Source organism: Marinilabilia salmonicolor JCM 21150 (assembly GCF_000259075.1).
GTDB classification, from domain to species: domain Bacteria; phylum Bacteroidota; class Bacteroidia; order Bacteroidales; family Marinilabiliaceae; genus Marinilabilia; species Marinilabilia salmonicolor.
On record NZ_AJKI01000040.1, the window covers coordinates 57,672 to 115,342 of the forward strand.

40 protein-coding genes (2 of these 40 cut by a window edge) are annotated in these 57,671 nt (G+C 40.6%); 16 read left to right on the forward strand and 24 right to left on the reverse strand.

All coding sequences use genetic code 11. From position 1 onward, the window contains the following. Positions 1–333: the 5' portion of a hypothetical protein gene (locus tag W7W_RS0116630; protein WP_010664812.1), read on the reverse strand. It extends 144 nt beyond the left edge of the window; 333 of the gene's 477 nt are visible here — the first part of the coding sequence; it begins with the start codon at positions 331–333; the stop codon falls past the left edge of the window. A gap of 262 nt (positions 334–595) precedes the next feature. On the opposite strand from W7W_RS0116630, the gene W7W_RS0116635 reads away from it, so the two are divergent. Beyond that, positions 596–2,488 (forward strand): PAS domain S-box protein, encoded by a 1,893-nt coding sequence (locus W7W_RS0116635; RefSeq protein WP_010664813.1) that lies wholly within the window; start codon positions 596–598, stop codon positions 2,486–2,488. Between the two features lie 489 nt (positions 2,489–2,977). Here W7W_RS0116635 and W7W_RS0116640 read toward each other — a convergent pair whose 3' ends face one another. Then, positions 2,978–3,175, reverse strand: coding sequence for a hypothetical protein (locus W7W_RS0116640; protein ID WP_010664814.1), 198 nt, complete (start codon positions 3,173–3,175; stop codon positions 2,978–2,980). A 264-nt stretch (positions 3,176–3,439) separates the two neighbouring features. Here W7W_RS0116640 and W7W_RS0116645 point away from each other — a divergent pair, with 264 nt between their 5' ends. Together W7W_RS0116645 and W7W_RS0116650 are read left to right on the forward strand one after the other, a co-directional pair. Further along, positions 3,440–4,183: a hypothetical protein gene (locus tag W7W_RS0116645; RefSeq protein WP_010664815.1), complete on the forward strand. Its 744-nt coding sequence runs from the start codon at positions 3,440–3,442 to the stop codon at positions 4,181–4,183. Beyond that, complete coding sequence (locus W7W_RS0116650) at positions 4,183–4,374, forward strand: hypothetical protein (protein WP_044084974.1); 192 nt, start codon at positions 4,183–4,185, stop codon at positions 4,372–4,374. Before W7W_RS0116645 ends, W7W_RS0116650 begins: the two co-directional genes overlap by 1 nt. Positions 4,375–4,485: 111 nt before the next feature. On the opposite strand, the gene W7W_RS0116660 is transcribed toward W7W_RS0116650, so the two are convergent. From W7W_RS0116660 to W7W_RS22410, 6 genes are all read right to left on the reverse strand, one after another. Then, the gene (locus W7W_RS0116660; protein WP_010664817.1) at positions 4,486–4,974 is read right to left on the reverse strand and encodes a hypothetical protein; all 489 of its coding nucleotides are present in this window, start codon (positions 4,972–4,974) and stop codon (positions 4,486–4,488) included. Between the two features lie 10 nt (positions 4,975–4,984). Then, positions 4,985–5,518, reverse strand: a complete 534-nt coding sequence (locus W7W_RS0116665; RefSeq protein ID WP_010664818.1) for a glycoside hydrolase family 108 protein — start codon at positions 5,516–5,518, stop codon at positions 4,985–4,987. A 2,358-nt stretch (positions 5,519–7,876) separates the two neighbouring features. Beyond that, complete coding sequence (locus tag W7W_RS22975; RefSeq protein WP_010664819.1) at positions 7,877–12,334, reverse strand: NACHT domain-containing protein; 4,458 nt, start codon at positions 12,332–12,334, stop codon at positions 7,877–7,879. A 443-nt stretch (positions 12,335–12,777) separates the two neighbouring features. Further along, positions 12,778–12,912, reverse strand: coding sequence for an IS66 family transposase (locus W7W_RS24080; protein WP_010664820.1), 135 nt, complete (start codon positions 12,910–12,912; stop codon positions 12,778–12,780). A 61-nt stretch (positions 12,913–12,973) separates the two neighbouring features. Continuing rightward, positions 12,974–13,720: a hypothetical protein gene (locus W7W_RS0116695; RefSeq protein WP_010664821.1), complete on the reverse strand. Its 747-nt coding sequence runs from the start codon at positions 13,718–13,720 to the stop codon at positions 12,974–12,976. A 336-nt stretch (positions 13,721–14,056) separates the two neighbouring features. Then, entirely contained in the window at positions 14,057–14,821 is a 765-nt protein-coding gene (locus tag W7W_RS22410; RefSeq protein WP_010664822.1) for a DNA/RNA non-specific endonuclease, read from the reverse strand. A 653-nt stretch (positions 14,822–15,474) separates the two neighbouring features. Here W7W_RS22410 and W7W_RS0116705 point away from each other — a divergent pair. From W7W_RS0116705 to W7W_RS0116770, 13 genes are all read left to right on the forward strand, one after another. Then, complete coding sequence (locus W7W_RS0116705; RefSeq protein WP_010664823.1) at positions 15,475–16,047, forward strand: RNA polymerase sigma-70 factor; 573 nt, start codon at positions 15,475–15,477, stop codon at positions 16,045–16,047. A gap of 1,010 nt (positions 16,048–17,057) precedes the next feature. Next, positions 17,058–18,089, forward strand: coding sequence for a FecR family protein (locus W7W_RS0116710; RefSeq protein ID WP_010664824.1), 1,032 nt, complete (start codon positions 17,058–17,060; stop codon positions 18,087–18,089). 98 nt (positions 18,090–18,187) lie between these two features. Further along, on the forward strand, positions 18,188–21,619 hold the full coding sequence (locus W7W_RS0116715) for a TonB-dependent receptor (protein ID WP_157202503.1): 3,432 nt from the start codon (positions 18,188–18,190) through the stop codon (positions 21,617–21,619). A gap of 11 nt (positions 21,620–21,630) precedes the next feature. Next, the gene (locus W7W_RS0116720; RefSeq protein WP_010664826.1) at positions 21,631–23,535 is read left to right on the forward strand and encodes a RagB/SusD family nutrient uptake outer membrane protein; all 1,905 of its coding nucleotides are present in this window, start codon (positions 21,631–21,633) and stop codon (positions 23,533–23,535) included. 56 nt (positions 23,536–23,591) lie between these two features. Then, positions 23,592–24,230: a DUF3823 domain-containing protein gene (locus W7W_RS0116725; RefSeq protein ID WP_010664827.1), complete on the forward strand. Its 639-nt coding sequence runs from the start codon at positions 23,592–23,594 to the stop codon at positions 24,228–24,230. Positions 24,231–24,288: 58 nt separating this feature from the next. Then, on the forward strand, positions 24,289–25,602 hold the full coding sequence (locus tag W7W_RS0116730; RefSeq protein ID WP_010664828.1) for a glycoside hydrolase family 71/99-like protein: 1,314 nt from the start codon (positions 24,289–24,291) through the stop codon (positions 25,600–25,602). A gap of 426 nt (positions 25,603–26,028) precedes the next feature. Continuing rightward, positions 26,029–27,477 (forward strand): IPT/TIG domain-containing protein, encoded by a 1,449-nt coding sequence (locus tag W7W_RS0116735; protein WP_010664829.1) that lies wholly within the window; start codon positions 26,029–26,031, stop codon positions 27,475–27,477. Between the two features lie 137 nt (positions 27,478–27,614). After that, complete coding sequence (locus tag W7W_RS0116740; protein WP_010664830.1) at positions 27,615–30,452, forward strand: beta-mannosidase; 2,838 nt, start codon at positions 27,615–27,617, stop codon at positions 30,450–30,452. A gap of 41 nt (positions 30,453–30,493) precedes the next feature. After that, positions 30,494–32,773 carry a GH92 family glycosyl hydrolase gene (locus W7W_RS0116745; RefSeq protein WP_010664831.1) on the forward strand — a complete coding sequence of 760 codons (2,280 nt, stop codon included), beginning with the start codon at positions 30,494–30,496 and terminating at the stop codon, positions 32,771–32,773. A 53-nt stretch (positions 32,774–32,826) separates the two neighbouring features. Beyond that, positions 32,827–34,215: a LamG domain-containing protein gene (locus W7W_RS22980; protein WP_010664832.1), complete on the forward strand. Its 1,389-nt coding sequence runs from the start codon at positions 32,827–32,829 to the stop codon at positions 34,213–34,215. A gap of 274 nt (positions 34,216–34,489) precedes the next feature. Next, positions 34,490–35,776 (forward strand): GH36-type glycosyl hydrolase domain-containing protein, encoded by a 1,287-nt coding sequence (locus W7W_RS0116755; RefSeq protein WP_010664833.1) that lies wholly within the window; start codon positions 34,490–34,492, stop codon positions 35,774–35,776. 93 nt (positions 35,777–35,869) lie between these two features. Continuing rightward, positions 35,870–37,018 carry an MFS transporter gene (locus tag W7W_RS0116760; RefSeq protein WP_010664834.1) on the forward strand — a complete coding sequence of 383 codons (1,149 nt, stop codon included), beginning with the start codon at positions 35,870–35,872 and terminating at the stop codon, positions 37,016–37,018. Positions 37,019–37,511: 493 nt separating this feature from the next. Further along, entirely contained in the window at positions 37,512–37,934 is a 423-nt protein-coding gene (locus tag W7W_RS0116770; RefSeq protein ID WP_010664835.1) for a lipocalin family protein, read from the forward strand. Between the two features lie 124 nt (positions 37,935–38,058). Here W7W_RS0116770 and W7W_RS0116775 read toward each other — a convergent pair whose 3' ends face one another. The 16 genes from W7W_RS0116775 to W7W_RS0116855 all read right to left on the reverse strand — a co-directional run. Then, complete coding sequence (locus tag W7W_RS0116775; RefSeq protein WP_010664836.1) at positions 38,059–39,318, reverse strand: GIY-YIG nuclease family protein; 1,260 nt, start codon at positions 39,316–39,318, stop codon at positions 38,059–38,061. Beyond that, positions 39,311–41,242: a DEAD/DEAH box helicase gene (locus W7W_RS0116780; protein ID WP_010664837.1), complete on the reverse strand. Its 1,932-nt coding sequence runs from the start codon at positions 41,240–41,242 to the stop codon at positions 39,311–39,313. The genes W7W_RS0116775 and W7W_RS0116780 overlap by 8 nt, the downstream gene beginning before the upstream one ends. Positions 41,243–41,655: 413 nt before the next feature. After that, complete coding sequence (locus W7W_RS0116785) at positions 41,656–42,750, reverse strand: HigA family addiction module antitoxin (protein WP_010664838.1); 1,095 nt, start codon at positions 42,748–42,750, stop codon at positions 41,656–41,658. An 11-nt stretch (positions 42,751–42,761) separates the two neighbouring features. Next, positions 42,762–43,082, reverse strand: a complete 321-nt coding sequence (locus tag W7W_RS0116790; protein ID WP_010664839.1) for a type II toxin-antitoxin system RelE/ParE family toxin — start codon at positions 43,080–43,082, stop codon at positions 42,762–42,764. A 439-nt stretch (positions 43,083–43,521) separates the two neighbouring features. Further along, entirely contained in the window at positions 43,522–44,010 is a 489-nt protein-coding gene (locus W7W_RS0116795) for a hypothetical protein (RefSeq protein ID WP_010664840.1), read from the reverse strand. After that, positions 44,010–44,477 carry a hypothetical protein gene (locus W7W_RS0116800; RefSeq protein ID WP_010664841.1) on the reverse strand — a complete coding sequence of 156 codons (468 nt, stop codon included), beginning with the start codon at positions 44,475–44,477 and terminating at the stop codon, positions 44,010–44,012. Before W7W_RS0116800 ends, W7W_RS0116795 begins: the two co-directional genes overlap by 1 nt. A 998-nt stretch (positions 44,478–45,475) precedes the next feature. Then, entirely contained in the window at positions 45,476–48,121 is a 2,646-nt protein-coding gene (locus W7W_RS0116810) for a class I SAM-dependent DNA methyltransferase (protein ID WP_010664842.1), read from the reverse strand. Positions 48,122–48,352: 231 nt separating this feature from the next. Further along, a complete protein-coding gene (locus tag W7W_RS0116815; RefSeq protein WP_010664843.1) occupies positions 48,353–49,153 on the reverse strand; it encodes a lipopolysaccharide kinase InaA family protein in 801 nt (266 codons plus the stop codon). A 201-nt stretch (positions 49,154–49,354) separates the two neighbouring features. Continuing rightward, positions 49,355–50,413: a VOC family protein gene (locus W7W_RS0116820; protein ID WP_010664844.1), complete on the reverse strand. Its 1,059-nt coding sequence runs from the start codon at positions 50,411–50,413 to the stop codon at positions 49,355–49,357. 288 nt (positions 50,414–50,701) lie between these two features. Then, the gene (locus W7W_RS0116825) at positions 50,702–51,496 is read right to left on the reverse strand and encodes an SDR family oxidoreductase (RefSeq protein ID WP_010664845.1); all 795 of its coding nucleotides are present in this window, start codon (positions 51,494–51,496) and stop codon (positions 50,702–50,704) included. Between the two features lie 25 nt (positions 51,497–51,521). After that, positions 51,522–53,972, reverse strand: a complete 2,451-nt coding sequence (locus W7W_RS0116830; RefSeq protein ID WP_025006844.1) for a DUF5686 and carboxypeptidase-like regulatory domain-containing protein — start codon at positions 53,970–53,972, stop codon at positions 51,522–51,524. Between the two features lie 8 nt (positions 53,973–53,980). Beyond that, a complete protein-coding gene (locus tag W7W_RS0116835) occupies positions 53,981–54,574 on the reverse strand; it encodes a CDP-alcohol phosphatidyltransferase family protein (RefSeq protein ID WP_010664847.1) in 594 nt (197 codons plus the stop codon). Between the two features lie 51 nt (positions 54,575–54,625). Continuing rightward, positions 54,626–55,744: an SDR family oxidoreductase gene (locus W7W_RS0116840; RefSeq protein WP_010664848.1), complete on the reverse strand. Its 1,119-nt coding sequence runs from the start codon at positions 55,742–55,744 to the stop codon at positions 54,626–54,628. A gap of 16 nt (positions 55,745–55,760) precedes the next feature. Then, positions 55,761–56,435 carry a diacylglycerol/polyprenol kinase family protein gene (locus tag W7W_RS0116845; protein ID WP_010664849.1) on the reverse strand — a complete coding sequence of 225 codons (675 nt, stop codon included), beginning with the start codon at positions 56,433–56,435 and terminating at the stop codon, positions 55,761–55,763. Positions 56,436–56,450: 15 nt separating this feature from the next. Continuing rightward, a complete protein-coding gene (locus W7W_RS0116850; protein WP_010664850.1) occupies positions 56,451–57,179 on the reverse strand; it encodes a phosphatidate cytidylyltransferase in 729 nt (242 codons plus the stop codon). Then, positions 57,176–57,671: the 3' portion of a sulfite exporter TauE/SafE family protein gene (locus W7W_RS0116855; protein ID WP_010664851.1), read on the reverse strand. It continues 287 nt past the right edge of the window; 496 of the gene's 783 nt are visible here — the last part of the coding sequence; its start codon lies off the right edge, out of view — the gene reads right to left on this strand; it ends in the stop codon at positions 57,176–57,178. The genes W7W_RS0116850 and W7W_RS0116855 overlap by 4 nt, the downstream gene beginning before the upstream one ends.

Sequence of the window (57,671 nt, forward strand, 5' to 3'; positions counted from 1 at the left end):
AGCTGCCAGAAAAACACCGCTGTCATCAAGATCATCATGTGCCCAGCTTCCCAGCGATGGCCCAACGCCCAGATACCAGTAAAACCCACTTTCGATGGGCATTACCCATTGGTATAGTCCGGTTAATTTCCAATAACTGAAATCGCCTCTGCCTCCAAAGCCGAGGTCCAGTTCTGCGCGGTTGCTGTCGAACGGAGTCTGAAATGTGATTTCTGTGTCGTAACCTACTCCGCCTCCGAATCTCAGACCGATGGCATTATCGCCTCTCTGAGCCATTGAAATGGCAGGAATTGCCATGAAAAGTACTAAAAGTATTAACCCTGTTTTCTTCATCTCTTCGTTGTTTTTACTATTTGACTACAAATTTACGTAAAGTTTGTTTTGTCTGCTTGTTCATTTAACAAAAGATGTACCAAATGGTTTGGTTTTCTGGTTTTGGTCGGTGCAGTTACTAACGATTTTATGTTTTTGTTATTGTATTGCGTTGGTATTCAGTGTTCAGTTTAAGTAATTTTTTTAATTGTTTTTGGTTTTTTTCAAACCCTGGCATCCCAATTGCATAGAATGAGTTGTTTGTTTTCGGGATTGTTTGATTATGAGGGATTTTAGTGACGATATTTTATTTCAGACTTTGCCAACCGGCTTGGTTTGTTTTGATAAGAAGGGTGCAGTTAAGTGTGCCAATCCGGCCGCTCTTGAAATACTTGGAATGAGTCTGGATGATTTGATGTCAGGAGAGAATGACATTTTCTTTTGGCGTTTGCTTAACGAAAATGGCGAAGATATCCCCATTGATCAGCAACCATCCCGAATTGCCCTGAAGACAGGACTTCCCGTAAACGATAAAATAGCAGGTTTTTATCATCCGGTTAAAAATGCCTACTGTTGGCTAAATGTCAATGCCATACCTGTTTTTGAGAAGGGCGAAGAAACTCCTTCCGGGGTTTATCTTAACCTTGCAGACGTTACCTCTGAAGTTAGTGCCCGCAATAAGCTCAAGCAGGCACAGTTCGATTATAAGATGCTTGTTGATAATATGCACTCGGGTGTTGCTATTATTCAGGATGGGCTGCTGAAGTTCTTAAACAATACCTTCATTGCCTATACTAATAAAGAACTTGATGAGTTGGTAGGTACTCCGTTTATTAATCTTATTGTTCCTGAAGAGCGGGAAAGGATCAGTGAGTATTATGTAAGAAGACTTGCGGGGCTTGAAGTTCCAGAGTCTTATAGAACCAAAATCCTTGATGGAAATGGTGCCCGGCTCTGGGTCGATTTTAAAGTTAAGAAACTGGACTACCGGGGAAAACCTACATTGCTGGTCTTGATTAATGATGTGGATACAGAGGTTCGTGCCGAGGAGGAGTTGAAGTTTAGTGAGTTGAGATTCAGACGTTTGTTTGAAGAAGCACCTGTCGGTATTTCACTGGTGACAGCGACCGGGGAATTGCTGGAGGTGAATCAGAAACTTGCAGAGATTACCGGATATACCCGGAAAGAGTTGCTGCAGATGACTTTTGCTGATTTTACCCATCCGGAAGATCTGGATAAGGATTTATCGCTTTTTAAAGAGCTTAAAGCCGGAAAGCGCGACAGTTATGAAATGGTGAAGAGGTACATTCGTAAAGATGGTGGCGTTGTATGGGGTGAGTTAAAAGTCAGGTCCTTTATTGATGGTTTTGAAAAACTTCAGATTATCGGAATGTTTGAGGACAGAACTAGTGAAATGAATGCCCGTAAAGAGCTGGAAATTGCCCGGGACATGGCCAACGAAAGCAGTCGTTTGAAATCGGCATTTCTGGCATCTGTAAGCCATGAGCTAAGAACTCCTCTTAATGCTGTATTGGGATTTAGTGATATTATTCAGAGTACTGCGGAACAGGAGAGTAACCGGGAATATGCCGGTTTTATTTATGAAGCGGGATTTAAGGTGATAACCATCATTGATGATATTCTGGAACTGGCTATGTCTGAACATGGAAAAATCAGATTACGTCCCGCGACATTCCGGTTGGGAGATCTTTTTGATGAATTCAGTAAGCAGCTTCAGGAAATTGTCTATAAATACGGGAAGGACGAAGTGGTGGATTCGCTTAATGAAATAGAACCGGCATTGAGGGATGTTGAAATTGTGACCGATAAGAGTAAAGTGTATCAGGTGATAGTAAATCTTGTGAAAAATGCCGTGAAATTTATCGACAAAGGGTTTGTGAAACTGGGGTGTTTCAAATGCGGTACGGACCGAATTGCCTTTTCTGTTCAGGATACCGGAATCGGAATTCCGGATGATCAGAAAGAGGTGATTTTTGATTTCTTTCGTCAGGCAGACGGGCAGGATCATGCCAAATATGGGGGTATTGGTATCGGACTCGCCATCTCACAGCGGGTAGCAAATGCCATGGGCGGAAAAATCAGTGTTGATTCAGTTGTCGGAAAGGGGACGACTTTTGTTTTTGAGATACCGGTGGATTTGGAAGAGAATTATTGAGACTCAAAAAATGCATAAAAAAAGCTGTAAATCATTCGATTTACAGCTTTTTGTTGTCCCGCCAGGATTCGAACAAATTCTTTATGTGTGCTGTAGATCAGCCTTTTGACTTGATGTGTTTTTGGCTGTTCACCATTTTGTTCTCATTCGTTTTGATGATGTTTGAGCGTTTATGACTTTTTGAGTCATACACAAAGTTAGGGAATTAATAAATAAAAGACAATTATTATTGTGTTGATTTTGTGTGTTTTGTGGTGTTTTGAGAGGTGTTGTTTTTTGCTGTAGTGAGACAAATGGAAAGAAAAGAGAATAGTATTTATGAAAAAGGGGAGTGATGTGAAGATTGTGTCACTTTTGAGCTTTTGGGAATAAGGTGATTTGAATAAAATGAGGGCTTTTATTTAGGATTGTGGTGGTTGGTTGGCGTCAAAGGTGAGATTGCTGACTAAATGGGACAAGTGATGTTAAAACCGATTAAATTTAATGGGGTTAATCGTAGATGTATTCTTTTACTTCTTCTGGTGCAAAGCCGGCGAAGTCGGCGAATTCTTTGATGGTTATGAATTGATGAGGTTCTTTCCCCAGGCGTTTGCGGATATTGTCCAGAATGCGGTAACCAGTCTTTTCGCTTTTACCGGTGATGCGCTGGATGTCCTTGGCGTAAATGCAAATTCGTTTGGTCTTCATTTTCTTTAGGGTTACTTATTTAACAATAAGTGAGGTTTTAATACTTTATCTATACTTGAGATATACAGAATCTATACTGATGCGGTATTGTCTCTTTGTAAATATGTACCGCTAAAAATAATAAAAAAAGAGACATTGCAGGACAGTTTTCTCATTGAAAGTCAGGTTTCCCGTGGTGATTTGAAAAAATAGTTTTTAGGTGATAGGTTTGATTCATTAACGAGGGTGTATGGGTTAACCATCTCCCTGAAAATTTAAAATGTTATGGCAAGACAAGAAAGTTTCTTGAAGTTGAAAGGAAGAGTAGGAGACCTTACTTTCTACAAAAGTGGCGGGAAATACTTGGCCCGTACCAAAGGGGGAATTGATGGTGATCGTATTAAAAATGATCCCAGGTTTGCACGTACCCGGGAAAACGGACAGGAGTTTTTGAGAGCCGTAAAGGCCGGGAAATTGCTGCGAGATGCTTTTCGCGAACAACTGACCCTTACTTCTGACCGGGGGATGAGTGGACGCTTGTCATCTGCATTCTCTAAGATTGTGAAGAGTGATGAGGTTTCGGCTCGAGGAGAGCGGAATGTGATGGCTGGAGATGTGGCATTGTTGACGGGTTTTGAATTCAATGCCAACAGTAACCTGAAGAATATCTTTACTGAAGGTTATGGAGCCAGTTTGGCAGAAGGTGTTGCAGAGGTGCTTATTGACGCCTTCAATCCGTCCAGCATCCGGAAACCAGAAGGTGCCACTCATGGGCAATTTGTGATTGTAGCCGGTTTCTTTGACTTTAACGGATTGGAATCTGCGGCTGCTACCGTTGAAGGAGAGCCATTTTCACTGGATGAGTCGGAGCATTTGGAAGAAACTCTGACCGTGGGGAGTGTTGAACCGATTGAAGGAGGTATTGGAGTTGTGATGCTCGGCCTCCTGTTTTGGCAGGAAGTGAACGGTGAGTTGTATAAGCTCAACAATGGGTCGACCAATGCTCTGCGCGTAATTGCCGTTGAATAATGATGAGCCCGGGAAACATAGAACGTGGACGGCAGGCAGGGTTTGTTGGAGGAACACTGACGGGGATCTTTACAAATATCTCCCTGGCTGATGTGATGGGAACGATAGTACTTTCTGCCATAGGTGCTGCGGTTAGTTTCCTGGTCTCTTTGTTGCTTAAGCGATTGTTAAACGGGCGCAAGCGAAAGTAGCCTCATCATGAGGAAAGAAAACAGCCACCAACGGGTGGGTTGTTTGATGTTTGAGATGAAAAGCTCTTCGGGAAACCGGAGAGCTTTTTTTTCAGTTAATGAGTTGATGAACTAATGAGCTGGTGAGTAAGGGTGGAAGAGGTTTGATTCTTCCTGTTTGAGGGAAGCGCCGAAGTAGAAGCTGAAGACCTGAGTGATAATGGCGCTTAGAACACCCAGGATATAGATGATAATGTCTTTGCCTTTTTGAGGGAGAGAATCGGGATAAAAGAGAATGACAAAGAATAGCGCAAAAGAGAGTACGGTGGTAATGATGGCCAGGTAGGCAGAGATGTTTTTGTTTAGCAGTGTCGCTGAGGGGCTTGTCTGCACTTTTGCTGCCCGGTTCCGTGCAGAATCTTTATCTTTTAAAATGTTACTTTCCTGTTTAATTTTCAGGCTTTGCATTTCGTGCTGATGTTGCCATTCGGCTTTTTTGAGTTCCAGTTCCAGCTGAAGCTTTTCTGATTTTGTTGTGGTAAGGTTGTCGATGACATTGCCAATGGAAGAGACGATGGTCTCTCCGGTTCCTTTGTTGAAAAGATTGGATATGAAGCTCATGATTTTATTTTTAGATGTCACCAATAGCACGGCGGATCCAGCCAAAAAAGAATTTACGGTTGGCCGGGCGGATTTTAACCAGGTGAACGTACCGGGCAATTTTGGCGATGGTAAATGATGCCAGGAAGAGTTCCGGATTGAATCTATTGACGGCATTAAGGGTAATAGGGCCGATAATTCCGTCAGGAGTAACCTCGAGAACTCTTTGTGCCATGGAAATGCCGGTTTTGACACCTGAATTAACGCAGAAGTCAAAGATGGATTCGGCGACTAACTGGTTTTGGATGAGGTCGCCTTTTATTTTATCCCAAAATTTATTTTTAAAGAATTGTCTGACCTCATCAGCGAGATGAACATCAGAATCAAGAGGATCTGGGAACCCGGGCGATTGTTTATACTTGTCGATGGTTCTCCAGCCGGTCCAGTCGGGGTGGATATTTCGGGCAATACCTTTGTAGGTTTCACCACCCAGGTCATCCGGTTCATTTACGTATCCACCTTCGTGAATGAGGGTTTTGTTGAAAGCATCTTCAAAAATTGCCATAATTTGAGGTTTTATCGATTAGAGGCAATTTATCAAGGAGGGTCTCTGTTTGCAAGGGAGTTGGGGGAATGTGAGAGAATTGGGAGAGATTGGGCGATTTGGAAATCGCCCGTCCTGAAATGTTTTAGGGAGAAAACCAGGGAGAAAAATAATTTAGCGGAGGGGTGCATTCCCTCCACCGTGCCAGGGCCGTTTCTGACAGGAAGCGGTTTTTTTTATTGGGGTTGTTTTAAAGCGCTGTATGTCAATGTATTTATTTGTTATGGAAGTCACTAATAGTGATGTTTTGAATTAAAGGTCGGGAATCTCCGATTGAATTCTTCCTGCTGACATTAAAAGGACAAAAGAAAAAGAAAAAAGAAAGCTGTGGATTTGGGTGGTATGGGAGTCTGTCAAGGTTTTTGCAAAAACAAAAGTACTGAAGAAGTATTAAGTATTTGCCTTTTGCAAAACCCGAAGGGCTTGACCTTGACAGGCAGTGGCGGGCGGGCAGTGGGGTACCGCCCTAACTTTGCGAGTCTTTTTGTTTTTTGAGAGTGTTTTTGGCTTTTATCTCGCAACCTGACATTATTTGCTATTCATAATTTTGATTAGATGGCAAAGAAATAGGTGTCTTTGTTTTTCCAAAGCTTTTGAGGTAAGAGAACCTGCAATGTTGTATAATTTATTGGAGATAAACGAATGTACCTTCCCGGGGACGATAATGATGTGGGAAAGGTGTATCCGGATAAATGAAATGCGTAGGGAGCAAAGGCAGTTGTGCGAACAAATAAAAGTTTGTTAATGGGGTAATGATATACTCTGATGAGGTTGGGGATTGAGTACTACTGCAGCGGGATGCCGGGGCTTTTGGACCGGGATGCATGGCCAGGGTGCATGAAGCCGAAGAGAAACGAAGGTGGAATGCAAACTGTCCAGGGAGCACGGGGCAAGTGCCACCGGCATAAGGGGTGCTTGAAGGGAATTCACCTTTTCCACACCGCTTTTGGGGTGGCGGGGAAATGTGGATTAACGAGCCGGGATTTTACGAATAATAAACAAACCCACTACGTATGTGGATGTTCCTTCCGGGGTTTATAATGACGCGGCAAAAAGGGGGTGGATTATAAAAAGGAATCCGGGAAGGGAAAAGCAGCTGTGCGGACTATTGCATCACCATGTACCAAATGTAAAACTATTATGAATGTTATTGGGGATTGTAGCACTGCTGTCGGGGGTGCCCAGGGCTATTGGTACGGGATACATGGCCGGGTAGCATGGAACTGGAACGAAGCGAAAGTGGAATGCAAACCGGGCATGGAGCACGGGCCAAATGCCCCGGGCACAAGGAGATGTTGAAAGCCTGGTAACCCCCTATTTGCTGCACCGCTAAAGGGTGGCGGGGAAAAGGGGCCTTCAGGCCGGCTCCCTTTTTTGCTCAAATGCGGGAAGGAATGGGGCTATAAAATATAATGGGCTTATAGGACAGCAGGACTAGTTGATGAGGTTTGAATTGGTGAACTGGTGAGTTGATGAGTAAGGGGGGTGTGTTAGTGATAGAGAACCGGGGGGCTGAAAGATGGAGGTTAGCTTTAGTGAAAATGTACGATTGGGAAATCGTACGTCCCGGGGTGAGAGAACTGTGGGGCTGTTCCTATAAGAACGCGTTATGTTTTTATAGCTTGGGGTGGTTGCTGGGGACTCATTTTTGAAGAAGGGTTGGGTGGCTCTTTGACAGCCTGGGGAGTTTTGTGTTTTGGATTTTGAAGGTTTGGGTTAGGGGTTGAGCTGTATGGGTAAAAGGATGTCTGTTAAAAGGGAGTTTGGGGTTAAGAGCATTTGGAGGATTGGAATTGGCCAGAATTGAAAGTTAATAAGGCTTGCAATGTGCCAATGCGGGAAGGTTCAAAAATGTGGCACTCCGAAACCACTGCGGGTGGATGCGGGGAAGGGGCAAAAAGACCGGGCGAGCCCCGAAGTGGCGGGGGTAAATGAAAAGTAAAGATTCAGGCTTGAAAGGTTGTTTAAGGCTCAAAGTGAAATTTGGGCGGATCGGAATCCGCCCGTCCTGAGGGGTGGGGATTTTTGCCCCCTGGAGGAAAATGGAGCAAAAAAGGGAGCCGGCCTGAAGGCTGCGTGAGGGATTGCAGCGGAAACCCCGGAGGCCCCGGTCAATCGAAAATCTTGTTTGCGTGCGATAAGGAAATCGCACGTCCTGGAATTTCGGGGCCGAGGAGTTGGAGCGTAAAGCCCGACCCGAAGGGGCACGCCCAAGAAAAAAGAGAGAGTTATGCACTACTAATATTTAAGGCTAATTGTTTCTTTTTAGAAAATAGAGACTGTTCAAAAAAGTGTTTAAGATAAAGAAACATAATTATTTCAAAAACGAGGACGAGCATCTATTTCCAGTAAGGCATCCCGGGTTTTAAGTGCATCGAATTTGAGAAGAACTTCAAAAAGATCCAGACCCTTGTGTTGAAAACCGGGGCCCATATTATGGAGGGTTAACGCTATGGTAACCAGGTCGGGAGCATCGGCTGCTGCTGATGTTGTGAAGTCTCCTAACCTTTTGCCTTCCTTGTTGATTATCTGGCTTGAAAGTTGAAATACTTTATCGGGGAACACCTTGATGATTTTAAGTAAAGAATGAGGGACAGAACTGCATTCTTCAGTTCTGGTTAGAGTTTTATTGTCAATAAAAGCATTTAAGACTGCTTCGTATTCAGGTCCAGCATTAATCTGCTGATGGGGAAATAAAATGCGAATGAGAATTTCATCCGTTTCAATCTTCTGCAGACTAAGCATTTCATTTATGTATGGAAGGCATTTGGAGCGAAATTTGGGAAATTCCCACAATTCGGAGAAAGACCAGGCCAGACCTTTTTGCTGTAGGGAATTTTCTGATTGTACTATTTTATGGTACTCTGTTAAACTCCAGTCGGATTCATTGTCGATTAGTAAACGAAAACCAATTAACTCGCCGAAAAGTTGATTGCTTTGAGGTGTTGCATATTCCTTGATTTTATACATCCACCTATTGTGCATTACCTGAGGCATATGATGAACGGCTTGCGCCAATGTAATTCCGAAGTCACCATCTTCCATAATGCCCGGATATTTATTGCACATTTTCAAAAGGAATTCATTAAGGTTCTCAATATTGCAATGGCCAAGAGTTGGACGAACCAGCAGCTGTAACACGAAGGTCCAATATTCTATGTCATGATTATCTTCGATGTGGTGAGAAAGGAGGTTAAGCCATTTTTTGCAATCTGGATTCTTCCTTAAAAGAAGTCCATTACGCAAGGTCTTAAGAAAGAAATAATCTTTGTTAGGAATGGGGCGACTTTGCTCTGGATTCCAAAGAAGGCTACTTTGATGATTACGGTGATTACAAGAGGGGGACACGATAATCGGCTTGTTGTCAGATTGAGACAGCCAAGTTTCTAGGCGAGAGCACCATTCATCAGATAGTCCTTCGTCTTCCTTAATGCGACAATCTAACGCCCTGGCACAACTTTGGAAAAAATCTGGTGCTTTAATTTCTTTAGCGGTAAAAAAGAGGATGAGATCCTGAATCTGGATAAGATTTATTTTGTCTGCCGGGAGAGCTTCCAGGACCTGGGATATGGTTTTTGTATTATCAGGGGAGAGCTGTTTAATTACTTCAATAACTTTATCAGGTTCAATTTTAGAATATTCAGCAAGCGTTCTGGATAAACTATCCAGTTTTATAACCTCCCAGGAATCCGATTGGTCAATGGAAACAATCAGTCTTACAATATTATTAATTTCAGTTTTTTTAATCTTATCTAAAGGCAAAGGGTTTTCCGGAGCCATATTTACACTATGACTGTCAGTGCTGAAGTTTGCTTTTTCTATTTTGCCAAATTTACGTTCCTCTTCCCTGAGTTTTTTTTTCGATGAAACGGAAAGAAGTTTTAGAGGAAGTGAAGAAATTAATCGTTGTCTATGATGACGATTATATTCGGAAAACCGTTTTTTATCTTTCGGATTTGGTATAGAAGTAGTGTCGTAATAACAGAGTGACCAGATTTTCTGCTCTAAAGAAGATCTTTGTTGTGGATCCAAGCAAGGAAAAAGGGTTGAGATGAGATTAGTTGAATCTTTGAAAGGGACAACGTTTTGGCTGTTACCGACAAAAAACCTACGATCATCTTCCATAAGGTAATTCAATACTGTGGAAGAATGATGCGGGCATAATTCATTTAAAGCTATTGTAAGCAAACGATGTTGAGGGATGAAAGAAGATTTTTTGGCTTTATTCAGAAAGGACAAGAAATCATCCTGGTATTGCTTTGCAAAAAGCTTTATTCCTGTTTCCATGGAGCTGACCAAATAATTACGCATATGTCCGGAATCACCGTTTAGATAGAACCAAGTACCTGATACATTTCTGTATTCAAATCTACTTTCAGAATATTGGACTTTTAGATGATACGACAGCTTGTTTAGCAGAGGCCAGAAAGCACTCACGAAAATTTTTGGTGTCAATTTGGCCAATATATTGAGGTGTTGCCAAGTGGTATTTACTTCCGCGAAATCTTCGAAAGGTTTTCTTCTTTTCTGTTCCAGCAACCATTCATCAATGACATTATCCTCCGGGTTTTCTATTTCTTCCGATATAGGACTCAACTCCAGGAATTCCAGTTTTTTAATGAAAAATTGTGCTGCCAAATTGACTGCTGATTCCGGATTGGTTTTAGAAATTCGCTGTGTCAGTTCCTGAGCCGGAATATTGCCTATGTTTTTGGAGGTGATTATGTATTCGGCAAGGTCTATTGCTTTTTCGTTCCAATATGTATTGTTTTGAAGGACATGAAATAAGTAATATAATTGTTCCTCGTTTTTCCAGTACTTTATTAAAAAATCCAGAACGATTTCAGGGGAGAACCTGATAGCGGAGGCAAGAATAATTGAAGCAGCTTTCTGCTGAGAAACGCTACCATTCATTAAATATGTAATATGGGTTTCCTTAAATTTGTTGAACCACCCTTTTGAACCTGCAATGCTCAAGCATATTTTGCTTGTCAGTTCCCGATCTCGAAGGAGGTCTGAGAATACGCAGAACTCATGATCTGACGGGTCAATAAAAGAACCAATGGATTCAATTAAGAGAAATAATATGTGGGTTCTTAAATGGGTTCGGTTTTCGTTCAGAAGTAAGTTCAACTGGTTGTTGTACTCCCAGGGGTCTGCTACTCTAAGATAAAGAATAGCAGTAAACAACTTTGGACGAATATTCAGGTTATTCTGATGGGTAAGAACGAATTTCACCAGAGATCCATTTTTTAATAAGGATCTTGTCCAAACAAAAGCCTGCAGGGTTTGATGAGCAAAAGAAATTTGTTTGTTGTTTTTAACCAGAAGACCTGTCTGGCAAAGGAAATCAATTTCGTTCAGATAGTCTTCGAAATTAATTGCCGGAAGTGCTAATTTAGCTTCCTCTGTCATTTCCGTAGCCAGTTTAATTAGCAATTCAGAACGGGCTTTACGCTCAGAACCACTACCCAGAGAATAGTTCCAAATTTGTTCGTAAAGGTCAATGTGGGATTTGAACTTTTGTTCCGGATAATTTTTTATGTGAGATAAGAAGAGATTTAAATTGTTGGGACGTCTAATGAAATTTTTAAAGTCATTATCAATAAAGGTGAATTTGATGTTCAGTTCATCCAGCGTTTCTTTTACAGCATCCCATGATAGTAGGAATAATTCTATTGTATCTGCCTCAATGGTATTAAACCTGCTGTCGTATTTTAGTTCGAAAGGACGTGATGAAGCAAGGATGTGAATGTTTGAAAGGTGATGTAGATTATTAATTAAATCGAGTAACACGGATAATCTGTTGGTTTTTACATCCACAAGATCACTGAGGGCATCCATTTGGTCGATGAGTAAAAAAACAGGTTCATTTCTAGCTATCTTTTTAATGCAGGATGTTATATTACCAGGTAATCTCAGAAAAGCAGATAGAGATTGTAAATCTGTTACTGAATGCGATAACTTATCGGCTTTTATTCCGAGAACAGGAATGCCCTGAGAATGGAGTTTGTTTGTCATCCTTGCCAGTAGAGCACTTTTGCCTGTACCCTGTTCCCCTAGCAAGATTGTGGTTGAGTAACTGGCTGAATGAGTTTTAGATAACCATTCATTTTCTTCTTTACGTTCCAGCCACTTTTTATTTATGGTGAGGGTTTGAGGCCATTTTGACAAAAAGGATGATTGAACTTTAAATGCTTTTTTTATTTCCTCAAGGGATGCTTGATTATTACTATTATCCTTGCCGCCATTGGCTTGATTTTGGGGGAGTTGATTGGAAATCCATTTTTTGAAATCTTGCAATTCGTTATTATTAACCAATTCAGGATAGAATTTTTTCAAAGTGTTTGGAGAACTTTCAAGCCTTTGGCAAATTTCATCCCAACTAAAAATATAGACACGGAATAGGTTTTTCTTTTTATGAATAGCATCTATTTTTCTTGCCACCGCTTGAATATTTTGATCACTTTGTGCTGTGGTTGCAAGTATAAAAATGTCGGGAAGGGGATAAAAGGATTTTACTTTTTTGATCTCTTCTTTTAGTTCTTTTTCCGTAACCTTCCCGCCGTAATTAGTGTTTTTGCCCTTACATTGAATACAGTAAAATAAGTTATTTTTTGAGTAGCCATATATATCAACACCCGACTGCTCCTGGCCTAGTCTTCCATTCATCTGGATGTTTGGGTCATCTAATATGTCCATCCAAAGGGAGTGGCAAAAACGTTCAAAATCCTGCCAGTTGGCCGGGGGTGGAATTTGTATGTTGTAGGTGTGCATTTTTAGTATTTTGTTAAAGCTACTTCCCTTCTAATCAAAAATAAGGATTGTTATTGAGAAAGTTCTGGTTTTATTGAGTTGTTATGAAGAAGTTGTATTGCCGGTACTGTTTACTGGTTGGTCATGGAGCGTGTAACTAAGTGTAAGCCAAGGGCCTTCTGCGTATCGTAAAAGTAAATAATTTTATCTAAGCGGGGGGTGTGGGCTTGGGAATTAGATTTTTCCAAGTTCTACTGGAATTTTTTAGAATTTGTATAATCAAATGGAGCTTTCCGAAAAAATCTGGTAATCGTTGGATTTTTACCAATTGTGTTGCAAAAAATTAGCCAGATCTAAATCGTAGTTTTGGTTGTACTGTGGAATTTTAGCAAACACTTTGGGGAGCCATTCACTGGGATTAGCATTACTGGCTTTGCAGCATTCTTGTAAAGAATAGATGATGGCTAGGTTCTTTGCAGCATCATGGTTGCACAAAACAAACATCCTTTTCTTCCAATAGCCAGGAGCCTGATGGCATTTCCCGTCAGGTTATTGTCTGGCAGGTTGCGTCCATCAAGATGATAGCGGGACAACCGCATGAAAAGATTGTATGATTAAGCATTTTCCTGGTTGTGTCCGGAAATGTAGGCCACGTATATTTTATTCAAAGATTTCTGAGTTTGCATTTTTATACTCCTCAAAATTTCTAAAGAACCTTGGATGAGTGTAGTTTGAATAGATGTATTTATCATTGAGATAAAAGACGAAATTTTTATAGTTCCTTTTGTCTGAATTATTTAATAATCTTTTTAGTGGTTTCTTTTCTTTCCAATGTTTAAAAAACTTTTCAATGTTTTCTGAACTGTAAATAGTATTTCTTGGTTCAATGTAAATCTTACCAAATGCAAAAGTTAAAATAGTGTCAGTCATTATCACTTTAAATTCTCTAAAGAAACCAATGATTCTTTCTATATTGTTGTTTCTGACTGTAAAGTAGGAGTCCCCTGATTTTATCGTTAGGACATTAAATATTATTTCTGCATTCCAGTTATTATATGGGTATATTAAATCATTTAAAGTCAATTTATTTGACGAGGTATCAATTGGTCTGTTATTTCCAAGAATAACGGTGTTTTTACAAAAGAAATAGGTGTGGTATAGAATTAATTCAGTTACTGCGCATTCTGCCTCCTTTTTTTCTAAGTTTATATATCTAAATCGGTAATCCTGCCATTCTCCGATTTTATTTTCTATATAGTTAATTAGTATCTTTTCGTCTTCTTTGGAAAAGGGTTTATTTCTGATATTTATGTCCTCATACATAACCAATTTTTTAAGAATTGGTAATTTTGACAATTCTGAGATAGTAAGGTAATAAGGTGTTTTGTCTATTCTTAATATTGGCATAATTGGTTGTTTTGTGTATGGCCTAACGATCCCGTAGGAGCACTGTTGCTGCGCATTTTTAGTGAGCGATGTTTTTATATTTATTTTTAAAAGAGGAATAAGGTTCCTCCATTTAAACGTGTTTTTACTTTTTATATTGATGCTTATTGGTAAGAAGCAATGTACTGCAGTTGCTAGATGGGAGAGGGTAAATTGGATGTTTAGGTGTTTTTTCAAATATATAAAATATTTGGATTTTTTTGGGTGTTTTTTAAAGGGGCGATAGGGAAATCGTCCGTCCCGGGAATTTGTACTTCCCAAATTAATAGGAGTTTAAAGGGGAAATATCCATGGTTTTTACTTCCAAAGTTTTATTTCGATTTGTGCTTCCAATGTTTTTTCTATTGTATCGGGTAATTTGTGGTAAAGATCTAGTCCGGTGACTTTTTCAATGCTGTCAACGGGGACAGCAAAATCGAATATGTCGCCTTGGTATCTTCCGTGGGGAAGCAGGAAGCCAATGGATTGTTTTTCGGTTGAGTTGTAGATTAAAATTGTTTTGAAGAAGTGGGTGGGGATTACTATCTGGTTATCGCCTATGACACTGTCTTCATTTAGGAAGACGGGGCCGCAGGTAATATAGAGGCTTCTGTTGTTTTGTGCCCAGCTACGTGTTAGTGCTTCAAGGACTTTCCAGATTCCACGATTGAAGGCTGGAAGTTGTGGGGATATATTGCTGTAATAGAAACTTTCCTGCATTGCTTGTTCATTCCATGCCATATCGGCTGCGGGGGCCAGGTGGCCGCGGTCGTAACCTGAATATTTATAGTCTTCATCGTTGGCGGTCTTTGTCAGGACCAGTGTGTCCTCAGCAAAGGTGTTTGTTCGTTCATAGTTTTGTATTAGTTCTGTGGAGTCAAGTTTGTAGGCGACCCATCTGGGTTGCTCGGTTTCTTCATTGTATGAAAGGGAATAGGCAGCGTGTTTGATGTAGGCAGAGTCGGCGGAATGCGAAGGTTCTTCCAGAAGCTCTAGTCTGGTTGAAGAGCAACCGAGTAGTATGAGGGCAAGGATTATGGTGATGAGTAGGTGGTTCTTGAGGGTGGTTTGTTGTTGAGTCATTGGTTGGTGTTTTGATGTTTGTAGATTAGGGAAGCTACTGTTTGATGAAAGGGCGATAGGGAAATCGCCTGTCCTGGGAAATCGCCCGTCCCGGGAAATCGTCCGTCCTGAAAGATAAAAATAAGGGATTTTTTTGAAGGAGATTGAGGCTAGTGATAAAAAGAGTTTTTGTGAATTAGAATTACTGGTGGAGCTGCTCCGTCTTCGCTTCCCCTGTAGGAAAAAGGGAGCCAGATTGAAGTCTGCGTGAGGGATTGCAGCGGAAACCCCGGAGGCCCTGGTCAATCGAAAATTTTGTTCGTGCGATATGGAAATCGCACGTCCTGGGGAGCTACCAATCAGATAAGGATATCCGGGGCAGAGGAGTTGGAGCGGAAAGCCTGACCGGAAGGGGCACGCCCGGGTAAAATAAGAAAATAAAAGAAGTCAATACATGAATTTTTCTGATTCAGTCTTTAGGAATTTGTCTTGTGAAATTTATAGCAGAGTAATATGGTGGAAATCAAATCTGCACAGAGAAATGGGAAGGATTTGAGATTATATACTTCAAAAATAAAATTGATAAAACTCTAAAAAATGTTAATATTGCCCTTCGGAATAGTTGAAATTATTGTTTAACCTTTTGTGGAAATAAGTACCAATTGAAGCGTATCATGGACAACCAGAAACTGTGCGAAGGCTTAAGAAATGGTGATAAAACCGTATTGGATGAGGTATATTATTTGTATCACAAGAAAATCTTTGCATTTGCATTATCGTACCTTAAGAATCAGGAGGATGCCTATGATATCGTTCAGGAGGTTTTTATTAATATTTGGAATCACAGAGGAGATTTAAAAAGTGATGCCCGCATAGAACCTCTTATATTCACCGCTACGAAAAATGCGGTAATTTCTTTGTTTCGTAAGAAATCTACTGAAAAGAAATATCTTGAATATTTAGGAAATGCTACCACTTCAAATAATCTTGGTGCAGAGGAGCTAAGTGATTTTGGATTTCTGGAGGAGGAATATCATTCTTTGATTGATCAGTTGCCCGAGAAGCGTAGAAAAGTATTTATGCTTAGTCGTCAAAAAGGTTTGACTAATAAAGAGATTGCCAAACAGCTGGGGGTTTCAGAAAAAACGGTTGAAAATCAATTAACGAAAGCTCTTGCTTTTTTAAGAGAAAAATTTGGATCTGGAGGTTTTTTAGGTCTTTTATTTTTCCATTTGTTTATTTCCTAATTCTTAGCCCCTTGTTTTCGGGACTTAAGAAGATTTTTGTCAGAAGAGTTCAAAGGAAGGATATTTATCCCGGATTATTGACTTTGTCGAACCTCGTTTCATAAGTTATTTATTACAAAGTCCAACTACCAGCTAAATTCAGATGTCCTCAATAAATACTGACTTGAAATTAGTTGGCTATTTTATTCATATAAATACTACTTAGTGTTTGTCCATAAAGTCCCGTTTACTGCGTTACGCCATTAGCGGAAATTGCTCATTTACTCAAGTAAACTCCGCATTTCCGCTAATGGCAAGCCCCCGAAGAAAAATCTGGGCAGGCTTTGTAAACGGAACCTTCTGAACAGACACATGCCTTTTTGCAAACTCTCCCGACTTTATAGACCGGCACTACTTAATTTATTGGCTGAGTGAAACTCACCCAGTACATAGGGGATTCGTTTACTTCTTCAATTTGCTCTGCAATTACCGAACCTGGATTATTCATAAATTATCTATTGCGATGTTCAACTACCTTCTAAATTCTGGCGTCCTCGATAAAATTGATTTGAAAATAGTTCACTATTTCCTTTATAAATTTTATCTGTGGTTGCCTGAATTTATTGGTATTTGAATATCTCATAACGAAAACTCATGAATAAACCAGGCTAAATTTATTTGTATTTAAACCTCTCATAATGAAAGCTCATGAATTAACCAGCTTATAATTTTTTAGCACATTATTTTAAAGTTGCTCTTATATGGCTAAATTTCTTTTTTATAGGATGGTTTTTCCGATTTAATAGTTAGCGATATTTATTTGATGTTAACGAACGCCGGCAGTATCACCGGAATATCCAGCATGTTGTTCGGTCAAATGATTAAGACCTGCATTTTGTGAAGAAAACCCAAAAAAATAGTACCCGTTCTGCGTTCAAAATCAGAGGTGTGTAAAAAAGTGTCAAAAATAATTTAATTGTGGATAGGGGGAGACGGTCTTTAAAACGTAGTATTTAATAGAAAGCAATAAAATGAAAGATATTTTAAGAGAATATATTAAGGGTGAATGTACTTCTACTGAATTTAAACAGGCGGTAAAGGTGCTTGTTGGCTTTTCCAAACAGGGAGAATTAAATGACTTTATGCACAGGCATTGGAAAGGACTAAAGGCTGACATACATGTTGGAGAGCAAGAAAGATTTTCTAATGTTCTGGATAGAATTCATCACCGTATAAATATGGAAGAATTCAGGCCTAACTTGAGAAGGCGTTTATACGTTGGTTTTGCAAAGGTTGCTGCAATTTTGATTGTGCCATTATTGGTTGTTTCGGGACTTTACTTGTCACAGCAAGTGAGTGATGAAACAGTTGCTATGACGCGAATGTCCACGCCTGCCGGGCTTCAAAGTGTAGTGGAATTACCCGATGGCTCAAAAGTATGGCTCAATTCGGAGAGTGAGATTTATTTTCCCTCTACTTTTAAAGGTCAAAAGGAAAGGAAAATAGAGCTTATTGGGGAGGGATATTTCGAAGTAGAGTCTGATAAAAAGAGGCCGTTTATTGTTTCTGCCGGAAATGAAATGAATGTTAGGGTAACCGGAACCTCATTTAATCTTTCCGCTTATGGTAATGAGCCGGATATTTCAGTTGCACTGGTTGAAGGTGGAGTTACGATTGAAAGAGATAATAATGATTTTCTATCCAGAATTGAACCTGGAGATGTTGCTAATTTTGATAAAAGCACTCAAAAATTAAGTGTTGTTCGAGGGAAGGATATGGAGCCTCATTTGGCCTGGAAGGAAGGCCGTTTTGTGTTTGTAAATGAATCGTTCGAATTTGTTCTGCGGACAATGGAGCGGAAGTACAATGTGAAGTACAAAATTGTTGATCCATGTTTATTGGAGTATCGAATTACAGCAACCTTTGTGGATGAAACTCTGGATGAATTTTTAAGAATAATTACGATCTCATCTCCAATTGAATATGAAATTAAACGTCATCAGAACGTGGAAGGAGAAAAGAACGTTTTTGACAAGAGAGAAGTCATTCTAACAAGACGGTGACTTTAAAATAAAAACAGGAAAGTGTTGCAGCACTTTCCTGTCAATTAAATACCTGTTTGCAGACAGGTAAATGTTTAATGCTTAAACTTTTCAAATTTATGGAAAAATTTTGTCAATGGCGAAGAAACTTTGCAGAGTTTCTACCGCGAAAATTAATGTTGGCTATGAGGCTATCTTTAGGTTTATTCTTGTTAGTCAGTTTTCAGACAATTGCTTCGGTTACCTATTCACAAGATACAAAGGTAACCGTGAAGATGGAACGGGCACATGTAAAAGAGGTGCTTAAGGAAATTGAACATTCTTCCGAATTCTATTTTGTTTACAATAATGAATTGATAGATGTGGAAAGAATGGTCAATGTTGAGGCCAAAAATAAGAAGATTAAGGATGTACTTGATGCTTTGTTTGGTAATGAAGGGGTAGGTTACACGGTAATGGGGCGTCAAATTGTTCTTTCGCCCTCGGAAATGATGGCAGAAAATGTCAGTCAACCACAAGAAAGAGCAGTGAGAGGAACTGTTACAGATCAGAATGGTGAGCCCATACCCGGGGTTACAGTAACAGTAAAGGGAACCACTCATGGCACAATAACAGATATTGATGGTAATTTCTCATTGAAAGTTAATCCAGAGTCAGAAGTGTTAATTTTTTCATTTGTAGGAATGAAAAGCCAAGAAATTGAAATTGGAAACAACGTGAGATTTGATGTTGTGATGCAGGAGGATGTCATGGGTCTGGATGAAGTCGTTGTTGTGGGTTATGGAATCAAGAAGAAAGAAAGTTTAACTGGAGCTATTGCTAATATCCAATCTGATGAAATAGAAACCAGTACTCATTCAAGCTTAGCTCAGAATCTCCAGGGGAAAGTTGCAGGTGTACAGATTCGACAAAATACAGGAGGTCCAGGGGATTTTAATTCGATGATTAACATACGAGGGTTTGGGACCCCATTATTTGTTATAGATGGTATTGTTCGTGATGGGGCAGAAGAATTTCAAAAGCTGAATTCATCTGATATAGAGAGTATCTCAGTTCTGAAAGATGCATCAGCAGCCATTTATGGAATGAATGCAGCTAATGGTGTGATAATTGTCACCACCAAAAAGGGTGAAGAAGGGGCTCCTGAATTCAATTATAAAGGGGTATATGGTTTACAAACTCCAACTGATGTGCCCCAGATGACGAATTCTGCTCAGTGGATGGAAATGAGAAATGATGCTGACATCAATGCGGGCGGTGATCCATATATTTCAAAAGAAGAGCTTGAAAAATATCAGCAGGGTTTACCGGGATATGGTACAATCAACTGGTATGATGAGACGATGAAAGATTATTCCACCCAGCAACAACATAATTTGTCCGCCAGGGGAGGGAATGAAACGATGTCTTATTTTACAAGTTTTGGTTATCAAGAGGAAAATGGATTGCTGAAGAGTGATGACCTCAATTATGAGAAATACACCTTAAGGTCTAATTTGAGCATTAAGCTAACCGAGGATCTAGATGCGGATATTAATCTGTATGGGCGATTGGATAAAAGAATGACACCGGGTGATAGTTTTTTTAATATTTTCAAGGGAACTCGCATCGGACTTCCGACAGATAGACCATATGCCAATGGAAATTCTGAATATTATGGGTTGGTCGGTCCAAGTAACTTAAACCCTTTAGCGCTATCAGATAGCAAGAAGACTGGTTATTATGAAAGCAAAAATAAGTTCTTCCAGTCCTCTTTTACTCTTAATTATGATTTTCCCTACATTGAAGGATTGTCCTTTAAAGGGATTTTCTCTTACGACAGCAACAGTTTTTTGGGTAAAGATCTTGTGAAGAGTTATAAGCTTTATAGTTACGATGAGGAAAGCGATAGCTACAACGCAACAAACATGAGGGAACCGTCGATTATTGCCAATACCAATAACGACGATAACCGGATTACCATGCAGGGGCATTTACTCTATAATACTACGATTAATGATAATCACAATTTGGATTTAGTTCTGGTTTATGAGCAAAAAGAAGCTTGGGGCCGAGATTCGTACCTTAGACGGGAGTATGATTTTTACACAACCGATCAAGTGGATTTTGCCAGTCAGAATAATCAAAGAACAGGTGGGATTGAATATGAAGAGGCTAATATGTCTTATTTAGGCCGATTTAATTATGATTACAAGGGGAAATATCTCATTGAATTTGCGGCAAGGTATGATGGCTCTTATCGCTATCATCCAGATGAAAGATGGGGCTTTTTCCCTGTAGTCTCTGGTGGGTGGAGAATTTCTGAAGAAAATTTCATTCAAGAAAATTTGCCATTTATATCGAATCTTAAAATCAGGGGGTCTTATGGAGATGTAGGAGAAGATGCTGGAAACCCTTTCCAATATGTACCAGGTTATTCAACATCAGGAGGCGGAGGATATGAATTCATTAATGGAGAATACTTAAATGGAGCCGCTTCACCTTCCATTGTAAATAGAAATCTTACATGGTTTGTTTCGACAATTAAAAATATAGGCGTGGATATTGGACTGTGGAAAGGGTTATTAAATGTTGAATTTGATGTTTATCAAAGAGATCGTGAAGGTTTACTGGCTTACAGGAATATTTCTGTTCCAAACACTTTTGGTGGATCATTGCCCCAGGAAAATTTAAACAGTGACCGCGTGAAAGGGATTGAGTTTTCTGTAGCCCACAATAACCAGATTGGAGATTTTAATTATTCCATAGGCGGTAATTTTAACTTTGCCAGGACCAAAAATGTTTATGTAGAAAGAGGCCCCTTTACCAGTAGTTGGGATAAGTGGCGCAATGGTTCTGCCAACCGTTGGAATGATGTGCTGTGGGGCTACAAAGTGGATGGTCAGTTTCAAAACTTTGTAGATATTGCCCACTCCCCAATTCAGAATGGAAATATAGGCAATACCAAGGAATTACCTGGTGATTTTAAATATGAAGATGTTAATGGTGATGGGGTCATTAATGGAAATGACATGCAGCCCATGTTCTGGGGCGGACAACCTAAACTTCATTACGGAATTAATTTGAGTGCAGATTGGAAGGGTTTTGACTTTTATGCACTATTCCAAGGATCAGGGAAATATACCGTAAGATTCCAAGAGGTTTATGCAGAAGTTATGGCTTTTAAAGGAAATACACCTGAATATTTTTATGATAGATGGCACTTAAAAGATCCATATGATCCAGACAGTGAGTGGATCCCAGGAGAATGGCCAGCAACTCGATTTAAGTCTGATGTTGGATCCATGTATAAAGAAAGTTCCATATGGAGACGAGATGCCTCTTATTTAAGATTAAAGAGTTTAGAACTAGGGTACACTTTCGATAATGCCTTTCTCAAAGAAATCGGAATTGAAAATTTAAGAGTCTATAGTAATGGGCATAACCTTCTAACATTTGCGGATTCTTTTATCAAACCATTTGATCCGGAAAAGATTGAGGGTGCCTACAATGCAGGTTTGACATATCCACTTACAAAGAGTTTCAATTTCGGGATTAATGTAATTTTTTAAAATAATTAATTATGACTCGCATATTCAACATATTATTTATATTAACCTTCATCTTTCTTACCGGATGTGATGATGATTTTCTTGATAGATCTCCAATGGATAAAATTGATGGAGAAGCGATGTTCTCTGATCCTGAAGGAGTAAAAGTTTACATGGCCAATCTGTATTATCAGTTGCCGATTGAAGATTTTACCTATTTCCGGGATGGATTTAATTTTAATCCAAGTGATCCTAATAATGGAGGTTACCTAGCAGCCATGACAACTGATGAGGCTGTTCATAGTGGGTGGTCTGATATGGTTAGAGATTGGGATTTTACCTGGTGGGAACCGGCTTTTGAATTGATAAGAGATATAAACATTTTGGGGGAGGAGATCCCGAAATTAGAGATATCAGATTTAGAAAAAGAAAAATTAAGGGGTGAGGTAGCTTTTTTGCGTGCATTTGCCTATTATGGACTGGCTAAAAGGTATGGGGGGGTTCCCATTATTGCTGAATTACAGGTGTATGATGGGAATTTAGAAGCTTTGAAAGTACCTCGTAGTACTGAAAAGGAAACTTGGGATTTCGTGCTAAATCAATGTGATATCGCCAGTGAAATGTTGCCATCTTCATGGGCCGAAGGTCAGCGTCGTGGCACAAAATGGGCTGCATTGGCTTTGAAATCCAGAGCTGCACTCCATGCTGCTTCTGTGGCAAAATATTGGAATGACGCACCACTGTCAGGTGAAGCCGTCAACCAAGGGCTTGTGGGAATGGATGCGAGTGAAGCAGACAGGTATTATGAAGAATGCATTGAAGCTTCTGCCGAATTAATAAACAATGGTGGCTTTGGACTTTATGGACCAAATCCTTCAACTCCGGAAGAAGCAGCAGCCAATTACCAGGAAATATTCGTAAACCCCAATAGTGTCCCGGAGGAGGCAATCTTTATTAAAGGTTTTGCCATCCCGGGAACCAATACCGGGCACAATTATGACATCTGGTATGTGCCGAATCAATTGGCAAATGGTTGGCCACATCCGGGAAGAATGAATCCTACGCTCGAGTTGGTGGATAGCTATGAAAGTTATTCTCAACCAGGACAAAGTTTCCCCATTGTGACAACTCAGGATGGAAGCATTAATGATTATAGTGGATTTGATCCGGGGAAGGACTATTTGAGGTTTGATGATCCTTCTGAAATTTTTAAAGGAAAAGATGCCAGGTTGTGGGCTACTGCTGTTTTACCGGGTACGTCATTTAAAGGAACCGAGATCATCATTCAGGCAGGATTAGTGAAGCCGAATGGAGAAGCGATTATTGAAACCAAGGACTCATACTCTCATAACGGAGTGACTTATCACACTTTTGGAGCACCTGACTGGCCTCAATATTCAGGTTTCGATACTTATGGGGAAAATATGACGAGAACCGGATTTTCTTTTAAGAAGTTTTTGAATTCGGATGAACCGGTTGTTCCATCCTGGAATCAGTCAACCACAGATTGGATTGAATTCAGATATCCAGAAATACTTCTAAATTATGCTGAGGCAGTTCTCGAGAGCAATTATTCTCAGGATAATGCAATGTCTAAGGCTGAGAGTTATCTTAATTCAATCAGAAAACGGGCTGGCCATACTACCGATATTTCGTTAACACTCGAAAATGTACTAAGAGAGCGCAAGGTTGAATTAGCCTTTGAAAACAAAAGATATTGGGATTTGGTGCGTAGGAGAGAGTATCATAAGATATTCGATAATTCAACGAAACACGCGTTACTACCGTTACTGGACTTAAGGGTTGATCCGCCGCAATATATTTTCGTGAGAAAAGAAGTTTCGAGGCATCCAAACAGAACATTTCTTCCTAAGAGATATTATAAACCCATCCCGGGTATTGGGACTAATGAATTGGTTCAGAATCCACAGTTTTAATCATTCTAATAAAGATTGTTATGAAGACTATAATAAAAATTTTTATACCCATTTTAATGTTTCTAGTTTATTCTTGCGAATTGGATAATTATGACGGGCCGGATGCTGTTATTCATGGTGCCATTATTGATGCCGATACAGATGAACTGATAGAGCAGGATGTCATAAATGGAACGGAAATAGAATACTTGGAGCATGGGTATGAGACACCTGCAACTCAATATATGGTGATAAAGAACGATGGTACTTACAGAAATAATCTGATGTTTTCCGGAACTTATACCATTCAGCCTGTTCGTGGCAATTTTGTGCCGATAGATCCTATAGAAGTGGAAGTTAGTGGTGTGACGGAACTTGATTTTGAAGTTCAACCATATATCAGGTTAAAGGATGTTGTCATTGAAAAGGAAGGTAGTTCAATTGTGGCTAGTTTTCGTTTAGAACAAACGGTGTCCAATAATGTAGCCAAAATTGGTTTGTTTGGACATCCGGAAGCGCATGTCGGAGCATCGGTTAGAACTATGAATGTTGAGCGTTCTATCAATGGTGTAGTTGATCCTGAAACCGAATTTACCCTGGAGTGGTCTATTCCTGATAATCCTTCTGCGGATAAAATGTTTTTCAGAGTGGGAGCACTTATTGATGCCCCCGAAGCAAAATACAACTATGCGCCTGCGAGGAAACTCGCCTTGTAAATTAATCTGAATACAGGAACCTCTTATGGGGGTTCCTGTTTCTAAAACATTTGTAATAATGAGTTTTCCCAGATATTTCTTTAGTATACAGTTGATTATTGCCTTTATCTTGTTTTCCGGATGCAATTCATCAGAAGATAACAATAAGAATGAAAATAGGGAGTCAGGTACATCTTCGGGATCAAATAATTACGTATATCCATCCTATGAAGGCTTGGTAATGGCCGGTTATCAGGGGTGGTTCGCCGCAGAAGGCGATGCATCTGAACGAGGATGGTACCATTATCAAAAACAGGGACAATTTCAACCGGGCCAAAGTACGATCGATTTTTGGCCTGATGTGTCAGATTATCCCAAGACTTATAAAACATCCTTTCGGTTTTCTGATGGCACCCCGGCTTCGGTGTTTAGTTCATATGATGAAAAAGCGGTGGATCTCCATTTTAAGTGGATGAAGGATTATGGAATAGATGGTGTTTTTTTGCAGCGGTTTGTAACTGAAATTAAAAGTGAAAAAGGAAAGCGCCACTTTAACAAAGTGCTTTCCAGTGCGCTGAGGTCAGCTCGTAAATATGGGAGGGCAGTGTCTGTGATGTATGATTTAAGTGGATGCACATTTGAGGATATGGACGTGTTGGTCAGGGACTGGAAAGAACTTCAGGATCAATACGCTCTTTTTGACACCAATGAGAATCCGACTTATCTGAGACACAATGGAAAACCCTTGCTTGCTATTTGGGGTGCTGGCTTTAATGATGGGAGACAGTATGGTCTGGATGATGTAAATGATTTGATTGAGGAACTGAAAAAGCTTGAACACCAAAATTCTTTCATGCTGGGAATACCTTATTTCTGGCGAACATTGGGGAATGACACAGAGAATAACCCATTGCTTCATTCCATCATAAAAAAATGTGACATCATTTTGCCCTGGGCTGTTGGACGCTATGATGAATCCAGCTATAACCAGGTTGCAGGCGAAACTCTTAGCAGGGATTTGGCTTGGTGTAAACGAAATGGCGTGGATTATGTGCCCCTTGTTTTTCCTGGTTTTAGCTGGGGAAACTTACAGGATGATCCCGATACATATGAATTAATTCCCCGTAATAAAGGCGATTTCTTCTGGAAACAAATTGCCGGGGCAAAAAATGCTGGAGCAGAATCATTGTATGTAGCTATGTTCGATGAGGTTGATGAAGGAACCGCCATTTTTAAATGTCTAAGGGATGATGAATTGCCTTTAAATGGCGAAGGGAAATTTGTAGGAATTGATCCGGGATTGGAGAGTGATTATTATCTGTGGTTAACGGGTGAAGCAGCAAAATGGATGAAAACAGATGACAATTTATATACCAGCAAGCCTAGACGATAATCTTTAAAGCTTGTATGAATATAGGGAAACAGATGCCATTCCTTTTACACATAACTAGATTTCTTTTGAAGAAAAAATTGATGGCTATTTAATTCCTGTTTCCTAAATAAACCAAGCTTTGCTTGCCTGGTCGAGGTGAGTTTTCAACAACATTGAGGATTTGCATGATAAACTTGACAAGGGGCAATATTAACCCCTGATCAGGGGTGCTGTATTCATAGCCAAAATTGTCCAAAATATTTTTATCCTTTTTTTAATATGTGAAATTCAGAAAACCTTAAGAAGGACTTCTGATACTTCAAAATAAGTTCTTGAACTGTTTTTAATGTTGTCTTTTTCACTAATAGAACTCATTTGAAATAATTGTTGGGTAGTTAAGGAGTCTTATTTTAATTGTTTAATAAATAACATTTTAATGATAGGCATATGCTTTATAGTCGTAAAATACTTCTAATCATTTTGATATTGATCCCCTCTTTGGTGAGGTGCGATAATGATGTTTCAATTCAAAATGAAGGCCAAGGTCCAAAAATCAGCATTGAAAGTTTCTATCCTGACTCAGGTGTAGTTGGAACCATGGTGACAATAATGGGTGATAATTTCCAAAACCAAAGGGATATTTCCAAGATTGTTTTGGATGAAAACGAGTTTGCCCCATATAAAGTGTCGGAACAAGAAATAAGTTTTATTATTCCCGAAACAATTGCAGAAGGAACGTATGAGATCAAATTGAAGGGAGAGAACACTGATTTTAAAATAGAAGAGAGGTTTAAAGTTTTTTCTGATGTTCGGAATGTTGTTAATGAAGATGTCCTGAGTTACAATTATGTTTTAGGAACACAGTCTTTTGATCCAAAATATAGTTTTACACAGCAAGACGGTTTGATTGAAACGGCAAATGCGATCCTGGACATGGGAAGCAACATATTAAAAATAAGCCTAAATGCCCAAAAGTACGGATTGGATTTTAATGGTGATGCTACTTCCCTTATACAGGAGCATCCTTCTTTTAAGAGGGTTCTCGATATGCCATTCTCGTATTACTTTTTCTGGGTGGGAACACATAGTAAATGGAGAGATGGATATACAGAGCAGGAACGAAAAACAGATTCAACTTTAATTAGCGATTTGACCATTTACCTACGAGAAGAATTTAATCAATCTGGAAAGCAATTTTATTTGGGGCATTGGGAAGGCGATTGGTATTTACTGCCGGGGTACGATGTGGATCATAAACCGACTGATACCAGTATACAAGGGATGATCCAATACTACAATGCACGTCAGAATGCTTTAGAAGAAGCCATGAGAATAACGTCTAATAGTGATGTGAAGGTGTATCAATATGCAGAAGTAAACCGGGTAGTGGATGCCATGGAGGGAAAAAAGCGATTGACCAATTACGTTCTGCCCTACAGTAATGTGGATTTTGTTTCTTATTCGGCCTATGATGGTCAAATGAAAAGCAGAGAACAATTTCATGCTATCCTTGACTTCATTGAGGCCCATTTGCCGGAAAAAGAAGGAATTGAAGGAAAAAGGGTTTTTGTTGGGGAATATGCACGTCCGGCAAAATTGTTGTCCTTTTCAAAATTTGAACATGAGTTAGAGAACAGGGATATTATGCTGAAAGCAATTACCTGGGGTGCTCCTTTTATTTTGTATTGGGAAATGTATAACAATGAGGTTGATAACAATGAACATACAGGCTTTTGGCTGGTTGACCACACCGGCGTTAAATGGCCCTTCTATTACACACATAACATGACACTTCTTGCAAGTCAAAGATGGGTGCAAAAGTTTAAGAATGAGTTTCAAAGACTGCCTTCCCGTACTGAGTACCTAGACTGGCTGCAAAATGCTTTGAGTCAATAATAATTGTCTTTGTTGGAATTCTACCAAATCGGATTATTCACTGGTTGACTTTTTTAATTACAAGCACCAGGCACCATAGAACAAAAAAATTAATGGGTATTAGGTGAGTAAGTCACATTTTAAATAATAGGAATGCTATGAAGTTTTCGACAATTATAATTTTAAGCTTTTTATGTTTTTTTGGGGTATTAAGGGGAAATGCCCAGGAGTTAAATTTTGGACTCCGTCAGAAGCAAGATTCGGAAACCCTTCCAAAATCAAGAACTGAAAATTTTGTGGAAGGGGTAAGACCATCTGATGAGAAAGATAATCAATTAAGTTTTCAACAAGTAGAAGAAAATAAATATTTAATTGAAAAGGGATGGAAGCTTTCCTGCAAAGAGGAAGTTCAATTCAATTCAGCTAACATCTTTAATTCTGATTATAGCACAACCGACTGGTATGATGCGACAGTTCCGGGGACGGTGTTGACAACTCTGTTAAATGAGGGGGTCTATGCAGATCCTTATTATGGATTAAATAATTTGTTGATTCCAGATTCCCTCTCAAGAATGGAGTGGGTGTACCGTTTATCTTTCAAGCTGCCAAAGGGACGCGGCCAGGGCGAAAGAGTCTGGCTGGATTTCTCTGGAATAAATTATGAAGCGGATTTTATACTTAATTCAACAAAGTTAGGCGGAATTAAAGGAGCATTTAAGCAAAAAAGATTTGATGTAACAGAGATATTACGGAATGAGACTGAAAATGTGTTGGTGGTTAACATCAAACCGCCTCGTAATCCGGGTATTCCTCATGAACAGTCTGAGTTGGCCGGAAGGGGGCCCAATGGTGGACAGCTCTGTTTGGATGGACCAACCTTTATTTCATCAGAAGGTTGGGACTGGATACCAGGAATAAGGGATCGCAATATTGGTATTTGGCAAAATGTTTATTTAGAGTTTACAGGTGATGTAACTACCCAGGATATTCAGGTGATAACAGATTTGACATTACCTGATACAACCAGAGCCGAAGTGAGTATTTATGCAACTTTGTTAAATCATAGTAATAGAGCAAAGAAAGTCAGGGTATTAGGAAAAATTGAGGAAGTAGAAGTAGAAAAAATGATCAATCTGAAGCCTTTTGAAAAAAAGAATATTTCATTATTACCTGATAGTTTTCCGGATTTAAAATTTAAAAACCCCAGGCTATGGTGGCCAAATGGTTATGGTAACCCTGAGTTATATTCTCTGAAATTACATGTTTTTGATGAGAGAAGTCTGTCAGATGTTGAAAACGTTCGTTTTGGAATTAGAGAATTTTCCTATGAGTTAGGTGTATCGGAGGGTTCAAAAATAAAACGAGTTGATTATAACCCATTATTGGCAGATGGCGAAATCTTATTTGACAATGTAAACCGTGTGAATGTGCATGAAGGGACGTCTGTTCCTACTTTAATAAACGCAAGTTCTGATGGGTTGAAAGTGTTAGAAGAGGATTCCGAAAATCCCTTTTTTACTATAAAAGTGAATGGCGTTCCCATTTTTATCAGAGGCGGAAATTGGGGAATGGATGATGGAATGAAGCGTGTTTCCCGTGAACGTTTAGAACCTTATTTTCAATTGCATGAGACAGTTGGGTTTAATATGATTCGAAATTGGACCGGTGAAAGTACTCAGAAGAGCTTTTATGAATTGGCAGATGAATATGGAATGCTTATTTGGAATGATTTCTGGTTATCTACAGAAGGATATAATTTAAATGTCAATGATTATGATCTTTTTATGGAGAATGCCACCGATGTTGTAAAAAGGTATAGAAATCATCCTTCCATTGTTGTTTGGTGTCCGAGAAATGAAGGATTTGCTCCTGAAAAGCTAGAGAAGCGAATTATAAAAATGATCTCTGAAGAAGATGAGTCTCGCCATTATATCGGTAATTCCAGAAATCTCAACTTAAAGCCCAGTGGTCCATGGGATTATGTTCCTCCTGTAAAATACTACGATGAAATTTCTGGCGGTTTTTCCACAGAGGTAGGAACGCCTTCTTTGCCTACTGCTGCTTCAATGCGAAAGTTTATTCCGGAAGCTGACCAATGGCCTATAAGTGACACCTGGCATTATCACGATTTTCACAGAGGACAGCCTGAATATGTGAAGGAAATAAGAGAACGTTTTGGCAAAAGTAGTAATCTTGATGAATTTGCACAGAAAGCGCAGTTTATAAATTATGAGAGTTACCGGGCTTTATTTGAGAGTTGGAACAGCAAAATGTGGGACAATGCAAGTGGAGTTTTACTTTGGATGAGTCACCCTGCCTGGCCTAGTATGGTATGGCAAACTTATTCATGGGATTACGAGGCTTTCGGTTCTTATTATGGTTCAAAGGCGGCTTGTGAGCCTTTTCATATTCAACGAAATGAGGATGATGGACGAATTGTCGCAATTAATTCCACACGAAGAACAATCGAAGGGGTAACTGCCCGAATGAAAATAATTGATCTGAATGGAGAGGAGATTTTCACGAAAAAGAAAAGGATTGATCTTAAAAAGAATGATAAAACCGATTGTTTCCAGTCCGAAAAACCTGACAATTTACCCGGTGTTTATCTCTTGCGATTAGAATTATTTGAGGGCGATGACCGTCTGTCTGTGAATGAATATTGGCAGAGCTCTTCAGATAAAGGACGGTTTAAGGCTTTTAATGATTTATCTGGAGCTGCATTTTCAGGGAAAATAGAATCTGTCACTGATGGTACAATTGGTTTTACCATAGAAAACATCTCTGAATCCCCTGCTTTAAATGTAAAGTTCAATCTCAGGGATAAAACTTCAAATGAAATACAATTACCAGCCATTTTCACCGAAGGCTATTTTACACTTTTCCCGGGTGAGTCAAGGTTTGTAGAACTGGAGTTGAATGATCTGAGTATAGAAGACTTAAAAATCACTGTTGAATCATACAATAACAAGACTCAAGCTTTGATTGCACTGTAAAAACAGTGACATGTTTTATTGTTAACAAAAAATATATTCTAATGAAGAAAGAAAAAAATATAATTGGGTTGATAATTTTAGTTTTTCTTTTAATGGGGAGAAGCGCTGTTTTAGCCGGAGACAAAGAACCGGTTGATTATGTGAATCCCTATATGGGCAATATTAGTCATCTTTTGGTGCCCACATACCCTACAATACATTTACCCAATAGTTTATTAAGGGTGTATCCGGAGCGAAACGATTATACCGGTGATGTATTAAACGGATTGCCCTTGATTGTAACAAGTCACAGAGGCAGTTCTGCATTTATTTTAAGTCCGTACCAGGGAGAGGAAGACAACATTAGTCCTATTGAATCGGTTAGCTATGACTTTGAAAAGCTGACCCCTTATTCTTATTCGGTTTATCTTGATGAACAGGAAACAGAGATTGACTTTGGGTTGTCCCATCAATCGGCCATCTATAATATTAAATTCCGCAAAAACGAGGATTCTTATCTGATAATAAATTCTACTGAGGGGGGATTAAAGTGGGATGGCGAATCTGTTTTAGGACATCAAATCGTGCAAAGCGAGATGGGGGGAAACCAGACCAGAATTTATCTTTTTATGGCATTAAACGAGACACCTTCTGAAGTCTTTGTATTAAAGGATGGAGAACTGGTTAAAAAGTCCGAAGCAACCGGGAGCGATGCTTGTATTGTACTTAAATTTCCTAAAGGAGTGAGTGAACTTAATACCCGGTATGGTATTTCCTTAATTGATGCCCGGCAGGCAAAACAAAATATGAAAAGAGAAGTAGAGAATGCTTCAATTGAAGAACTGCAAAAGAAAGGAAGATCAGAATGGAATGATGCTTTAGGACAGATTGATGTGAAGGGTGGAACTGACGATGATAAAACAGTTTTCTATACTTCTCTTTACAGAACCTATGAACGGCCGGTTTGTATTTCAGAAGGTGGAAGGTATTACAGTGCTTTTGATGGGAAGGTGCACAATGATAATGGTACACCTTTTTATACGGATGACTGGATATGGGATACTTACAGAGCAACCCATCCCCTGAGGGTCATGATTGAGCCTGAACTTGAGGCGGATATTATTAACTCGTTTATTCGCATGGCCGATCAAATGGATGAATTTTGGCTGCCCACTTTCCCGGAGATTACAGGTGATAGCCGTCGTATGAATTCAAACCATGGGGTGGCTACGATCATCGATGCCTATAGGAAAGGTTTGCACGGATTCAATCTGGAAGAAGCCTATAAAGCCGGAAAAAAGGCTGTTACTGAGAAGACTTTGGCGCCATGGTCGGGTGCTCCAGCTGGTGAACTGGATGCTTTTCATGACAAACATGGATATTTCCCTGCCTTAAAACGAGGGCAGGATGAATATGTTCCGGAAGTGCAGGAACATGAAAAAAGACAACCCGTTCCTGTAACACTAGGTACTGCTTATGATGAATGGTGCCTGGCTCAAATTGCCAGGGAACTTGGAATGGACGATGATTACAATTACTTTAGATCACGTGCCTACAATTACAGAAATTTATTCCATCCCGAAACCCACTTCTTTCATCCAAAAGACATTGACGGAAATTTTATTGAGCCCTTTGATTATAAACGTTCCGGAGGCCAGGGTGCTCGTGAATACTATGGAGAAAACAATGGTTGGGTTTATCGGTGGGATGTACAGCATAATATCGGTGATCTGGTCCAATTGATGGGCGGTCAGGAAGAGTTCGTTGATAATCTGGATGCCATGTTTGCTGAGCCGCTGGGAGTAGGTTTAAAATTCGAATTTTATTCACAACTGCCTGATCATACCGGAAATGTTGGCCAGTTCTCAATGGCTAATGAACCATCGTTGCATATTCCTTATCTCTACAATTATGGCGGAGCCCCGTGGAAAACACAAAAAAGAATTAGAAAACTGCTGGATCAATGGTTCCGAAATGATTTGATGGGACTTCCGGGTGATGAAGATGGTGGAGGAATGTCAGCTTTTGTTGTGTTCTCTCAACTGGGGTTTTACCCTGTTACTCCTGGCTTACCAATGTACAATATTGGAAGCCCGACCTTCCGGGAAGCAAAAGTAAAATTACCCAATGACAAAGACTTCAAAATTGTCACCGAAAATTATTCCCCTGAAAATAAGTTTATCCAATCCGCAACGCTTAACGGAGAATCGTGGGATAAGCCCTGGTTCCTCCATAAAGACATTGCAGAGGGGGGAGTACTTCGATTAACAATGGGAAAATATCCAAATAAGAAGTGGGGAACTCAAAAATCACAAGCGCCACCTTCTTTCTCTCTTGATTAAAATGAGCAATTAATGAGTATTTCTCTAATAAACATCAACTAAATCACTAAATTATGAAAACACAAAACAAATTGAAGCGATTTGTCGTCTTCTTAGCCGGAGCTCTCTTGGTTTTTGGAACCAGCTGCGAAGACGATAATAATGAGACATCAATGGCTGTCCCATCCGTGGAGACAAAGGAGATTGTTAATATTGGCAGTACGGATGCCGAAGGAGGTGGTGAAGTCTTGGAAGAAGGGAGTTCCGAGGTTCTTGAAAGAGGAATTGTCTGGAGTACGGAAGGAGAACCTACATACAACGACAACGAGGGGATGAGTTTCAATGGAGAAGGTCTTGGAGAATTTACCAGCGAACTTTCTGAATTACAATCAGGTGTTCCCTATCTTGTACGTGCTTTTGCTCACAATAGCGAAGGTGTTGGATATGGAGATGTGGTAGAATTTACTACAATCATGGAGTTCTTAACGGAATCTGTCACGGAAGTGACATCAGCTTCTGCAGTTTCTGGTGGAAATATTCCGCAAGGAATGACTGGCCCCATTAATGAACGAGGCGTTGTTTGGGATACATCGGATAATCCCACAATTGAAGAGAATATGGGGCAAACCTCTGATGGGTCAGGTCATGGTAGTTATGTGAGTCAAATTACAGGGCTGGAACCAGGCGTTGATTATTTTGTAAGAGCTTATGCCACCAATGATGAAGGAACAGAGTATGGCAATATAAAGGAATTTACAACCGAATTGTATGAGCCAATTTATGAGGGTGAGACCTTTTATATGCCTTTCAACAACAGCTTTATAGAAATGGTTAGTGGAACAGAACCAGCCGTTGTTGGATCACCGACATTCAGTGAAGAAAGTGCGAATGGAAGTCATGCTTACCAGGGAGCACCCGATTCATACTTAACTTTCTCAACCACTGATTTGCTTGCAAATGAGTTTAGTGCCGCGTTTTGGTATAAGTCTGAGGGAGAACCTGGTTGGGCAGGTATTATGACCATTGGTCCTCCTGATGAAGATCACCCGGATTATCCTGAAGTTCAAAATGACCGGACCAGTGGTTTCCGTTTCTTCAGGGAGGGTGCTCCATCTAGCTCAGTGTTCAAAATGGATATTGGATTTGGTGATTACGATGTGTTCTATGCCAATGAAACTGAGGCTCTGTTGGACCTGACCAAAGATGAATGGGTACATATTGCTTTCTCAATCTCTGAAACTGAAGTGGCTGTTTACTTTAATGGTGAGCCCGTGATCCAGGGTGAAATGGATGGAACCATTGACTGGACGAATTGCGATATTATTTCTATTGGCTCCGGTCAGCCCCGATTTACTGAATGGCAACACTATGCTGATCATAGTTTATATGATGAACTTCGACTGTTTAATGTTGCTTTGAGTCAGGCAGATGTTATGTTGTTGATGGAAGAGGGGCAGAATTAAGAGATTTGTATTATGGCCCATCCTTGTTTTGCTTATTAATAGTTGTAACAAAACGAAATCCAAAAATAAATTATGGATTGGGGATGGGTCATTTTTTATACTTAATAGTAGTGGTCTTTTCGAAACAAGGATTCCAAAATTTTCAGGATAATAGCCAGCGGAAATGATATAAGTAATTAATAGGAGTGTTAGAGTAAAAAAGAAATTATCAGGTAATAGTGTAAGTTCTAAAATTGAAATAATAGTTGTTTGTCAATTATAAAAAAGGATTATAATGAATAAAATTTTTTTAAGCTCATTAATAACGGTTGTTTCATTAATTTTCTTTGAATCTAATCTTATTGCCGGAAATTATTCAGAAGTGAAATCCAAGTATTTTGATTTCATTAAGCAAAAATCATTTGAAGTAATGAAAAATGGTTTTTCTGCAGGAGATAATTATAATGAAATATGGATAAGAGATTTTAATTCGTTTATCGAATTAGCCTATGATTGTTACGGGGAGGAACTTGTTAAGGATAATTTGAGAGTTTTCTTTTTAATGCAACAAAAAGATGGTAGCATTTTAGATGGCTTTGTGCCTAATGAAGAACGAGTTGAATCCTATGATTATATTTTTTCAGATTTGGTGCCCCAATATGCTGGTTATAAGAATACGGTGGAGACAGATCAAGAGAGCTCATTGATTCAAGCAACCTGTAAGTATGTTGATATTTCAGGAGATTATTCATTTCTGATGGAGGAAATAAATGGATTATCTGTGTTGGAACGCATTTATCAATCAGTTAAATATTTATTAAACAATCGTTTTTCAGAAGAGCATGGATTAATTTATGGAGGAACAACAGCTGATTGGGGAGATGTACAGCCCGAGCATGAATGGGGCGTGTTCTTAAATGAAGATTCGCATTTTGCAATAGATATTTATGATAATGCAATGATTCTTATCGCATTGAGCAATCTTACCAGACTTGATGAAGAGCGATCAGATTTTTATGCGCAATTACATAAAACAATAAGGGAAAACTCTCTGAAGCATTTGTGGGATGAAAAGAATAAAAAGTTTATCCCCAATTTATATTTGGAAGAATCCCCGTTTTCGAAAGAATTTTGTGAGAATAAGATATATCTACATGGAGGGACAGCAATTGCAATTGAAGCCGGATTGTTAAATAAAGATCAGGTGAGAGGTGTTATTGATCGGATGGTTGAAAATAAGAAGTCTTCAGGAGCTAATACAATTGGTTTGACATTGTATCCACCTTATCCAGCCGGTTTTTTTAAGAATCCAACCATGTCTCCATATAGTTACCAGAATGGAGGAGACTGGACGTGGTTTGGAGGGAGAATGATTCAGCAAATGATACATTATGGGTTTATAGAAGATGCACTTAATGAAGTTCAGCCAATGTTTGACAGGGTATTGCAGAATGACGGGTTTTATGAATGGTACACATTAGATAATGAACCGGAAGGATCTGGAGTTTTCAAAGCTTCAGCAGGTGTTTTATATGAAGTTATTAAGTTGTTGGAAAGAAGAGATGAACTAAAAAAAAGATGAAGCGGTGGGCAGGGGAATCAAGTATTGTTATAGGAACTCAATAATTCTATCTTTTTCAAATATTGAAGAAACAAGTTAAAAAGTATTCAACTTATGAAATCTGGATTTTTTAAGGTTTTGCCCGTTCTTTTTGGTTTTTTTATAATGGGCTTCGTCGATGTAGTGGGTATATCCACCAGCTACGTACAAAAAGATTTTAACCTCAGCGATGCGGTCGCCAACCTTTTGCCTATGATGGTATTTTTGTGGTTTGCTGTTTTTTCGGTTCCTACAGGAATGCTGATGAATAAAATAGGACGCAAAAACACAGTGTTGTTGAGTATGGTTTTTACATTAGCAGCCATGTTGGTGCCATTAGTGGCATACGATTATGTAGTGGTTCTTATCGCATTTGCATTATTGGGAATAGGAAATACAATCTTGCAGGTGTCTTTGAACCCATTGGTTTCTAATGTGGTTAGTGCAGAAAAACTAACCAGCCGCTTGACATTAGGACAATTTATTAAAGCTATCGCCTCCTTTTTGGGGCCAATTATCGCTGGTTTCGCTGCAGCAACTTTGGGTAATTGGAAAATGCTGTTTCCCATTTTTGCAGGCGTAACGTTGATTTCTTCTTTGTGGTTGTGGTTCACTCCGATTCCCCGTGATGAGCGGGTAGAGTCAACCACCTCCTTCGGAGAAGCATTCGGCCTATTGAAAGATAACGCTATATTGTTGCTATTTTTCGGGATTTTGTTTGTTGTTGGAGCTGATGTAGGTATGAATACTGCAACTCCTAAATTTTTGATGGAACGAGGAGGTCTTCCTTTGGAACAAGCAGGATTGGGTACGAGTACTTATTTTGCAGCGCGAACTATTGGTGCTTTGACTGGGGCAATATTGCTTGCCAAATTTTCACCCAAACGCTTTTTCAAAATCAGCATGTTTGTTGCGATAACTGCGATTATTGTTCTAATGCTTACCACCAGTACTGTAATAATTTTTGCAATGGTTGCTGTTATCGGTTTTGCATTGGCGAATATATTTTCAATTATTTTTTCTTTGGCCTTGCAAAAGCGCCCGGAGCGCGGCAATGAAATATCAGGTCTGATGATAATGGGTGTTGCAGGAGGTGCAGTGCTACCTCCACTGATGGGTTTGGCTTCCGATGCTGTTGGACAGGTTGGAGGTATGTTGGTTTTATTGGGGGCTATGATCTATCTTTTGTTTACCGCATTTGTAATAAAAGTTGGAAAAAGTTAAATGCAGATTGCTTGATTTGTAAGGGCTGTTATGCCTCAAAAGCTGCTAAGTTATTTTGGCAGCTTTTTTTATGGGCGATAAGGAAATCGCCCGTCCTGTATGTTAACCAAGCATTGAAACTATAATTACAAAACCCTATGTACATATACTTTAAAAAACGAGCGGAATGATATAAATTACATTAAGAAACAGGAAGTTTTAATTGCAGGTTACGTCATCGTTTTCATTTATGCACATAGAAATGTTTTATGGCCTTAGCCTGATTAATTCATAAATAATTTATTACGATGCCCAACCACCTGCGAAATATGAACGTCCTCGATAAAATTGATTTGAAAATAGTTCATTATTTCCTTCATCAATTTCATCTGTGGTTGTCCATATTTCTTGCTGTTTGACCATCTCATCACAATAATTCATGAATTAATCAGGTTAGAAACAATTTAAAAAAATGTTCGTATGGAACTTTTAAGTGTAATCTTCAAAAAAAATCATGGAAAAATTATTTTTTAGCGTATTCGTTATTACGTTACTTTTTGGCTGTAGCGAGGATGATTCCACCTCTATTGATTCCGAACTTATTGGAAAATGGAATTTTGTTTCATCGAACATTAAACAGTATGAAGACAATGAGTTAATATGGGAGGGAGATGATTCCAGTGATGGTTTAACAGAGTATTATCAATTTGATTCCGATGGATCTTTTGAGTATTATTCAAGATATGAGAGTGAAGATGAGCTTGAAACAATAATTGGGACATATAGCACCGAAGGGGATAATTTAAATTTATCTGCAGAAGACCAATCTGTGTCTTTTGATTATCAAATTAATCAAAAAGTAGAATTGGTTCTTTATAATGAATATAGTGTGGAAGGATCGGATTATGAGATGACATCAATTTTTGAAAAGGAGTAATTATCCTTTTTCAAGAAGTTATTCTAACCTAACAATATTGAGCAGGATTGCAAAGATTCCGTATTGCAGTCCTGTTTTTTATAAGGGAGCTGGTGTCCTTTTAGTTGAGGACCTTACCGGGTTTCTATGTGGGCGAATTGGAATTCGCCCGTCCTGTGATGGACTGGGTTTCGGGGTTGTATTTGTAGTGGATGATGGAACCTGTGATGATGAGGTTAACGGCTTGTTCGATGACGAGGTAGGGTACGATGAACCATTCGCGTGGCGTGTGGCGCCGGCCTTTGGTGTCGAATACGTCGAGTTCGAGGCATGAATTGCCGAAGAAGTTGTGGATGAGTTGTTCGAACTTTTGGGGATTCATGTTGAAGCATTTCCAGCCGGCAATGTATTTGACGGGAGCCATGAGGTAAGTAGGCTCTTTTTCGGCGTTTTTGATGCGTTGCTGAATGTCGGAGGTGGAGAAACCTATCTTATAAAGGTCTTTGATGCTGCTTATTTGTGGATCGGGGCTAAGGGATTGGAGGACATAGATGTATCCGGCTTCTTCGTCATTTTCAGTAATTGGGCTGAAGTCTTCGATGAAGTGTTCGTTTTCCTTTGCGGTGCTATGGGTGACAGCTTTTCCGTTGGCCAGGATTGCTTTGTAAAGGGATTGGTAGAGCATATTTGACTCGGTACCGTTTTCGAAGATGGTACGGGTTCTTCCGTCTTTTCGGATACGCGGGCCGCTTTTAAAATCCTGTTTTTCTTCTTCAAGGTCCACATCTTCGAGAAAGAGCAGGACACCGTTGTGGACGTAAAATTCACCAGGTTTCAGGAATTCCTGTTTGAAAGGGAGGAGCTTGCGAGTGCCTTTTGCCAACTCGCTTTGTACCTGTTGGAATGTGTCGCGGTATTTGTCGAAGTCTTTGCAAGGTTTTCGGCGGGCGACGAAGTCGGCTTCGGCCCGCTGGAGGTCTGTGGGTGTGTGTTTGAAATCGAAGAGACCGGTTTCGGAATCGTCAAGCAGGTTTAACTCGTCATTTTGGAATATGTCCTCGATGGACTGGATGGTCTTTTCCTTTTTTTGTTGGTATGTATTTTCTGAGTCCCCTGCAGCGTCGGGAAGGTGTAGCAGATTGTATTTGTCGAAAGGAATGAGCAATTCAATCTTTTCGGGATCTGCTTTGAGGGCTTTCAGTCGGGTATAAAGGGTGAATTCTGCAACATCTACAGAGGCCTTTGGGAGCCGGTGATTTTTTTCGAAGAAGTTGTTTATTTCTTCGAATGCGGCGACAAGTCTGTCGTCGGCCGAGCGTGCAGCTTGTTGCTTAGGGGTGACATTAAGGAGTCCGAGCGGATCGTTGTTGAAAATATCGTTAAGTACTTTATCCTTTTTATCCATTGGGCTGACGTTTTCTTTTTTCTTCTTTCAAAAAAATGAGACATTCGGCCATTCTTCGTTCGAGCGGGTCTCCGGAATTAAGGTCGGGTTGCTTGTTGTACATCTGCACGAACTGCTGAATTTTAGGCCACAGGATTTTTGCTTCTTCAAAATCCATGTTGATACGTGTTGCCTCGATGGTGTCACGGATGACGCCTAATACCTTTTTGGTGACTGATTTGGAGAGGACTTCAAAAGCTTTTTGAAATGGGTTGACGCTGTCGATGAGGTCGATGTGTATGTCATCGATGTCCACGAATTTATCGGCCATGCGAACAAAGCGTTTGTCGCCAACCTCCTTTATTTGTCCGTTCTTTATGACAGAATCGACCACCACATGTTGACGGACTTCCTCCACCTCCTTTTCATTGAGATCGGGGTATTTGACCTGGATTATTTTTGGGATTAAGACTTTGTTGATGACTTCGGGATCTACATTCCCGGGCATTGCTTTGAGCATTGTGTCGTCCTGAAGGATCTTTGCTTTGAGGTCGTTGAGGTCAGTTTCGAGAATGTCTTTGACTCGTTTTGAAGAAGGTTCTTTGAAGCCTCTGATTTTTATCTCTCCCGGCTTGGGTTTTTCGTTATTTCCTCCTGCTGTTTTGAATTTCCAGTTAGGCGCGAGCACTTGCTCCATGAGGAGAGAAGCCGTGATGGCTTTGAGCATATTGTTGACCGAGAGTTTCACCTCATCGTCGGCGGCATCGGGTTGGGCAATGAGGTTGGTGAATTGTGCATGCGATTTGTTATCGCTGTCTCGCGTTGTGCGACCAATGATTTGGATAATCTCTGTAAGAGAACCACGGTAGCCTACTGTAAGAGCGTGTTCGCACCAGGGCCAGTCGAATCCTTCCTTAGCCATACCCAGGGCAATGATGAGGTCCATGTCGTCAATGGAGTTCATGTTTCGGAGATATTCGACTATTTTATCCCGGTCACGGGGGTTGTCTTCAACGAGGTCTGCTACTTTTATGATTTTATTGTCGGCGTGGCGTTTGATCTGAATGACTCCTGTATCGGGATCCTGTCCGATGACCTCACCAATGGCATCGAGGATGAAGTCCACCTCGTTTTGTTTGTCTTTGGTAGATTCCCCACTGTTGACGTTTGGTATGTGTAGGATGGTTTTTTTGTTGGTGTCGAGGACTTCAAGAATAGCTTCGGTGTATCGACCCTGGTAAAAATGGTACCCGATACCGAGAGAATTGAGGTACTGGTATCCGTTTAGCTGGTCGTAATAGTTGTAGGTGACTTTGGTGAATTTGGCTTCATCCACAGGTAAAAGAACCGGGACACTGTCGCCACGGAAGTAGGAGCCGGTCATGGCGATGATGTGAGCTGATGATTTTGCCATGATTCCACGCATTAATTCACCAAGGCGGTTGTTGATATCGGCGGAGACATGGTGAAACTCATCAATGGCAATGAGGGCATCGTTGAAAACGTTCTCTTCGATTTCTTCGCAGGCAAACCGGAGGGTTGCATGTGTGGAAATCAGGATTTTGCTGTCATCTTTGAGGAAGTTGTGAAAAGCTTTGATTTTGCTTTTGTTGGCATCACTTCCCGGGGTGCAAAGATTGTATTTATCACCCGGGTTCCAGTCGGCGAAGAAACCATGCTGTTTGAGGTCGGTGGGTGCGAAAGATTTGCCGATGGATCGTTCGGGGACTGCCACAATGACCTTTTCGATGTTTTGGTTATGGATTTTGTCGAGTGCCAGGAACATGAGCGCGCGTGATTTTCCGGAAGCCGGAGGGGCTTTGAGGAGGAGGTATTGCGCATCGCGTGCTTCGTAGGCACGGGCCTGCATTTCGCGCATTCCGAGCTGGTTTGTTGTTTTGCTTTGTCCTGTTTGGTTGTAAGATACTTCGACGATGTTGGGCATATCTAGGAGATTGTTTTGGTTAATGGATATGGGGTTAAGACAAAGGTAGGATTTTTGGGGGGAAATGCGGGAGATGCGGGAATTAATTGCCGGGTTACAGGATGGGGCGCTCCGAGTGGAGCTGTTGTGTGGGGTGTAGTAAGGGAATTTAATTGTTGGCCCCCATTCGGGGACCCATGCCATTTGTCGGTTTCACCCCGAGTTTGCACCCGGGGTTACTCGTATTGGCCCCTTTCAGGGACCTGAGGAGTGTGTGTAGGTGGTAGTTGGGGGAGTTGCGGGAATGAATTCCCGGGTTACAAAATAGGGCGCTCCGAGTGGAGCTATTGAGTTGTGTGATTTTTGGAGGTGTGCTTAGGTGGGGGATTAGGATTTAGGGGAGGGAGAGGCGGATCGGAATCCGCCGAACCTGATTATTTTAATACTTTGTCAATTTTTGTTCTGATAGCATAGTAATTCATTTCAAAACAGACACGGCCGAGGAGAATTGCCGGGTTGATTTTGTTTTGGTTGGCTATAGTAAAAATCTTATCGTCATTGAGAGGAAGGTGGTTGCTGACAATATTGTTCCACAAATTATCGGGGATTAGTTTCTCCTGAGCAAATCCGTCCGCTTCTGTTTCATATTGGTCTTTTTTGTTTTTCCGGGTCAGATCCATAAATGTTTTTTCTTTGTTGTTTCGTAAGTGTAAAACAATGTGCGCAATTTCGTGCATAAGTGTAAAGGAGAAATTGTCTATGCGTTTGTGCCTTAAAGTGATGGCAATAGCGGGGTTTTCGTCCGACCAGAAAGAGAATCCATCTACAGGGGTTTTCTCTAATTTTTGAATAAGGACTAATTTAATACCGAACTGATTCAATATTGGTTTTATTTTATCAATAGTATTGTTGTTTTCGAAAAAAGCTTCATTTAGTCTTATGCATAGCTGGTCAATATTGTTGTGGTTGAATGTGTTGACAGCTTGTTTTTTTGCTTCATATAAAGCAAGAGAACTCCATGCAAACATATTTTTCTCATCAATCTGAAGTTTTTCCGATTTTCTGAAGAAAGCAAATTTACTTTTGGAGAAGGAAGCAACTAACTCATCAATACTGGCCACATTGTAGATTTCTTTAATAGTAAGTATGTCCTTTTCGAGGTCACCCATTAAGTAGCCCAGTTTTTTGAAATATTTTACAGGAACGTATTCTTTGATGATTTTCCAGATGTCCAGGTTTTGTATCCTTTTGATGTTCTTTTCTTTAACCCGGGCTTTGTCTATTTCGTATTGTGACTGAAATTTCATCCAGTAACCGGCCGGAATTTCAAGTGCTTTTTCGAGTAAAACAGCAATGTCGGCAGTGATCGGCCTTTTGCCTTTTATGATTTCATTTAAAAATGAGGGTTTAACATCGAGTTCGGCTGCCAAATCTTTTTGTGTGAGGTCAGGCCTTGCGTCCAGTTCATCTTTAATTAGAATTCCCGGATGGGTTGCTTCGAAAGGTACTATGGTGTTTTGAGTGGTCATAATTGAAAAGTTTACTTGTAGTGATTACTTAACTCAACGATTGAGCAAATTGTAATGGTGTCAGGAGGTTCTCCCTGTACGGAACTTTTGAATTCTATTCGGTATTGAAGATTGACACGAACAGATTCCAGGTCTTTTTTATCGCCTTTTAGCGTTTCATAATGTAAACTTTTGATTGGATATAGCTCCTCGATTCTTTCTGCAGCCCTTAACTTATCTATAGTTTGAATGTATTTTGAAATGACTGCTTTCGGGAAACGATATTTTTTGTTTTTTGCTTTACCTTCGGAATAAAGCTGTAAAAGGTATTCTTTTTCAAACTCAATTTTCATGCGCTAAGGTTTGTGATGCAAAGATAAGGATAAAAATAATAATTCACTAATTTAGTGAATTTAATTTTAATATGAGTCGTTCCAAGTGGAGCTGTTATCCGGGGTGTAGAAAGGGATTTTAATTGTTGGCCCCCATTCGGGGACTATGCCATTTGTCGATTTCACCCCGAGTTTGCACCCGGGGTTACTCGTATTGGCCCCTTTCAGGGACCAGAGGGAGTGTGTGATGTGGTAGTTGGGGGAGTTGCGGGAATGAATTCCCAGGTTACAAAATAGGTCGCTCCGAGTGGAGCTATTGAGTTGTGTGATTTTTGGAGGTGTGCTTAGGTGGGGGATTAGGATTTAGGGTTGGGAGAGGCGGACCGGAGTATGCCAGAACTGGAAATGTGCGATTGGGAAATCGCACGTCCCGGACCGGAAGGGTGCAAGTCCCGGGTAGTTAATGTACGTTGAAGTGGAGTAACTCGGTTTTTTCCAGTTCAACGCAACTGGTGGAGCAGGGGGCAAATGAAATGCCATAGCTGACCTTGATGTATTGAATCAGTTTGTCTAAATTCTTTACTGCTTTGGCGTAGTGTTTATCGTAGGTAAGGAATTCCCTGGAATCATGATTTTGGGGGTTGTCATGGACTAGATATCTGGATCTTCGAGACAAGCCCTGAAGCTTTTTGTATGCAAGATAAATATTTTCCGGAACCTTTGAAGGGGATAACTCATTGTAAGGGTTAATTGCCTGGTTCACATCAATGTGGCTGCGATAGTGTGCATTGATGGTTTTGGCGAGATGACTGTTGACCAAGTGAACCGCTACATAAAAACAAATGGTAACCTTCCAGTCCCAGAAGTCTTTTGGAGCATGGCAACTGGTTTTGTCCAAAAAAGAAAGGTTGTGTTTTGCCTGGGTTATGTGGTTGTTAAATTGAGCCATTAGTTGATTACAGGTTGGTAGTGTGGGGGAGTGTTAAAATGGTCACTATTTTCAACAACAGTAGTATTTACATGAAACCCCATCTTGTAATATTTTGCATTGACTCTGGCTTCGGCTAATAGCAGTGCATCTTCCGTTTCTTCATCATTGTCATTTATGACGGCCCAAACAAGGATTTCGGAAACAGAAAGCTTTAAGGCGAGTTTGATGGGTTTGAGAGGAGAATTCTTAATCTCACTAAGGAATTCGGTGACAAGTTCTGAAATGATCATTCTGGCGGACTGAATTCTACTTATTTTCGCTAGTTCCAGGCTATCTTCAGTCATAAGGTGGTTATAGAACCTCTGTTTTTCCTGAGAGGCAATACCTGTACTTAACTGCAAATAATCGGATTTTATGGAAGCAATTAACTCTTCAAACCATTGCTCTGTTTTGCTGTCGTTTGAATATGTAGTAGTTGTATCCATTAAGAAGTGGGTTTGTAGTGTTTTCGTGATACAAAATAAACAAAAAAAATATACAAATGGTTTAAGATGTAATTTTTTAACATGTATTGGAGGGTCAATAGTGCCATAAAAATGCTTGAGCGAAGTGGCGCAAAGGATTTTCTGTGAGAGATGTGTGTTGTGTTGCCGGTTGTAAAAAAGAGTAAATAACTGAGGGGTAGTAAGGTGTGTTAATTGTTGGCTCCCTACGGGAACCTGTGGCATATTGGATCCTATGCCCCGAGTTTGCACCCGGGGTTACTCGTATTGGCCCCTTTCAGGGACCAGAGGGAGTGTGTGATGGGGTAGTTTCGGGAGTTTCGGGAATGAATTCCCGGGTTACAGGATGGGGCGCTCCGAGTGGAGCTTTTTGTGGGGTGATTTGTTTGTGTGTGTAGGAGGGGATTGGGTCTAGGGGTGTCGTGAGTGAGGTACCTCAAGATTCGAAATATTTGCCGAGAAATGCGATTTATTTCGATTGTCAATAATGTTAGAATAAAGTAATGGTCAGAAAATCAGGCATTTTTGATTGTTTGTTTTTCAGTTTATTTTCAATTTAATTTTTTTTGGACAGATTGTATGTTCTGTTTTTCTTATCGTTATCATTTGTAAGTTGCCGTTATTGCAAAGCAAAGAAAAATGGGGTACTTGGCCTGGTTCCATGAGAGAATTGTGTGTTGAATTTTTTGCATCTGGTTAGGTGTAGTTTATCTAATGGGATTAAGTTTTATTAAAAGGCTAGATGAACTTTTGTTTGGAATGAGCCTAAAATCAGTTATTTACGTGGGGTGTTTAGCTAAAAGTTTATCTAAATAGAAAAAATTAAATATTTTTAGATGAACCTGAAACTCCTTTTGGGAAAACGGCGGATGGGAATCCGCCCAACCTTAGAGTGTGCGATAGGGAAATCGCACGTCCTGGAAATCGTCCGGCCTCAAGAATGTGCGATAGGGAAATCTCACGTCCTGGCCCGTCCCGTTTTAGGTCATTTGTTCGTAGAGTTTGAAGAGGTGTTCGAGTCGTTCTTCATCGGACTGGAAAGGGCGGGAGCGGTAGCATTGTTCGACGGCAAGGTCGTTGAGGCGGTGAGCTTCGCGTAGGCCGTCGGGCATTTTGTCGGGGTCGTAGAGTTGTGCCATGGTTTTATCTGGGTGTTTTTCGCGCTCTTCGAGGATTCGGAATACGCCCTGGGTGATTTCCTGTTTGCGACGGTCGGAGATTTGGGGGAAGGGGAAGGTGTTGTAGCATAAAAGAGAGGAGTATCTAATTCGAGTTTCCAAACTGCCACCAACGGCCCTAAGCCAATTATTATGAATTCTTGAGGACAATATACCAAAAAGTTCAATCGGGGGATTGTAAATGGCAAAAGCCAGATTATTTATTATTATTTCACCAGTTAAAAGGCCAATTGGAAGGTATTCTCTTTTTTCGGAGGAAGTTCCAGGAATTATGAGGGAAGTTCCGGATTGGTGGCGAATTTCAATGAAACGATGAGGCTTCTCTGCATATATATTATATGACTTTTTTTTGCTGTTTGCTCTTTGGTCTTTAACAAATAAAAGGCGTTTGGCAATTTGGGGAATTGTTTTAAGGGAATCCACATCAGATTCTTTGACCCATAAGCACCAACGTTCAATATCTTTAATGAACTCTTGAGAACCAACAACACGTTTAAAAAAACGATTTGTTTCAGGAAAATTATTTGTAATCTCTTGTTTTTCTTGGGGAGAAAATTGTAATCCTCCAAAGTCATTTGGCATATTACCTAATACCATTTTCGGAAAAGGTGAAATTGGTTCTTTTCTTTTTTGAACTCCAATTATTTTGGAGGTTGAAAGATAGGGATTAATGAAATCAACCTTTTTCTCATGTGAATTTTCAAAAATTATTTTTGAATTTATGCTTTTGGATGTGATTCCTATTATTACTACTGTAACACCGGCTTTGGATTTTGCACTGTTTGTCCATTTGAATGATTTATGTGCAAAAAATATTGTTTTATTTTCGTTTAAAACGAATGGCCATAATAACGCAACTTGTTCTCCTTGGGTAATAGAGTTTGTAGATACAAAAGCTAAACTCGTTTTCGGGTGTGCACCAATATATTTACTTCCAAGAATGAACCAGCAAGCAATATAGTCAAGTTTCGTTGTTGAACCTAAAATGTAATTTAAGTCTGATTTCTGGTCAGTACTTTGTTGAGAAAACCCTCTATATGGCGGATTCCCCAGTACAAAGACCTCATCCTCTTGCGATTTTGGGCATACCTCGTCCCAGTTTAGTCGTGTGGCATTTCCCTGGACAATATTTCCAGAATCTTTAAGTGGCAGTGTGGGGTTGGTTTGTCCGAATTGTTTTTTGAATTCCACGTTCATCTGGTGCTCTGTGAGCCAAAGGGCGAGCATGGCGACTTCGTGTGCGAAGTCGTCGATTTCGATGCCGTAGAACCGGTTGAGGTGTATGTTGCTGAGTTTGGTGATGTGTGATTTTTCGATTTCTTCGAGTTCGATGAAGATTTTCATTTCGAGGCGGCGCAGTTCTTTGTAGGCGATGATGAGGAAGTTTCCGGAACCGCAGGCAGGGTCAAAGATTTTGATTTTGGAGATGCGGTGGAGGAGGTGAGACAAATCGTGATTTGTCTTTGCGGGGTTGTTGTGGGCGATGGCTTTGTTGAACTCCTCGTATAGTTCGTTTAGGAAGAGGGGTTCGATGACCTTCATGATGTTTGGGACGCTGGTGTAATGCTGGCCCAGGCTACCGCGCTGGTCGGCCCCGATGACGGCCTGGAACATGGATCCGAAGATGTCGGGATTGATGTCTTTCCACTGGAGTTGTCCGCCATCGATGATGGCCTGGCGGGAGCGCCGGGTGAATTGAGGTATGGTGAAACGCTTGTTGAACAGGTTTCCGTTGACGTAGTGAAATGCGTTGAGGTATTCGGGAAGGTCGGACCGTTTCTCTTTATGGGTGTCGAGTACCAGGAAGAAGGATTCGAACCATTGTCCGAGGTCGCTGCCATCGGCATTGGTGTGTGCATCGAGGGCGTTTACGAATTGGTTTTCGCGAAATATGTTGGTGTCTTCGGCGAAGAAGCAGAAAAGTAATCTGGAAAGAAAGACATTGAGCCCGTGGATAAATTCGGGTGAATCATCGGGGTTGTCTTTTTTGATGATGTCGAAGAGGCGTGCCATTTTTTCGGCAGCTTTGACATCGGCGGGGTTATCGTTTTTGTGGGTGACCTTCTCCATTCCGGCCCAGGGGAGGAAAAAATCGAAATGAGTGGGTAACTCATTTAACGGAATGTCGAGTTTATCGTCCGTTTTTGTATCGATGGCGAGGAGTGTTTGGTAATCGGTGACGATGATAAAGCGCTGGTCGTGTTTGATCTTGCTTTTTATGTTGGTGATGATGAGGTGCAGGTCATTGTCTGCCGCTTCTTTGAAGAAGAGTTTTTTCTTCCAGGAGATTTCTCCGGGAACGGATGACAGATTTCGGTCACCTTTGCGCAGTCGTGTAATGCCGGCTTTTGGGAGTCCGTAAGCCAGTAGAAGGTCGAAGATAAAGGACTCTTTGTTGAAATTGTTGATGATGTTCTGAATGTTTTCCTGAATGCGGGCCTGATTCATTTTGAACTGTTTGTTGAGATTTGTTCAAAGATAGGAAAAAAGGGGAATTTGGGGATATTTGATCGTGCGATAGGGAAATCGCACGTCCTGGAAATCGCACTTCCCGGAAATCGCACGTCCTAAGAGAAGACACCCGGCAGATGCAAGTAAACAAATTTCGAGGGCCATGAAGATAGAATTTACTTAAACTTACCGGGTGTCTGTAGGAAGGAAAAGAAATATTGCTCTGTTTTATGAATTAGTTACCGGTTCTGCAATTTTATTTGTTCCGGGTTTGAGTAAGTGTAAAATTCTTTTGGTCACTCGTCTTATGGCAGAGAAAGAGAGGTGACTCCAGATGAGTGAAAAAGTATATTGGATAGGATCCCCTTTTGCCGCACGTGCATATTCTTCTGCCATGATGGTGAGCGGTAATGGTTTGTTGGTGAGTTTACTCAGGTTTTGTATCCCTTTGTGATGGGATATGGATTTCTTTATTTTAATGCGATTCAGATCGATGATGGAGAATTTGTATCCATTGCGAGGTGTTTCGGAGATAAGAATATTACCGGCACTGAGGTCGTTGTGCCAGATGCCTGCAGGGTGAACTTTATCGGCCATGAAACGTGCAAATTCTTTGATGACTTTATTGGTGCCTGAATCGCGTGAATTGAGCGCTTCACTAAGCGTGAAGGAGTGGTTTTGATAAAAAGAGACATAGTAACTTTGACGGAGTATTCCCCATCTGTCTTTTACTTCCACAAAGCCAAGAGGTTCCGGAGTATCGATTCCTTTGCTTAGGAGCAGGTTAGCAATTCGGAAAGAGCGAATGGCCTTGGATGGCCGAAACCAGGAGTACATCAGGCGGTTGAAAAGTGTTACCTTTTTGAAGGACTTGACACAGAGTAAAATCTCTCTGTGCTTAAATATTTTGAGTTCGTTGCGGGCCGATTTTATGGTTACTCCTTTGTGATTGAAGAAATGAGGGAGGTTTTCGAAAAAGGGGCGCAAGCTTTCAGAAACCGTTTTTATTTTTATGTTGGCCTTTCCCATTGTTGTTTTTTTTCAGTTTCAGGTAAATTTACATAAGAAAGTCGGTGCTTTCACCTGCCAGTGGGTGAAGAGGGAAAAAAGCAGGTTGAGCGGTCGAAAAGCAAGAATGAAGAGCTAACAAAAACGGCAGGGGATGGAACAAAAACCTGCTCCATATCCACTGCCGGAAACATTGCACTACAAATAATCGGTTTCTTGTTGTTAGTCCTTTACTCTATTGAGTGCCAGTGATTTCACCATCCAGGAAGGGAGAGGTTTTTGGGGGTCTCTTTTCTTCAGGTTGATGTAAAGACCCAGTTTTTCTGCGATTGGTAGTTTATGTGTTTCAACAAATTCGATAGGGGTTCCATCAGGATCAGAAATATATGAAAAGTGTCCGGCAGCGCTTCCCATGTCAAAGCTGTTGGCGCTGTTGACGGTAAAAGGAAAACCTTTAGCTTCACATTCTGCCTGTAACGCCTCCATTCCTTTGATATTGAAGCAGAGATGAATAAAGCCCAGTTCACCCCAGATGCGATTTTCGAAAATATTGCGGGGAGAGCGATCTAACGGCTGTACCAATTCAATTTGGGTAGGTCCCAGTAATTTGCTGAAGGGGCCTGTTCTGGGCTCTTTATGGCTTAGCACTACGCGTCTGTATTTTTCTTTTCCTCCGGGCAGGGGGGTGAAATCTTCAAAAGTTCCGGTACTATCAGTACCGACCTCATCATATTGAAGTATTCCTGAATATACCTCCATTGCCTTATCAATATCGGATACACCGACCACTGCTCCTGCCACCCCACCGGTGAGAGATTTTTGTTTCATGAAGCATCGGTCGTCCTCCAGCACTTCAAAGATATTATTGTAAGGGTCTTTGAGGTAGTAGTGTAACCGATTTTCCGGATTGAGAGTAGGTTCTCCCAGTATATTTACCCCCATTTCCTGGTGTTGGTCGTATGCTCTTTGAACATTACGACATTTCATTTTGGTTATAAAGATTCCCGTATCTCCAAGTTTGATATCGAAAACCGGAGGTTTAGGATCAATTTGAGTGTGTTGCCATACTTCAAAGCCACCACCACCTTCCATATTCATAGCCAGTGCTGCATAGCGTTCGCAGTCTTTCCCATTGGTGTAGTGGTGCATCAAACGGGCAGTAGCGGTGTCTTCAAAGACTTTGATGTCCATGCCAAAAGCACTCCGATACCATTTCCAGCCTTCGCGTGCATCCTTTAGGCCGACTCCTATTTGTTGTATTCCAACAATATTTTTTTTCATCAGTATATAATTTAATTATTAAGGTCTAATGGAACTCGCATGCAGGAATTAATACCTATTCTTTTGTAGCAATCGTTGCCATGCTCGTTTCATCGGTATATGATTTTTCTAAGTTACTGTTCTGATGGAAGAGGCTTTCCAAAAAGTTCATTCTTCTATGTGCCTCTCTGTGATGGGCTCAGTGGTCTCTGTGTAACTATCCGAAATACAGCGCTTGCGTCAGCAAGTGTTGTATCCTCAATCTGTAATTAATGACTAATTGGACACCCTCTTCCATATATTATTTTTTTAATTCTTTATTTTGGTAACTAATTTGTGATACAGGGCAGGGAACCACCTGTGAATGTAAACCATGAGGATTTCCTTATTTCCGATAAGGACTTCCTTGCGTTGCTTTTTTATTGCATTGACGATTTTTGCAGCACATTTTTCCGGCAACATACCTCCGGCCTGCCCATTGTCCATTTGGTTGTGAGGGGTGCCATCTGCAGTAATTGCATTGAGCGAAATATTGGTTTTAATTCGCCCCGGAGAAACAATGGTTACCTTAATGTTATCTCCTGTGAGTTCAGCCCTCAGAGATTCGAAAAAACCCTGAACTGCATGTTTCGATGCCGCATAAGCTGTGCGCAGGGGAAAGCCGAATTTTCCGGAAATACTACTGATGGCAACTATGTGTCCAGATCCCTGCCTGAGCATGTATGGTAAAACTGCTTTAGTGAGCTGTACCGTTCCAAAGAAGTTGACTTCCATTATCCGGCGGTCAATATCAACAGGCGTTTCACGGGCCAGTGAGCGTTGGCTGATTCCTGCATTGTTGATAAGAATATCTATACTACCCAGTTCGTTGGTAACTTGCTGAACAGCCAGCGGTATTTGTGCGAAATCGTAAAGGTCAAGGGGCTGAATCATGCAAAAAGAAGTATATTCCATACAGGCTTTTTGCGTTTGTTCTAACGCCTGGCTGTTTCGTGCCGATAGCACAAGCAGTGCCTCCTCTCGTGCCAGTGCAATAGCCAGAGCCTTTCCTATGCCGGAAGAGGCTCCTGTGATCCAGATTTTCTTGTTCTTTGAGGTTTTCATTTTTCTTTTTTAGGTTTAAAAGGGTTTAAAAGCTCATTTCTGCTCTTATGCGAATACCATGTTTATCGGTGAAAGCACTATGGAGATAATGATTGCCAATGAGCCTGACATATTCAACTCTCAGAAATTTAAAGATGTTGGTGAATCCCAGTCCCAGTTCGGCATACGGCACTGAATCGTCTGTTGAATAGTAGGCAGGCAAATCAAAAACGCCATTGTAATCATCAGTAAGTGTTCCGTAATGCCCTTTGAAGGATACGATTTCCCGTAATTTTAACTTTTTGACAAGTGGGACTCTGTTGAGCAGAATGCCTCCGCCATTGAAATGAAAATGGGTGTTGGTATAGAGGTTATGGGCAAAAGCGGCATGATGGAGCAGATTAAACTGGTATCTTGCAAATCCCAGAGACATGGAGCCTGCCGGCTGATCCAGCAGGTCATAAGGTGCATCACCGTAAAGCCATCCGGCATTGAGCATATATTCCATAAAAACCTGTCCCATGTTCAAGCGGCCTTTGATGGATCCGTGCAAATGGGAATACCATCCACTATCTTTCATTTTTGCTCCGGGCAACAGAGTTTGACCGATGTCCCAGCTCAGATTGATGACCGGAATGGGATCGAGATAATAGATCCGGTCGAAGTAGAATTTATCGTAATGTTGTCCGGAAACTATTCTCAGGTTCATTAGCAGCCCATAGTTTTCATAAGTTTCAAAATCAGTGAAGTCGCTAGAGAAAGTGACTTCGGGTGTATGAGAACTATGAAGGTAATAGGGCGAAAATTCCAGTTGATAATTGTCGTTGACATTGTACTCGAAACGAATATCCAGACTTTTTTCTTCTTTGAGGTAGGGATCTTTTTGGGTGGAAGTAAGAGCTGCAATAAGGTTTCCGTTTCCTTTAGGATTTGGATTGTTTTTTACGAAGCGATGGAATTTATCGTGTGAGACCAGAGAATAATCGTCTGAGTAGTTAAGCCGGAAAATAAATTTATCAGATTCCCCCGGTTGTACCGTGATATTACTTCCGTATTTCAGTTCTTTACTTTTTGTTCCCATTCCCAGAAAACCTCCGACAGAAAAGTGTTTTGATAATTGCTCGCTGGTACGAAGGGGGATGGTAAAACGATGGCCTTCAATGTCATTTGTGCTGTAAATGGTGAACATGGGTCCGATGTCAATTTTTCCGGCATTGAGGTAGCCTGTGAGTGCAAGTCCACCAACGGCATCCACTCCTTTGATTAGTTTTTGTTCTTTGAGTTTTTCCACGCGGTAATAGTCGGCCTTTCTTGTTGAACTATGCTCAAATTCAGGATTCCCATCCCAGGTATTGTTATTTAGGGACTCTGGTTCATTTGTAATGGCATATTGTGTGAGTTTATTGACAATCCAGTTGCCGGAAGAGATGTTATCGACTGTCTCAGAGCTGTAAAGTGAATCCGTTTCATTATTTAGTGTCAGTGACATATTGATGCGTACATCCTGTTCCCGGTAAAACCACTCTCCTTGTGGTGTTTTTTGAAATGAAACATTACCTCGAAACCCGTTCACAAAGTTAAGATTTGCTTCTTTGGGAATATTTACTTCCATATTTGTGAGGGCAAAACTTTTGTCCTCAATTGTGAAACTACCAGAAAATAGCTGATCCAGTCTGTTTTTCGGCGCAAAGGAAAAATGGAAATATTTAGCGTCATCTACTGTTGAGCTGTCATTGAGATAGAGGTTGTATCTTGACAGGGCATTTTCTGCCAGCGGTGAAAGAAAAGACCTGTTGAGGATATTGATGTATTCGTCATAGAAATTCAGGTTTATTACCACGTTGCGAAGAATGTAGGTTTCTATGGCCTGATTTATCCTGGGGAAAATACCGTCTTTCTTTTGATAAACGCTTTGTACGGAATCTCTGGTTATGATTGCTGCACTTTCTGCAAGATATATGGGTGTGAAGCGGATGTTTTTTTCGTCGCCACTGATTGTAAGTTCTTTAAAGTTGTTAATTAGGTCAGGAACCTTTGATGCGGTATCCACCGCAATGTACACATTGGTTGTAGAGAGTGTTTTGTAATTGTCTGTGTTTTGGATATTTTGCCTGTTGACTTCTTTGTATTTTTGAAATTGTCTGAATAGTACCACCGCCCGCTCAACTTCGGGTTTTACGGTAATTTCATCAATATACTGGATGTTTTGGCTCAGGAAAATGGTCAACTTATTCTGCGGAATTTTCCTGATTACTTTTTGCTCCGGGAAATAGCCTACCGATGAAAACAACAGGGTGTCCTGCCCGGGAGCCGGCAAAGAAAAAGTACCATCGAAATCCGCAGTTGTACCCTGGAGGGTACCTTTCACAGATATATTTGCAAAAGGTACCGGCTCCCCGGTCTCCTTGTCCAAAACAACACCAGACAGTTGCTGAGCATTCAGCAGTATGCCAACAAGCCAGAGAAGTGCAGTAATCCAACTTGTTTTATAGTTCATTTTAATCATTAAGTATTCTGCTCTTTTTTCAATAACCAGTAAAGACCTTTTACGCCTATTTTGATGTCGTCCAGCTTAAAGAGGACAAATATTTTTTCGATATAAGCAAGTGTTCCCCAGCCAATGGCCAGATAATAGAACCAGGGCCAGAAACCGAAAACAAACAGTACGAAAAAGAATATTCCCTGAAGATAACCTGCAGAAACGGCCGAATAGAGGTGAAGACCCGGAATTTTACCGAACCGTAAAAAAGAGACAATGTAACTGAGAATAAAAACTCCCAGAAACAGGAACAGTATCCAGCCGTGAGGTTCAATGACATCCCACTTGAAAATGAATAGTCCTGTCAGTGCCATAGCATAGGTGACAATATCTGCCAGGTTGTCGAGCGCTGCACCAAAGTTGGTTTGCAGTTTAAAGAAACGTGCAATGTTTCCGTCAAGAATGTCGCTTACCAGGCTAATGCAAAGCAGAACAACAAAGGTTTCTTCTTTGCCTGTAAGTGCCATGTAAAGGATTACCGGGAACACCAGCAATCTGTAAAGACTGAGCAGGTTAGGTGCGTTTAGGACTTTTTCTCCTTTGATGGTTAGTTGTTTCATTGTTTCGTTGTTTTTTCGTTTGCTACTGAATTGACCCTGTAATTTACTGAACTACTCGTTTTCAATGGGGACTTCTTTCTTTGTTGGGTTTTTCTTGAAGTTGTTTTTGATGAAATAGTTTAGCATCCGGTAAACTGTTTGTTCGTCCATGCTGTCGTCAACAGGAGTTATTACTGCATCACGTTTTGAGGTGTCAAACTGAATATCGATGTTGGTATAGTTGCCTGTAAAGGACATTCCAACTGCCATTAATCTCTCCAGAGCATTCATTTGTGAGTGTTGGAGTCCCGGATCAGGCACAATATCCATAGGCATTAGTTTTTTCAGACTATTGATGATGTAGCTGTTCTTGACCGGTTTGTTGGCCACAAAATTCATTATCTTGGGAACATTTTGGGCATTAACTGTTTGATGCAGGTAATCGACAGCCACATTGATGGGAATCAGGTTTTGTGTACCATCGGGGGAAATTTTTGCCCTCACCTTACTTTCAGGGTGCCGTTTAGCCAGCTTACAGACTCTTTTGGAAAAATCAAAAATGCCGTAATCCGTTTTTGTAATGCCTGTACGATTATCTCCTGTTACCTGAGATAAACGAATGACATGCCCGCGGAGTCCATTGTGGTCAATATTACGTTTGACTACATTTTCGGCCAGCCTTTTCGACCATTCGTAATAATTGCGAAATGCAGAAATGTCCTGATCGGGATAGAATTTTTCTTCGAATACCTCTTCTGTTTTTCCGCACGAATAGGCAGTTCCAACAAAGAAAAAGCGGGAATCAGCCGATGCAAAGGTGGAAAAAAGGTTGACAGAGTTCTCTGCCCCTCTGACATTGACAGCAAGCAATTCGTCTTTGGACTTGCGGTCGTATTTGAGACTTGCTGCAAAATGAAAATAGTCCACATCAGTGTTGAATAATTCCTGCAGACGAGTTTCAGAAAGACCAAAGTTCTCATCAAGCAGAGAATAATCCACAATCATCAGGTTGTCGAGGGAGGGGGTATTTCCGTCATTGATGACATTTAAAGCCTGAATCACCCTGTTCTCGGCTGAAGACAGGGCGTTCCCTCTTACCAAAGCCACGACCTGGAAATGATGTTTCAAGAGTTCATTTATGAAGTTGGAGGCCACATATCCATTGGCTCCGTTAACAATTATTCGCTTCATGTTGTAAGGTTATCTGTTACAAAAAAGTTATTAATACAAAAACTATTGCCAGGGGAATGGATAAGTTGTCTGAACCCCGCCAGCTAATCAATTCTCCCATTGTTCCGGCGGTTGCGACCAACAAACCGAGCCAGCAAGTCTTAAAGTCAAAAACATCGCGGTGGAGCCATAGGGCAAGCATGGCTATAATCAGACTGGTGATAAAAAAAGCTGCGGTGCCTAGCCAGGTTTTATTGAATTTGCGTTTGCCCAGTTTTATCCTTCCGTTGTATTTTTTAATGTTGATGCCGAGAATGGCCGCCATAGGGTCGCATATTGCCAGAATGAGCATGGGCAGGATGAATAGTAGTTTGTTTTCCAGCTGACATGAGATGAGGAAGGTAAGATAAATGGATAATGGTAAAAGGTAACTCCCCATGGATTTACGGCGGATGTCGTGAATGGACTTGAGTTGCCTGCTGTTTTGTGTGATGGCCAGTACCAGAAAAAAGAGAAATGCCAGAACGAGTACATACCAGTGCGATGGGAATATATAAGGAAAGGGTACGGTAGCCAGTGTGGCTGAGAAGTGCGCAAACTTCCGGGTAATCTCCCCTTTGATTTTTAGTCGTCGGTAGTTTATTTCATTAAAAGCCAGTAAAACAGCTATTCCGATTAAATAAATAAATGAAATTGCGATTATATTATCCATGTGAAATATAGTTTTTCAAATGTTTAAGATCCATGCAGAAAGGGCTACCCAGGCACCTCCTGCCAAAAGGCTGTCAAATCTGTCCAGTAATCCTCCGTGTCCGGGAATAAGATTGCTGTAGTCTTTGGCATGAAATATCCTTTTGTACCATGATGCTGCCAAATCTCCCGCAAACGCAAAAACGATGATGCCGGTGGCAATAATCAGTAATTCCGTAAGAGGGCCTGAAAAAAGTTTGTTCAGGAGGATGGCACTGAAAAGTGCCACCAGAGTTCCACCGATAAGACCTTCCCATGTTTTATGGGGACTGATTTTTGGCACTATTTTTTGCCGGCCCCAAAGTTGTCCGGTGATCTGGCTGAAACTGTCGAAAATGGAGAGAGTGAGGAAAGAGAACAGAATCAACTCTTTATTGAGCAGGCTAAAGTTAAAAAGACCGTAAGACAAGGCAGTGAAAATCAGTAACGAGATGAGAAAGATGCCTTTGTTTTTATAGCCTGCTGACTGATGAAGGGAAAAGAGTTCCATCATACCTCCGCCAATGATAACAAATGTGATGTATTTGAAAAAAAGAGGATTGATTACAATGGAGAAAAAGAGCAGGTTGATAATGATGAAATAGACCCCAAACTTGGTGTAACTTTTGCGTGCAACCTGTAGCGGTTTATGCCTGTTGATGAGATAGAATCCTATACCTCCTGCCAAAAAATAACTTAAAATGATGATGTATATCAGTTTTATCATGCGATTATCATTAAAATGCCAATGAGTACCATTACGGCGGCATAGACATACTTTATTGAACTTTCAGAATTGTCGGTTTTTATGTTGGATAAAATAACGGGCCCCAGCAATGCTCCTGGTATGGAACCTGCCGTGAGTAATGCCACCAGGGTCAGGTCTATTTGTCCCATTAAAAAATGTGCACCGGCAGCAAAAGAGGTGTTTACAACCAGCACAAAAAGGGAGGTGCCAATAACCATTTTTACCGGGAGCCTGGCCGCGAATAAACCTGCCAGAACCGGAGCCGTTCCACTGGTTCCGAACGTGCCGGTAATCATACCTGCCAGGAAACCGTAGGCTGGTTTTTTTAAATAGTTCATCGGCTTTCCCTTCTTATTTGTTTTAGCAGAAGGGCGCTGTTTTACATTCATAAACATTAAACCGCCTATGCCAACTGCGTAAATCCCAAAAATTGTTTTAAGCAATTGGGGGGCGATGTAGTTTGCGATGGCA

Excerpts from the sequence above, each read along its gene's own strand:
- W7W_RS0116635 (WP_010664813.1), top strand. The coding sequence starts at position 596 with ATGAGGGATTTTAGTGACGATATTTTATTTCAGACTTTGCCAACCGGC.
- W7W_RS0116640 (WP_010664814.1), bottom strand. The coding sequence starts at position 3,175 with ATGAAGACCAAACGAATTTGCATTTACGCCAAGGACATCCAGCGCATC.
- W7W_RS0116645 (WP_010664815.1), top strand. The coding sequence starts at position 3,440 with ATGGCAAGACAAGAAAGTTTCTTGAAGTTGAAAGGAAGAGTAGGAGAC.
- W7W_RS0116650 (WP_044084974.1), top strand. The coding sequence starts at position 4,183 with ATGATGAGCCCGGGAAACATAGAACGTGGACGGCAGGCAGGGTTTGTT.
- W7W_RS0116660 (WP_010664817.1), bottom strand. The coding sequence starts at position 4,974 with ATGAGCTTCATATCCAATCTTTTCAACAAAGGAACCGGAGAGACCATC.
- W7W_RS0116665 (WP_010664818.1), bottom strand. The coding sequence starts at position 5,518 with ATGGCAATTTTTGAAGATGCTTTCAACAAAACCCTCATTCACGAAGGT.
- W7W_RS22975 (WP_010664819.1), bottom strand. The coding sequence starts at position 12,334 with ATGCACACCTACAACATACAAATTCCACCCCCGGCCAACTGGCAGGAT.
- W7W_RS24080 (WP_010664820.1), bottom strand. The coding sequence starts at position 12,912 with ATGCGGTTGTCCCGCTATCATCTTGATGGACGCAACCTGCCAGACAAT.
- W7W_RS0116695 (WP_010664821.1), bottom strand. The coding sequence starts at position 13,720 with ATGCCAATATTAAGAATAGACAAAACACCTTATTACCTTACTATCTCA.
- W7W_RS22410 (WP_010664822.1), bottom strand. The coding sequence starts at position 14,821 with ATGACTCAACAACAAACCACCCTCAAGAACCACCTACTCATCACCATA.
- W7W_RS0116705 (WP_010664823.1), top strand. The coding sequence starts at position 15,475 with ATGGACAACCAGAAACTGTGCGAAGGCTTAAGAAATGGTGATAAAACC.
- W7W_RS0116710 (WP_010664824.1), top strand. The coding sequence starts at position 17,058 with ATGAAAGATATTTTAAGAGAATATATTAAGGGTGAATGTACTTCTACT.
- W7W_RS0116715 (WP_157202503.1), top strand. The coding sequence starts at position 18,188 with ATGGAAAAATTTTGTCAATGGCGAAGAAACTTTGCAGAGTTTCTACCG.
- W7W_RS0116720 (WP_010664826.1), top strand. The coding sequence starts at position 21,631 with ATGACTCGCATATTCAACATATTATTTATATTAACCTTCATCTTTCTT.
- W7W_RS0116725 (WP_010664827.1), top strand. The coding sequence starts at position 23,592 with ATGTTTCTAGTTTATTCTTGCGAATTGGATAATTATGACGGGCCGGAT.
- W7W_RS0116730 (WP_010664828.1), top strand. The coding sequence starts at position 24,289 with ATGAGTTTTCCCAGATATTTCTTTAGTATACAGTTGATTATTGCCTTT.
- W7W_RS0116735 (WP_010664829.1), top strand. The coding sequence starts at position 26,029 with ATGCTTTATAGTCGTAAAATACTTCTAATCATTTTGATATTGATCCCC.
- W7W_RS0116740 (WP_010664830.1), top strand. The coding sequence starts at position 27,615 with ATGAAGTTTTCGACAATTATAATTTTAAGCTTTTTATGTTTTTTTGGG.
- W7W_RS0116745 (WP_010664831.1), top strand. The coding sequence starts at position 30,494 with ATGAAGAAAGAAAAAAATATAATTGGGTTGATAATTTTAGTTTTTCTT.
- W7W_RS22980 (WP_010664832.1), top strand. The coding sequence starts at position 32,827 with ATGAAAACACAAAACAAATTGAAGCGATTTGTCGTCTTCTTAGCCGGA.
- W7W_RS0116755 (WP_010664833.1), top strand. The coding sequence starts at position 34,490 with ATGAATAAAATTTTTTTAAGCTCATTAATAACGGTTGTTTCATTAATT.
- W7W_RS0116760 (WP_010664834.1), top strand. The coding sequence starts at position 35,870 with ATGAAATCTGGATTTTTTAAGGTTTTGCCCGTTCTTTTTGGTTTTTTT.
- W7W_RS0116770 (WP_010664835.1), top strand. The coding sequence starts at position 37,512 with ATGGAAAAATTATTTTTTAGCGTATTCGTTATTACGTTACTTTTTGGC.
- W7W_RS0116775 (WP_010664836.1), bottom strand. The coding sequence starts at position 39,318 with ATGGATAAAAAGGATAAAGTACTTAACGATATTTTCAACAACGATCCG.
- W7W_RS0116780 (WP_010664837.1), bottom strand. The coding sequence starts at position 41,242 with ATGCCCAACATCGTCGAAGTATCTTACAACCAAACAGGACAAAGCAAA.
- W7W_RS0116785 (WP_010664838.1), bottom strand. The coding sequence starts at position 42,750 with ATGACCACTCAAAACACCATAGTACCTTTCGAAGCAACCCATCCGGGA.
- W7W_RS0116790 (WP_010664839.1), bottom strand. The coding sequence starts at position 43,082 with ATGAAAATTGAGTTTGAAAAAGAATACCTTTTACAGCTTTATTCCGAA.
- W7W_RS0116795 (WP_010664840.1), bottom strand. The coding sequence starts at position 44,010 with ATGGCTCAATTTAACAACCACATAACCCAGGCAAAACACAACCTTTCT.
- W7W_RS0116800 (WP_010664841.1), bottom strand. The coding sequence starts at position 44,477 with ATGGATACAACTACTACATATTCAAACGACAGCAAAACAGAGCAATGG.
- W7W_RS0116810 (WP_010664842.1), bottom strand. The coding sequence starts at position 48,121 with ATGAATCAGGCCCGCATTCAGGAAAACATTCAGAACATCATCAACAAT.
- W7W_RS0116815 (WP_010664843.1), bottom strand. The coding sequence starts at position 49,153 with ATGGGAAAGGCCAACATAAAAATAAAAACGGTTTCTGAAAGCTTGCGC.
- W7W_RS0116820 (WP_010664844.1), bottom strand. The coding sequence starts at position 50,413 with ATGAAAAAAAATATTGTTGGAATACAACAAATAGGAGTCGGCCTAAAG.
- W7W_RS0116825 (WP_010664845.1), bottom strand. The coding sequence starts at position 51,496 with ATGAAAACCTCAAAGAACAAGAAAATCTGGATCACAGGAGCCTCTTCC.
- W7W_RS0116830 (WP_025006844.1), bottom strand. The coding sequence starts at position 53,972 with ATGAACTATAAAACAAGTTGGATTACTGCACTTCTCTGGCTTGTTGGC.
- W7W_RS0116835 (WP_010664847.1), bottom strand. The coding sequence starts at position 54,574 with ATGAAACAACTAACCATCAAAGGAGAAAAAGTCCTAAACGCACCTAAC.
- W7W_RS0116840 (WP_010664848.1), bottom strand. The coding sequence starts at position 55,744 with ATGAAGCGAATAATTGTTAACGGAGCCAATGGATATGTGGCCTCCAAC.
- W7W_RS0116845 (WP_010664849.1), bottom strand. The coding sequence starts at position 56,435 with ATGGATAATATAATCGCAATTTCATTTATTTATTTAATCGGAATAGCT.
- W7W_RS0116850 (WP_010664850.1), bottom strand. The coding sequence starts at position 57,179 with ATGATAAAACTGATATACATCATCATTTTAAGTTATTTTTTGGCAGGA.